General features: G+C 64.0%; 51 protein-coding genes and 1 tRNA gene (2 of these 52 cut by a window edge). 33 read left to right on the forward strand and 19 right to left on the reverse strand.

Going from position 1 to position 57,132, the window contains the following annotated elements; genetic code table 11:
- Nucleotides 1-258, reverse strand: partial view of a hypothetical protein gene (locus EN850_RS22200; RefSeq protein WP_136092242.1) — the 5' end (the start) only. The gene continues 897 nt to the left of window position 1, outside the view; only the first 258 of its 1,155 coding nucleotides appear in the window; it begins with the start codon at nt 256-258; its stop codon lies beyond the left edge, outside the window.
- A 288-nt stretch (nt 259-546) separates the two neighbouring features.
- Here EN850_RS22200 and EN850_RS22205 point away from each other — a divergent pair.
- The 8 genes from EN850_RS22205 to EN850_RS22240 all read left to right on the forward strand — a co-directional run bounded on the left by EN850_RS22205 (nt 547) and on the right by EN850_RS22240 (nt 4,497).
- Nucleotides 547-622, forward strand: a tRNA-Thr gene (locus EN850_RS22205).
- Between the two features lie 708 nt (nt 623-1,330).
- Nucleotides 1,331-1,540, forward strand: coding sequence for a hypothetical protein (locus EN850_RS22210; RefSeq protein ID WP_127275158.1), 210 nt, complete (start codon nt 1,331-1,333; stop codon nt 1,538-1,540).
- 148 nt (nt 1,541-1,688) lie between these two features.
- The gene (locus EN850_RS22215; protein WP_127275157.1) at nt 1,689-1,877 is read left to right on the forward strand and encodes a DUF2158 domain-containing protein; all 189 of its coding nucleotides are present in this window, start codon (nt 1,689-1,691) and stop codon (nt 1,875-1,877) included.
- 176 nt (nt 1,878-2,053) lie between these two features.
- Nucleotides 2,054-2,506, forward strand: coding sequence for an acid-shock protein (locus tag EN850_RS22220; protein WP_135930297.1), 453 nt, complete (start codon nt 2,054-2,056; stop codon nt 2,504-2,506).
- 45 nt (nt 2,507-2,551) lie between these two features.
- The gene (locus EN850_RS22225) at nt 2,552-3,088 is read left to right on the forward strand and encodes an RNA polymerase sigma factor (protein ID WP_127870707.1); all 537 of its coding nucleotides are present in this window, start codon (nt 2,552-2,554) and stop codon (nt 3,086-3,088) included.
- Between the two features lie 113 nt (nt 3,089-3,201).
- Nucleotides 3,202-3,654, forward strand: a complete 453-nt coding sequence (locus EN850_RS22230; protein WP_127275154.1) for a hypothetical protein — start codon at nt 3,202-3,204, stop codon at nt 3,652-3,654.
- Nucleotides 3,651-4,106: a periplasmic heavy metal sensor gene (locus EN850_RS22235; protein WP_127275153.1), complete on the forward strand. Its 456-nt coding sequence runs from the start codon at nt 3,651-3,653 to the stop codon at nt 4,104-4,106. The genes EN850_RS22230 and EN850_RS22235 overlap by 4 nt, the downstream gene beginning before the upstream one ends.
- Before the next feature lie 109 nt (nt 4,107-4,215).
- Nucleotides 4,216-4,497 (forward strand): hypothetical protein, encoded by a 282-nt coding sequence (locus EN850_RS22240; protein WP_127275152.1) that lies wholly within the window; start codon nt 4,216-4,218, stop codon nt 4,495-4,497.
- A gap of 252 nt (nt 4,498-4,749) precedes the next feature.
- Here EN850_RS22240 and EN850_RS22245 read toward each other — a convergent pair whose 3' ends face one another.
- From EN850_RS22245 to EN850_RS22275, 6 genes are all read right to left on the reverse strand, one after another.
- Nucleotides 4,750-8,160, reverse strand: a complete 3,411-nt coding sequence (locus tag EN850_RS22245; protein ID WP_135930294.1) for an acyl-[ACP]--phospholipid O-acyltransferase — start codon at nt 8,158-8,160, stop codon at nt 4,750-4,752.
- Between the two features lie 386 nt (nt 8,161-8,546).
- Complete coding sequence (locus EN850_RS22250) at nt 8,547-10,127, reverse strand: indolepyruvate oxidoreductase subunit beta family protein (RefSeq protein ID WP_135930293.1); 1,581 nt, start codon at nt 10,125-10,127, stop codon at nt 8,547-8,549.
- Nucleotides 10,120-12,273, reverse strand: coding sequence for an indolepyruvate ferredoxin oxidoreductase subunit alpha (locus EN850_RS22255; RefSeq protein WP_135932892.1), 2,154 nt, complete (start codon nt 12,271-12,273; stop codon nt 10,120-10,122). Before EN850_RS22255 ends, EN850_RS22250 begins: the two co-directional genes overlap by 8 nt.
- Nucleotides 12,274-12,317: 44 nt before the next feature.
- Entirely contained in the window at nt 12,318-12,800 is a 483-nt protein-coding gene (locus EN850_RS22260) for a MarR family transcriptional regulator (protein WP_135862152.1), read from the reverse strand.
- Nucleotides 12,800-14,371: an NAD(P)/FAD-dependent oxidoreductase gene (locus EN850_RS22265; protein ID WP_127275954.1), complete on the reverse strand. Its 1,572-nt coding sequence runs from the start codon at nt 14,369-14,371 to the stop codon at nt 12,800-12,802. The genes EN850_RS22260 and EN850_RS22265 overlap by 1 nt, the downstream gene beginning before the upstream one ends.
- Nucleotides 14,372-14,661: 290 nt before the next feature.
- Nucleotides 14,662-15,453: a cyclase family protein gene (locus EN850_RS22275; RefSeq protein WP_127275955.1), complete on the reverse strand. Its 792-nt coding sequence runs from the start codon at nt 15,451-15,453 to the stop codon at nt 14,662-14,664.
- A gap of 118 nt (nt 15,454-15,571) precedes the next feature.
- Here EN850_RS22275 and EN850_RS22280 point away from each other — a divergent pair, with 118 nt between their 5' ends.
- The 13 genes from EN850_RS22280 to EN850_RS22345 all read left to right on the forward strand — a co-directional run bounded on the left by EN850_RS22280 (nt 15,572) and on the right by EN850_RS22345 (nt 29,432).
- Entirely contained in the window at nt 15,572-17,146 is a 1,575-nt protein-coding gene (locus tag EN850_RS22280) for an NAD(P)/FAD-dependent oxidoreductase (protein ID WP_136092243.1), read from the forward strand.
- A gap of 112 nt (nt 17,147-17,258) precedes the next feature.
- Nucleotides 17,259-18,785 carry an ABC transporter substrate-binding protein gene (locus EN850_RS22285; RefSeq protein WP_136092244.1) on the forward strand — a complete coding sequence of 509 codons (1,527 nt, stop codon included), beginning with the start codon at nt 17,259-17,261 and terminating at the stop codon, nt 18,783-18,785.
- A 90-nt stretch (nt 18,786-18,875) separates the two neighbouring features.
- On the forward strand, nt 18,876-19,883 hold the full coding sequence (locus tag EN850_RS22290) for an ABC transporter permease (protein ID WP_135862159.1): 1,008 nt from the start codon (nt 18,876-18,878) through the stop codon (nt 19,881-19,883).
- Nucleotides 19,876-20,724 carry an ABC transporter permease gene (locus EN850_RS22295; RefSeq protein ID WP_136092245.1) on the forward strand — a complete coding sequence of 283 codons (849 nt, stop codon included), beginning with the start codon at nt 19,876-19,878 and terminating at the stop codon, nt 20,722-20,724. Before EN850_RS22290 ends, EN850_RS22295 begins: the two co-directional genes overlap by 8 nt.
- Nucleotides 20,721-21,599, forward strand: coding sequence for an ABC transporter ATP-binding protein (locus tag EN850_RS22300; protein ID WP_127275959.1), 879 nt, complete (start codon nt 20,721-20,723; stop codon nt 21,597-21,599). Before EN850_RS22295 ends, EN850_RS22300 begins: the two co-directional genes overlap by 4 nt.
- A complete protein-coding gene (locus EN850_RS22305; protein ID WP_127870699.1) occupies nt 21,592-22,422 on the forward strand; it encodes an ATP-binding cassette domain-containing protein in 831 nt (276 codons plus the stop codon). Before EN850_RS22300 ends, EN850_RS22305 begins: the two co-directional genes overlap by 8 nt.
- A 77-nt stretch (nt 22,423-22,499) precedes the next feature.
- Nucleotides 22,500-23,099, forward strand: coding sequence for a VOC family protein (locus EN850_RS22310; protein ID WP_127275961.1), 600 nt, complete (start codon nt 22,500-22,502; stop codon nt 23,097-23,099).
- Nucleotides 23,100-23,242: 143 nt separating this feature from the next.
- Nucleotides 23,243-25,537, forward strand: a complete 2,295-nt coding sequence (locus EN850_RS22315; protein WP_127275962.1) for a bifunctional salicylyl-CoA 5-hydroxylase/oxidoreductase — start codon at nt 23,243-23,245, stop codon at nt 25,535-25,537.
- Nucleotides 25,534-26,307: an SDR family NAD(P)-dependent oxidoreductase gene (locus EN850_RS22320; protein ID WP_127275963.1), complete on the forward strand. Its 774-nt coding sequence runs from the start codon at nt 25,534-25,536 to the stop codon at nt 26,305-26,307. The genes EN850_RS22315 and EN850_RS22320 overlap by 4 nt, the downstream gene beginning before the upstream one ends.
- The gene (locus tag EN850_RS22325; RefSeq protein ID WP_127275964.1) at nt 26,301-26,771 is read left to right on the forward strand and encodes a MarR family transcriptional regulator; all 471 of its coding nucleotides are present in this window, start codon (nt 26,301-26,303) and stop codon (nt 26,769-26,771) included. Before EN850_RS22320 ends, EN850_RS22325 begins: the two co-directional genes overlap by 7 nt.
- Complete coding sequence (locus EN850_RS22330; RefSeq protein WP_135930287.1) at nt 26,768-27,580, forward strand: enoyl-CoA hydratase family protein; 813 nt, start codon at nt 26,768-26,770, stop codon at nt 27,578-27,580. The genes EN850_RS22325 and EN850_RS22330 overlap by 4 nt, the downstream gene beginning before the upstream one ends.
- Nucleotides 27,581-27,811: 231 nt before the next feature.
- Nucleotides 27,812-28,960, forward strand: a complete 1,149-nt coding sequence (locus EN850_RS22340) for an acyl-CoA dehydrogenase family protein (protein ID WP_136092290.1) — start codon at nt 27,812-27,814, stop codon at nt 28,958-28,960.
- Nucleotides 28,961-29,036: 76 nt separating this feature from the next.
- The gene (locus EN850_RS22345; protein WP_135916832.1) at nt 29,037-29,432 is read left to right on the forward strand and encodes a RidA family protein; all 396 of its coding nucleotides are present in this window, start codon (nt 29,037-29,039) and stop codon (nt 29,430-29,432) included.
- Between the two features lie 23 nt (nt 29,433-29,455).
- Here EN850_RS22345 and EN850_RS22350 read toward each other — a convergent pair whose 3' ends face one another.
- Nucleotides 29,456-30,547, reverse strand: a complete 1,092-nt coding sequence (locus tag EN850_RS22350; RefSeq protein ID WP_135862174.1) for an LLM class flavin-dependent oxidoreductase — start codon at nt 30,545-30,547, stop codon at nt 29,456-29,458.
- Between the two features lie 123 nt (nt 30,548-30,670).
- Here EN850_RS22350 and EN850_RS22355 point away from each other — a divergent pair, with 123 nt between their 5' ends.
- The 5 genes from EN850_RS22355 (at nt 30,671) to EN850_RS22370 (ending at nt 34,807) form a co-directional block, all read left to right on the forward strand.
- Nucleotides 30,671-31,483 (forward strand): HpcH/HpaI aldolase/citrate lyase family protein, encoded by an 813-nt coding sequence (locus tag EN850_RS22355; protein WP_136092246.1) that lies wholly within the window; start codon nt 30,671-30,673, stop codon nt 31,481-31,483.
- Nucleotides 31,484-31,610: 127 nt separating this feature from the next.
- Nucleotides 31,611-31,775 (forward strand): hypothetical protein, encoded by a 165-nt coding sequence (locus EN850_RS36430; RefSeq protein WP_189521943.1) that lies wholly within the window; start codon nt 31,611-31,613, stop codon nt 31,773-31,775.
- A 93-nt stretch (nt 31,776-31,868) separates the two neighbouring features.
- Entirely contained in the window at nt 31,869-32,666 is a 798-nt protein-coding gene (locus EN850_RS22360; RefSeq protein WP_136092247.1) for an ABC transporter substrate-binding protein, read from the forward strand.
- 165 nt (nt 32,667-32,831) lie between these two features.
- Nucleotides 32,832-33,506, forward strand: a complete 675-nt coding sequence (locus EN850_RS22365; RefSeq protein WP_127870695.1) for an amino acid ABC transporter permease — start codon at nt 32,832-32,834, stop codon at nt 33,504-33,506.
- 38 nt (nt 33,507-33,544) lie between these two features.
- Nucleotides 33,545-34,807 carry a cysteine desulfurase-like protein gene (locus EN850_RS22370; RefSeq protein ID WP_189591202.1) on the forward strand — a complete coding sequence of 421 codons (1,263 nt, stop codon included), beginning with the start codon at nt 33,545-33,547 and terminating at the stop codon, nt 34,805-34,807.
- Nucleotides 34,808-34,833: 26 nt separating this feature from the next.
- Here EN850_RS22370 and EN850_RS22375 read toward each other — a convergent pair whose 3' ends face one another.
- From EN850_RS22375 to EN850_RS22395, 5 genes are all read right to left on the reverse strand, one after another.
- Nucleotides 34,834-35,664, reverse strand: coding sequence for a dipeptide ABC transporter ATP-binding protein (locus EN850_RS22375; protein ID WP_127278113.1), 831 nt, complete (start codon nt 35,662-35,664; stop codon nt 34,834-34,836).
- Nucleotides 35,661-36,518 (reverse strand): ABC transporter ATP-binding protein, encoded by an 858-nt coding sequence (locus tag EN850_RS22380; protein ID WP_013891360.1) that lies wholly within the window; start codon nt 36,516-36,518, stop codon nt 35,661-35,663. The genes EN850_RS22375 and EN850_RS22380 overlap by 4 nt, the downstream gene beginning before the upstream one ends.
- A 2-nt stretch (nt 36,519-36,520) precedes the next feature.
- Nucleotides 36,521-37,375, reverse strand: coding sequence for an ABC transporter permease subunit (locus EN850_RS22385; RefSeq protein ID WP_189591213.1), 855 nt, complete (start codon nt 37,373-37,375; stop codon nt 36,521-36,523).
- A gap of 70 nt (nt 37,376-37,445) precedes the next feature.
- Nucleotides 37,446-38,453 (reverse strand): ABC transporter permease subunit, encoded by a 1,008-nt coding sequence (locus EN850_RS22390; RefSeq protein WP_136092250.1) that lies wholly within the window; start codon nt 38,451-38,453, stop codon nt 37,446-37,448.
- Nucleotides 38,454-38,503: 50 nt separating this feature from the next.
- Nucleotides 38,504-40,096, reverse strand: a complete 1,593-nt coding sequence (locus tag EN850_RS22395) for an ABC transporter substrate-binding protein (protein WP_127870692.1) — start codon at nt 40,094-40,096, stop codon at nt 38,504-38,506.
- 478 nt (nt 40,097-40,574) lie between these two features.
- Between EN850_RS22395 and EN850_RS22400 the strand changes: the two genes are divergently transcribed.
- Both EN850_RS22400 and EN850_RS22405 read left to right on the forward strand, forming a co-directional pair.
- Nucleotides 40,575-42,605, forward strand: a complete 2,031-nt coding sequence (locus EN850_RS22400; RefSeq protein WP_136092251.1) for a long-chain fatty acid--CoA ligase — start codon at nt 40,575-40,577, stop codon at nt 42,603-42,605.
- Entirely contained in the window at nt 42,605-43,306 is a 702-nt protein-coding gene (locus EN850_RS22405; protein WP_189591204.1) for a 50S ribosomal protein L11 methyltransferase, read from the forward strand. Before EN850_RS22400 ends, EN850_RS22405 begins: the two co-directional genes overlap by 1 nt.
- Nucleotides 43,307-43,865: 559 nt before the next feature.
- Here EN850_RS22405 and EN850_RS36435 read toward each other — a convergent pair.
- A complete protein-coding gene (locus EN850_RS36435) occupies nt 43,866-44,081 on the reverse strand; it encodes a hypothetical protein (protein WP_189591206.1) in 216 nt (71 codons plus the stop codon).
- A 376-nt stretch (nt 44,082-44,457) separates the two neighbouring features.
- Complete coding sequence (locus tag EN850_RS22415; protein ID WP_136092252.1) at nt 44,458-45,423, reverse strand: LysR family transcriptional regulator; 966 nt, start codon at nt 45,421-45,423, stop codon at nt 44,458-44,460.
- A gap of 628 nt (nt 45,424-46,051) precedes the next feature.
- Between EN850_RS22415 and EN850_RS22420 the strand changes: the two genes are divergently transcribed.
- Genes EN850_RS22420 through EN850_RS22430 form a run of 3 tightly spaced genes read left to right on the forward strand, consistent with a single transcriptional unit; the run spans nt 46,052 to nt 49,187 of the window.
- A complete protein-coding gene (locus EN850_RS22420; protein ID WP_135882934.1) occupies nt 46,052-46,840 on the forward strand; it encodes an NAD(P)H-dependent oxidoreductase in 789 nt (262 codons plus the stop codon).
- A gap of 12 nt (nt 46,841-46,852) precedes the next feature.
- Entirely contained in the window at nt 46,853-48,049 is a 1,197-nt protein-coding gene (locus EN850_RS22425) for an MFS transporter (RefSeq protein WP_136092253.1), read from the forward strand.
- The gene (locus EN850_RS22430) at nt 48,018-49,187 is read left to right on the forward strand and encodes an epoxide hydrolase family protein (protein WP_127278326.1); all 1,170 of its coding nucleotides are present in this window, start codon (nt 48,018-48,020) and stop codon (nt 49,185-49,187) included. Before EN850_RS22425 ends, EN850_RS22430 begins: the two co-directional genes overlap by 32 nt.
- 146 nt (nt 49,188-49,333) lie before the next feature.
- Here EN850_RS22430 and EN850_RS22435 read toward each other — a convergent pair whose 3' ends face one another.
- Both EN850_RS22435 and pgi read right to left on the reverse strand, forming a co-directional pair.
- Nucleotides 49,334-50,056, reverse strand: coding sequence for an HAD family hydrolase (locus EN850_RS22435; protein ID WP_135916826.1), 723 nt, complete (start codon nt 50,054-50,056; stop codon nt 49,334-49,336).
- A gap of 5 nt (nt 50,057-50,061) precedes the next feature.
- A complete protein-coding gene (pgi, locus tag EN850_RS22440; protein WP_136092254.1) occupies nt 50,062-51,705 on the reverse strand; it encodes a glucose-6-phosphate isomerase in 1,644 nt (547 codons plus the stop codon).
- A gap of 302 nt (nt 51,706-52,007) precedes the next feature.
- Here pgi and EN850_RS22445 point away from each other — a divergent pair, with 302 nt between their 5' ends.
- Entirely contained in the window at nt 52,008-53,501 is a 1,494-nt protein-coding gene (locus tag EN850_RS22445) for a PLP-dependent aminotransferase family protein (RefSeq protein ID WP_015314107.1), read from the forward strand.
- Nucleotides 53,502-53,693: 192 nt separating this feature from the next.
- Entirely contained in the window at nt 53,694-55,280 is a 1,587-nt protein-coding gene (locus EN850_RS22450) for a trimethylamine methyltransferase family protein (protein WP_135862197.1), read from the forward strand.
- 19 nt (nt 55,281-55,299) lie between these two features.
- Here EN850_RS22450 and EN850_RS22455 read toward each other — a convergent pair whose 3' ends face one another.
- Nucleotides 55,300-55,698, reverse strand: a complete 399-nt coding sequence (locus tag EN850_RS22455; protein ID WP_127276403.1) for a hypothetical protein — start codon at nt 55,696-55,698, stop codon at nt 55,300-55,302.
- Nucleotides 55,699-55,766: 68 nt separating this feature from the next.
- On the reverse strand, nt 55,767-57,132 hold the 3' portion of the coding sequence (gene chrA / locus EN850_RS22460; RefSeq protein ID WP_136092255.1) for a chromate efflux transporter. It continues 26 nt past the right edge of the window; only the last 1,366 of its 1,392 coding nucleotides appear in the window; the start codon falls outside the window, past its right edge — the gene reads right to left on this strand; it ends in the stop codon at nt 55,767-55,769.

The raw sequence follows: 57,132 nt of genomic DNA on the forward strand, positions 1-57,132 counted from the left end.
GCCCGCCGGCGCGTCGATCGCGTCGATCCGCGGGGCAACGCCAGGCACCGCCGGCAGGTACTCGGATTCGATTTCGGTGATTTTCGCCTGGATAGCCTTGCGGCGCTTGATGGCGACTTCCACGGTCACGCCGGGATTGGCCTGGAGCGCACGGTCGAGCGCGGCGAAGGCCGAGCGATAGACCCTCTCGCGGAACGCGCGGTCCTCGGCATTGCCCTTTTCCAAGGCGTTCCGGATCGCTTTTTCGATCGCGTCCAAGCGAGATCCCTCTGCTAATTGCCACAAGCTTTCATGATGGTTAGCGGCAGGCGACCAATCAATCAACGGGCGGGCAGCCGCATTCTGCCTTGACGGGCCGTCCAAAGTCCATCTTCGCGATGTTCCGGCAAACAAAATCGGAATATGTCGGCGATTCCGGCATGCAAGGGCGCTGGAGCCCCGGTTTCGATCGCGGCGGGACGCTTGCATGATTTGCCAAGTCGCATCTTGAATTCGCGGCCGGTTGAGTCTATCACCCTGCCCATCTTGGAGGCCTTGGCCTCCCGGGCCGCTTTAGCTCAGTTGGTAGAGCACATCATTCGTAATGATGGGGTCAGGTGTTCGAGTCACCTAAGCGGCACCAGTTTTTTCAAACCGATGGTCGAAGCGGCTTGGGTGCGCGAAAGATGGCCCGAATTCCGGCCGTTTGCCTTTTGCCAGGCCGGGTAGTCGTGCGACTTGCGGATACCCGCCCGCAACCAAGCCCACCACCATTCGTTGGTTCAACGCTGGGTGGATCCCCAGCGACTTCCTGACTTGCCCGCCAGTCTCTGGCGGGCTTTTTGCGCTCGCTTGACAACAACCGCCGGCCGCAGGCAATTTGCGGTCTTGAGGGATCAACGGGGGAATATCCATGAAGAAGACCTACGAGAAGCCTGAATTGAAGAAGCGCGATCGTCTGGCCAGCGTAGCTGCGCAAATCGCCCCAATATCCGGCCCGGTAGCCGGGTGACGAGGACGGGGCGTCTTCCCGGCGCCCGTGCCTGATCGCCATCACAAATGGTCGTATAATCGCCCGTCGACCTCGGCCGACGGGTTTTTGCGTTTAGGAAGGCGATGGGGACGCTGTCTTCATCCTGCCGATCAGTCTTCATCCTGCCGATCAGTCGCGAGGTCCTTCCGGGCCTGGAACAGAAACGCGCTGACAAGCGAGCGGTCCGGCATTTTCAAATCTCAACAACAAATGATGGATATCGCATTTCTATTTTTTTGAAACAGGCGCCTGTTTTTTGGAACAGACGCTTGGGTCGCACATTTCCTGCCGATGGTTCCACGGACAGGAGGTTTTAAATTGCCAAGGCGTGTCGACAAGGAAAAGCTGGCAAGAGCGGACCGCGAGGCGAGGCTGGTGCTGGATGCCGAGCGCCACGCCAGGGATGCCAAGACAGCCCGCCTGAGGGAGCAGAGACTGCAGCAGGAGGCCTTGGCGGACAAGCCTCCGCCTGCGCGCCAACGGGAGCCGGTCAGGAAGCCGGCCCGGCGTGTGATCGAGGCGGACTGATCCGCGGAGGCCTCCCGCTTCGCCCCGAGGGCGCCGTCCGCGATGCCCCCCGCGTTGCCGCATGAGACAGTGGCCCAAAAGACCCGTATGCCATTGTCGGGACACCGGTTTTGGTATGAAATGTCAGGTGTCAGCATGGGAGGTCCAAATGCCCAACACTTTCAAGACCGGAGACGTCGTCAAGCTGAAGTCGGGAGGCCCGAAGATGACGGTCAGCGATGGCGCCGCTTCCGGCATGTATCTGTGCCACTGGTTCAATAAAGAGGGCGATGTGTGGACCCCTCAGCATGCCGGCTTCAAATCGGATCAGCTGGTAGCCGACGATCACTCGGCGTAATCCAGACGCGCCGGACGAAGTGCTTTGCCACTTCTCCTGCCGCCGCCAAAGCCCGGCATTGCGGCAAGCGCGTGATCGGCATCGGCGACCGACGGATTTCTCCGATCGCTGCGTTTAACGGTTGAAGCGTGACCCTGGCATTGGGCCATGGCATGCGCCAACCGGAGACGTGAAGCATGATACGCCGTTCGATCCTTGCCGCTGCCTTGAGCCTGCTGACCACCGCGGCTCTGGCCCAGACAGCGACAGAACCACCGGCCGCCACGCCACCCGCGGCCACATCCCCCGCGGCCACATCCCCTACTGCCCCATCCCGCACCGCCAAGTCCGACATCACGCTGGCCAAGTTCCAGAAGCGGCGGGAGAAGGCGATCATGGCCGCCGACACGGACGGCGACGGCAAGATCAGCCTCTTGGAGTGGGAGGCCTTCCGGGCCAAACGCAACGTCAAGGGCGATCCCACCAAATCCTTCGCGCGCATCGATTCCAATCATGACGGCTTCATCGACCGGGCCGAGCTCGATGCGTTGTTCGCCAAGCGCTTCGCCAGGCTGGACAAGAATGGCGACGGCATTCTAACGGCCGACGAGAGGCCGGGCCACAAATCCGCTCCCAAGCCGGAGCAATGACCAAGAGGCTATGACGCGTGATGGACATCGGGAGTGCGCCAGCCGATGAGCGCCGACCCGGACGAGGAGTTGGTTCGCCGCGTCGGTGCCGGCGAGCCGGAGGCGGTGCGGTTGCTGGTCGCGCGCAAGCTGCCGCGCATCCTTTCGCTGGCCGTGCGCATGCTGGGCGACGCGGCGGAGGCCGAGGATGTCGCGCAGGAAACCTTCATGCGCATCTGGCGTCATGCATCGGGCTGGCGGCGCGGCAATGCACGCTTCGACAGCTGGATCCACCGCGTCACGCTCAACCTCTGCTACGACCGGCTGCGCCGGCGCCGCGAATGGGTGACCGACGCGGTGCCGGACATTGTCGATCCCGCCCCGCTTCCCGATGCCCGCGAAGAGCCGCATCGGGTCGAGCAGGCCTTGCAGGCAATCGCACCACGCCAGCGCGAGGCGATCATCCTGGTCTACTACCAGGAGATGTCCAACATAGAGGCGGCCGCGACCCTGGAGATCAGTGTCGATGCCTTGGAGAGTCTGCTGTCGCGCGGCCGGCGGGCGCTGCATACGATCCTGGCCAGGGATGGTGCCCATGACTGAGAAAGGCGCGATCATGATGCGAAGCATTCACCGTACCTCGCGAGCGTCCGGTGGCCAGGTCCCGGGAATCCAACCGCCCGGACACGCGGCGCCAATCGGCAAAGGATAGACTGATGTCTGATGGGTCGAGGAACGAACCGGCAATGGATGCCGAGCGCTTTGCGGCTCTGGCGGCGGCCTATGGCGGCGATCTGCGGCGGTGGCCGCAGGCCGATCGCAGGGCCGGAGCGATGTTCGCCGCCAGCGAGATGGGCGCGGTCATATTGGGCCACGCCGGGAAACTCGACGCCCTGCTCGACAGCTATGCCGTCAAGGCGCCCGGCGCGGCGCTGCACGGCAGCATCCTGCGCACCGCCGAGCGGCACCTTGTCAAGCGCCGGCGCCAACTGGTCTGGTGGCTGGGTCTGGGCCTTGCCGGCATTGGCCTGGCGGGCGCGGTGGCCGGGTTGGCCCTGGTGACCATCGTTACTCCAGAGGTTCCGTCCGACCATTATGTGCTCGATGCCAATGCGACGGCGTTCGGCGATGCCGGGCCCGACGGCGAAACAGTCGGGGAGGACCTATGAGCACGGGCCGTAAGCTCATCATCGCGTCGGTGGCGCTGAATGTCTTCCTGGCCGGGGCGCTTGCCGGCGGGGCCGTCTGGGTAAGAAGCGGCAAGCAGGGCCAGGGCTATTCGCTGGAGGCGGCCGGCGGCCGTCTTCCCGACCAGCAGCGCATGCTGTTCCGCAAGGCATTGCGCGAGGTTCGCCGCGAGTCGCGCGACATCATCCTCGACGGCCAGCAGGCCAGGCGCGAGGCGGCGGATCTGTTGCGGCAGCCCGTCCTCGACACGGCGGCGCTGTCGGCGGCCCTTGAACGGGCCCGCAATGCCGACATCACCCTGCGCACGCGGCTGGAGCAGCGCATCACCGAGTTCGCGGCTGCAGGCTCCGCCGAGGCGCGCGCCGTGCTGGCGGACGGGCTGGCCAGGCGCGCCGGGCCGCAGCCGAAGGCGGAGCCAAAAAAATCACCGTGACGGCCGACGGAAAGCGCCCGCAGGGCCGTTTAACCGGGAGAAGGGCAGACCTGCCGGCCCCATCGGTACGAACAGGTTTTCATTCTCGGACAACATTCGGAGTAACGTCATGAACCGTCTGACACAGTATGCGGCAGCAGCCGTCCTCGCCTTGACCGGAACCGCGGCAACCGTCGCGACCTCCGCCGCCATGCCGATGGTGGCGCAACCGGCCGCGCCGGCGCTGATCGAGCATGTGGCCTGGGGTTGCGGACCCGGCTGGCATCCCAATCCCTGGGGGCGCTGCGTTCCCAACCGTGTCGTGGTGTATCCGCGCTACCGCTATTGGCACGGCCCGGCCTATTACGGCTGGCATCCGCACCGCCACTGGCACCGCTGGCATCGCTGGTAAGCGTGCGGGAGGGCCGGGCGGCACCCGCCCGCCCGGTCGCCTGTCCCCGGTTTGAGCCGGGGAACAGCCCAATCGGGCGTCGCGCGCCTCGCGTGAGATCCAATCATGGAGCGCTGACATGGCCGTCGCGACCAAAAGGCCCATGGCGCCAGGTCCCGCCCTGCCGAATCCCGCCCTGATCGCCTTCAACCGCTTCGGGCTCGGGGCCCGGCCCGATGACCGCGACAGGCTGGCGAACGACCCACGCAGCTATCAGGCGGCCTCGACCTTGGCGGCCTCAGAGGCCTCGCCGCGCACCAGCCTGGTCACGCCGACGAAGTCGATCTTGCCCGAGCCAAGCACCGGCACGTGCGCCACGACGCGCACTTCGGCCGGCACCATCAGGTCCATGGCGCCGTTCGCCTTGGCGAAGGCCAGAAATTCGGCGCGCGTCGCGTTTTCGGCTTCGGTGATGAGCACCAGCTTTTCGCCCTTGCGCGGATCAGGCACCGTCGCGACCGCCGAGAGCGAACCTTTCCACAGCTCGCCCGCCAACGCTTCCACGGCAGCCAGCGAAATCATCTCGCCGCCAATCTTGGCGAAGCGCTTGGCGCGGCCGCGAATGCTGACGAAGCCGGCATCGTCGATGCTGACGATATCGCCGGTGTCATGCCAACCGTCCTGCAGCGGTTCGAGCACACCAGGCTTTTCCGCCCTGAGATAGCCCGCCATGACGTTGGGGCCGCGCACGAACAGCCGCCCGCCGCCCTGGACGCCGATCACCGGATCCAGGCGGTATTCCATGCCGGGCATGATTTTTCCCACCGTGCCCGATCTGTTGTACATCGGCGTGTTGATGGAAATCACCGGCGCCGTCTCGGTGACGCCGTAGCCTTCGAGAATGCGCAGGCCGAACTTCTCCATATAGGTTTCGCGGGTCGAGGCCTTGACCGGCTCGGCGCCGGAAAAGCAGTAGCGCACCGAGCGGAAATCATAGGGGTGTGCGGTGCGCGCATAGCCGCTGAGGAAGGTGTCGGTGCCGAAGATGATCGTCGCGTTCGAGGCATAGACCAGTTCGGGAACGATGCGGTAGTGCAGCGGCGAAGGGTAGAAATAGACCGGAACGCCCGACACCAGCGGCAGCACCGTGCCCGCCGTCAACCCGAAGGAATGGAAGATCGGCAGCACGTTGAACACCTTGTCGCCCGAGTGGAAATCGATGCGCGAGGCGGCCTGCGCGGCATTGGCCAGGATGTTGCGATGGGTAAGCACCACGCCCTTGGGCGTGCCTTCGGAGCCAGAGGTGAACAGGATCACGGCCGGATCGGTGGCATTGCGGGCAACCCGTGGCGTGGCCTTGCGCAGCATGCCAAGCAGCTTGTCCTTGAGGCTGATGGTTGCGCGCAGATCGTCGAGCCAGACGATGTTCACCGACCGGCCGACTTCCTCGACCGTCGCGCCGAGCTTGGCCTGCTCGACAAAGGCCCGAGAGGTCAAAATTGTGGTGACCCGCGCCGCCTTGCAGGCGGACAGGATGTTGGCGGCACCGGCGGTGAAGTTGATCATCGCCGGGACCTTGCCGGCGGACATGACGCCAAGCAGCGCGGCACAAGCGCCATTGGCATTGGGCAGCATGATGCCGAGCGTGTCCTGTCCGGCATAGAGCGCTTCGAACTTCTCGCCGAGCACGGCGACACCCGTGAGCAGCTTGCCATAGCCCAGCGAACCGGCGACCGGATCCTGCACGGCGAGTTGCTTCATGCCGCGCTCGGTCGCCGTTTCGATGACCCTTTCGAGCACGGTCTTGTCGATATGCTGGGTGCGGAAGACGAGGTCGGACATCACCTGGTAGAGTGCGGCACCGGCGGCGGCCCTGCGCTTGCGGCCCTTCAGTTCGTCGGCGACCTTGAGCCTGACCGGCGGCAGTATGGTCACCTTGACCTTCGGGAACAGGCGACGGCGCACGTGCTGCGCCGTCAGCCGCGAGAAGGGGCTTTTCTCCAGCCCCTCGATACGGATCGGCACGACCATCGAGCCGGTCTTGTCGGCCACCATGGCGGCGCCGTCATAGACCTTCATCAGCCCGCCGGTGACGGTGATGCGGCCCTCGGGAAAGATGACCAGCGGATCGCCATTCTGCACGATCTTGATCAGCGTGCGCGTCGACATCGGCTTGGCCGGATTGAGCGGCAAGGCGCGGGTCAGTTTGAGGAACGGCTTCATCCACCAGGCCTGCGCGATGGTGTAGTCGATGGCGAAGACCGGCTCTTCATCGGTCAGCGTCAGCGCCAGCGGACCGTCGAGAAAGCTGACATGGTTGAGCGCCAGAATAGGCGCCGGACCCGCGGCCTTGAGGTTTTCCAGGCCCTCCACTTCCAGCCGATGGAAGGCGCGAAAGAGGATGGAGACGAAGTCGCGGAAGGCGTTGGTCGGCAGATATTTCAGCATCAGCCAGGCGGCCACCGCATTGAAGGCGGCAAGCCCGAACAACACGCTGGCAATAGAGACGCCAGCGGCCTGGACGGCGGCGACGAGGATGCCGCCCAGCGTCATGAAGCCGGCGTTGACGATGCTGACAGCGGCGACGACGCGGGCGCGGCGCGCCTCGGGCGACCAGGCCTGCACGGCAGCGAAGGTCGGCACGACCAGGAAGGCACTGGAAATGGCCATGCCGGCAAGGTCGATGGCAACGCGGATGGTGTTCGGCCCGGCGAAGAAGAGGCCAAGGGTTTCAGCCTTGGGCGAAGGCTGCATGCTCCAGATCGTCCAGGCAAGGTGCAAGCCGAACAGCGCCAGAAGCGCGGTGCCGACCGGCGCGGGAAGCAGCACCATGCGGCCCTGCGACATCCAGGCGGCGATCGCCGAGCCGATGGCAATGGAGACGGCGAACACCGCGAGATAGGCGGTGACCGCGATCTCGTTGCCGCCGAGCTGGTCCTCGATCAGCGTGGGCAGGATCGAAAGCACGATGGCGCCGATCAGCCAGAACCACGAGGTCATCAATCCGGCGCGCCAGATGCGCGTGTCGGTGCGCAATTCGCTGACCTGGCGCCATGTCGAGCGGAAGATGTTCCAGTCGATGACAAGGTTCGGCGCGGCTGAGCCGGTCGAGGGGATGGAGCGGCTGACGAACCAGCAGCCGACCGCAAGGATCATCATCATCGGGCCGAAAACGGCGACACCGATGCCGTCAGCGGAGACGACACCGCCCACGATCGTGCCGCCAAGGATGGCGGCGAAGGTCGCCGACTCGATCCAGGCGTTGGCGCGGGGCAATTCCTTGCGCTCGAGATGATCGGGCAGGATGCCGTATTTGATCGGCCCAAACAGTGCCGAGATGACGCCGAACATCAACAGCGCGGTCATCAGCACAGGAATGGAGGACAGCGCGATGCCGACGACCGCGACGGCAGCGGCGCCGATCTCGGCGAATTTCAGCCGGCGGGCAATGAGCGCCTTGTCGAAGCGGTCGGCGATCTCGCCGCCCAGCGCCGACAGGAACAGGAACGGCGCCATGAACACGGCGCCGGCCAGCGTGACCAGCGAGGCGGCCTGATCGGCAGCCAGTGTGAAGAGGATCAGGAACACCAGCGTGTTCTTGAGGAAATTGTCGTTGAAAGCGGACAGGAACTGCGTCCAGAAGAGCGGCGCGAAGCGCCGCGAAAGCATGAGATGCGTGTTCATGGCGTTGTCCCATTTGGCGGAACCACGCGGCGATGCTCCGGTGATCCCCGCGGGTTCATGCGCTGTTCCGATCGTTGTGATAGCCGTGAGCTGGTTAAGGTTCTTTACTGGGTCGGAAATCGCCGGTGGTCGCTGGTTCGTTCCGGCGCTGGTGAAGCTGGCCTGTGCGCGCCCGTGTCAAGCGGTTCCGACATCTACGCCTCCGTATGAACAATGTTCATGGCGCCAATGTAGCATAACTTGAACGATGTTCAAGGGCAAAAATGAACGATGTTCACAAAAGTGAGGAGAGGTTAACGAGTCAATCGCCAGGGCCTGGCTATCGTTCGCGGCCAGCCCCTGTCCAATGGGAATCTACAAGCTGCACCGACGCGCTTGATTCCCGGCTAGCGAGGAGCGCCTTCGTTCAGTGTCGCCACGGTCTTCAGCGCGCCGTCCAGCATGTCGCCCTTCTCGTCCTTGAGCGCCGCCTCGCGCAGGCGGCGGATCCAGTCGGCGGCGTCGTCCCTCCCCTTGAGCAGATCGAGCGCCGACAGCACGCGGTCGAATTTCGACTGGGCGCGCACATGCGTGTCGCTGTAGCCCTTGATCAGCCGGCGACAGTTGAGGATTTCGACCGCAAGCGCGTAGTCTGCCGGCACGTAACCAAGCGCCAGAGCGTACCAGCGGTCGAGATGCGTGGTCTCGACCTTGTGGCGCAGCAGGCGGCGGCGCCAGCGGCGCAGGCCGCCGATGAACCAGAGGGCTGCAAAACCGGCGAAGCTGTCGGTGCGGATGCGGCGGCCATGGTTGATGCGGCGATCGAGAAAGGCGGCCAGTTTCGGCCGGCTTTCGATGTAGCTGCCCAGCCCCGCCGGCAGCGTGCCGCAGAACTCCTCGATGCGCGGGTGGAAATATTCGGTCACCTGCAGGACCGAACCGTCCTTGACGCCAACCTCCTTGCGCACCCGCCTGTCGCGGGTCGAGCGCGTTTTCAGATCGGCGACGCGGATCATGTCGTCGTAGCACATGGCATTGGCCAGATGCTTGGCGGCGGCGATGGACAGCGCATAAGCGTGGCCGGCGCTGTCCAGCGCAACGGCGTTGTCCAGCCGGTCGAGATAGTCGCGCCCATAGGCGATGTCCTGATAGTCGACGACCTTTCTCAGGCCGCGAAGCGCCATGTCGCGCACGGCTACGGGCATCAGGTCGATGCGGGCGCGCTGGGCATGCCATCCCCGCAGCAGATTTTGCGGACCGCTCACACGCCCGGCACCCAAAGCGGATTCGACAATGGCTGGCTCCGCCGGTTTTGACGAAGGTGCTGCCGCCGTGCCGCGTGCGCGATCGAAGGCTGCGCCGAAGGCGGCAAGGCTGGCCTTCACGCCCCGCCCGCCGGCACCAATCGCCTGTTCGTAGCTCTCGCGCGTAAACGGCAGTGCGTCGGAGCCGGCCAGCGCGCCAAGCAGGCTGGCCGAGATCATCGAGCCGTTGTCGGCGGCGATCTTTTCCATGTCGAAAGCGATGAAGCGCTTCGACGCGGCCTCAGCCGTTGCGTGGACCTTGGACGACGAGGCGCGGCCGTCGCCCGGTTCGATCTTTTCCGAGACGGCGGCGATGCGATGCGATGAGGCGATCAGCGTCGTGCGGTTGGGGGTGACGAAGCCCCTGATGATGGCGCGGCCGGCCTCCATCAATTCGGCGGCGATCAGGATGTCGACATCGCCCTGCGAGGGTGACAGGGCGAAGACCGGCAGGCGGCCGGTGTCGCGGGCCATCTCGATATAATAGATGGTCGCGCCGGTGCGCTGGGCGACGCCGGCGACCGAAGTCGACTGTGCAACGTAACCATTGCGTTCGGCGACATCGGTGATCCAGTCGGCCAGCACGCCGCCGCCCTGGCCGCCGACGGCCAGCACGGCGAGCTTGATCACCGGCTCATCGGCGGCACCGGATCTGGGGTGCAAGGAGGGGACGGGCTCAAGCATCGGCGAATATCAGGCGCCGGTTTTCGCGACGCCTCTGCAGGAAGCCGATCGTCGCGCGACGAGCGGATTCCAGTAACCGGTCCCAGCGGCTCGGATTGTGCACGACATCGGCGCGGTAGAAGGACGGACAGAGGACGGCGGCGTCCGCCACCTCGCCGCAATTGCCGCAGCCGACGCAGTTCTGGTCGATCGACGCCACCGGATCGTCGCGCAGCGGGTCGTCAAGCGATTTCACCGACAGCGACGGACAGCCGGAAAGCCGCATGCAGGCATGGTCCCCGGTGCAGATGTCCTCGTCGACGCCGAACTTCGGTTTGACGACACGCTCGCCGCCCTTGATGGCCTTGTCGACCAGCGGCTTTTCGCGGCGCTGGCGATTGAGCATGCACTCCGACGAAGCGACGATGACTTTCGGGCCCTTCTCGTCCGTCGTCAGCGCCTCACGCAACGAGTCCTGCATCTTGCCGACATCGTAGGTGCGGTCGACATGGCGCAGCCATTTCACGCCCATGCCTTTCACCGCCTCGGTGATCGGATGCTTGGTCGACTTGGTCTTGTTGCCGGCGCGCGACGACAGGATGTCCTGCCCGCCAGTGGCGGCCGAATAGAAATTGTCGACAATGACGATGACGCCGTCATTCTTGTTGAACACCGCGTTGCCGATCGAGGAGGTCAGGCCGTTGTGCCAGAAGCCGCCGTCGCCGACGAAGGAGATCGAGCGGCGCTTGGCGTCGGGCGAATTGAACGCCGAGGCCGAGGCTGGCCCCAGCCCATAGCCCATCGTGGTGGCGCCGAGTTCGAAAGGCGGCATGATCGAAAACAGATGGCAGCCGATATCAGAGGCTATGTGGTGCTTGCCGAGTTCCTGTTCGACCAGCTTGGTCGCGGCAAAGATCGGCCGTTCCGGGCAGCCGATGCAGAAGCCGGGCGGGCGGCCCGGCACGACGTTGATCAGGTCAGCCGTGTCGACGCCGTCGCCGACCTTGTTGGGCGCGCGCACCTCGCCCGGCAAAAGATGCGGCGCCTCGGCGCGCAGGAAGGCGCCGATACCATCGAGCATGACCTGGCCGGTATATTCGCCGGCCATCGGCAGATGTTCCTTGCCGACCAGGCGCGTGCCGCGCCCGGCCTTGTGCAGCATGGCGGCAAAGGCCTGTTCGATATAGTTGGGCTGGCCTTCCTCGACCACCAGCACCGCCTGCTTGCCCTCGCAGAAGGCGAGGAACTCGTCGTCGATCAGCGGATAGACGGCGTTGAGCACGTAGAGCGGGACATCCGTGTCGCCATAGGTGTCGGCAAGGCCAAGCCGCTGCAGCGCACGGATGACCGAATTGTACATGCCGCCCTGCATGACGATGCCGACCGAGCCGTGGTCCGAACCGAAGAACTCGTTGATCCTGTTCTTGGCGATGAAATCGACCGCCGCCGGCCAGCGCTTCGCCACCTTCTCCTTCTCGTGCAGGAAGGAGGCGGGCGGCAGCACGATGCGGCCGGTGTCGCGGCGCGGCGCTTCGAGCGCATCGGCGACAGTCATCGGCGGGCGCTTGTTGTCCTTGGCGATGAAATGGCCATGCACGTGGCAGCAGCGGATGCGCACCTGCAGCATGACCGGCGTGTTGGAGACTTCCGACAGCTCGAAACCATCCTCAACCGCCTTGACGATCGACGGCAGGTTCGGACGCGGGTCGAGCAGCCAGACCTGGCTCTTCATGGCGAAGGCATGGCTGCGCTCCTGCATGATCGAGGAGCCCTCGCCATAATCCTCGCCGACGATGATCAACGCGCCGCCGGTGACGCCGCCGGACGCGAGATTGGCCAACGCATCGGAAGCCACGTTGGTGCCGACGGTCGATTTGAAGGTCGCGGCACCGCGGATCGGATAATGGACCGAAGCGGCGAGCATGGCTGTGGCCGTGGCTTCCGAGGCGCTGGCCTCGAAGTGCACGCCGAGTTCGCCCAGAATGTCCTGCGCGTCGGCCAGCACATCCATCAGGTGGCTGATCGGCGCGCCCTGGTAGCCGCCGACATAGCCGACGCCGCATTGCAGCAGTGCCTTGGTGATGGCGAGGATGCCCTCGCCGGCGAATTCCTCGCCGGCGCCGAGCCTGAGCTTCTCGACTTCCTTGGCAAAAGACCGTTCGGCCATTTTTGGCCTCCTTCCATTGCCGCCGGCATCGGCGGCGCGTACATCTAGATGTCGTGCTTGCGAATGTTCTTCAGCATCTTCTGCAGCGTCGCGATGAGGGCGGCATATTCGGCATCGTCGACATCGTCGAACATTGCCTCGAACGCGTCATGCATGGCGGGCCAGGCGCGGGTGAACTCGGCGCGGCCTTCGTTTGTCAGGAACACGTGGCGGATCCGGCTGTCACTCACGCCCTGCTCACGCCGGACGAACCCTTGCCCCTCCAGCGTGTCCAGCGTGCGGCTCAAGGTCGACTGTTCGATGACGGTATAGACCGAGAGGTCGTTGACAGTGACGCCGTCGGTGACCGACAGCACGGCCAACGTGCGCACCTGCGAAATGGTCAAGCCCTGCTTGCGAAAATCGTCACGCAAGGTGGCGTTGTAGCGGCCCATGATGCGGTTCATCAGATAGGGCGCGAATTGCTGCAGGCCGATCTGGCCGAGGGTCGAAATGCGCTGGCGTTTTTCGGCGACTTTCTGTTCCATCACAGCTTCCCCGCCAGCAGGAAACCGGAGCCGCCGCCGAGGCCAGCACCGGGATGGGTCGAAGCGCCGATATGATAGAGGCCCTTGATGCCGGTCTGGTGGTTGCGGCTGGTCTTGAACGGCCGCCACAGGAAGGCCTGGTCTATGGTCGAGGAACCGCCATAAGGGTCGCCGCCGACCAGGTTGATGTTCATCGCTTCGAGATCGGCCGGAGAATAGGCGCGGCGCGCGATCACGCTGTCCTTGAAGCCGTCGATATGGCTGGCGAGGACCGCTTCGGCGCGATCGGCATAGGCCTCGCGCAGGGCATCGGTCCATTGCCCGTCAGCGGGCGCCTGCAGCTTGCCGGCGGCGTCGCCCTTGATGTGGCGGGGCGCCTCGGGCAGTTGCAGCCACAGGATCGCCTTGCCTTCCGGGCAGCGTGACGGGTCGAGCGCATGCGGCTGGCCGACACAGATGGTCGGCACCTCGGGGAGCATGCCGCGCGCCGCCTCGTTGCAGGCTTTCGAGACACCATCCAGTCCGGGCGTCAGATGCAGCAGCGCCACCTTGTCCAGGCCTTCGCCGCGCCAGGACGGCGGCTTGTCGAGGGCGTAGTGGATCTGGAAATTGCCTTTGCCGTAGCGGTATTTCTTCGTCGCCTCGGCATCGGCTTTGGGAGCATCCGTGCCGAGCAGGCGGCCATAGAGCTGTGTCGGCGTAACCGAGCAGATAACGCTCTTCTTCGCGTGGACGGTCTCGCCCGAAGCCAGGCGCACGCCGGTGGCGCGGCCGCCGGCCAGGAGGATGGAGGCAACGTCCGCTTCGGTGGAGATGACGCCGCCGCGCTCCTTGATGAGCGCCTCGAAAGCAGACAGCAGGTTCTGCGCCCCGCCCTTGACGATCGGCGCGCCGGCCGCCTCCAGCGCGAAGGCGATCACCTTGGCGATCTGGCCGGAAAAGGCGTCTTCCGGGCCAAGCCCGGCATGCAGCACCCACGGCGCCCAGAGCGCGCGGACGGTCTCGGACTGGTAGCCGCTTTCCAGCCAGCCGCGCGCCGGCACCAGCGCATCGCCAAGGAAGGCGGCAAGACCACGCGGGCTCCGCCGCCAGGCGTCGCCCGCCAGCAGCTTCGCGGTCGGATAAGACCACAGGCTGCCGCCGAGCAGGCCGAACAGCAGGCCGGCATTGCCTTCGATGCCGCCGACATCTTCCGCGTGGCGGTCACCGTCGCCGGCCGCGATCGCGTTGAGCGCGGCGATGTTGGCGGCGCGGTCGGTGCTGAGCACCGCATGGCTGCCGTCCGGGCGAAGCACGCCGGTCGGCGTGCCGGTATGGCAGAATTCCAGCCCGTGCCGGGCGAGGTCGGCGCCAAGTGCGGCGAAGGCCGGCGAGGTGATGAACAGCACGAAGGTCGTTGCCATCACATCATGGATGAAGCCAGGCGCGGTGATCTCCTCGGTGCGCATGCAGCCGCCAATGCGGTCGTTGCGCTCCAGCACGAGCACCTTGGCGCCCTTGCCGCCAAGCATCGCCGCGCAAACCAGCGCGTTGATGCCGCTGCCGACAATGATGTGGTCGGGCGCTTTCATTGGGGGTTGCTCGTGGGCAGCGGGTAGGCTTGCCGGGTCAGCGCCCTACGGCGCCCCCCTCTGTCCTGCCGGACATCTCCCCCACAAGGGGGGAGATCGGATGTCATCCCGGCTTTCGCCAATTTTCTACGTCGCAAGAAGGGAGCCGTCGCGGAAGCTGCCGATCTCCCCCCAAGTGGGGGAGATGCCCGGCAGGGCAGAGGGGGGCGCCGTAGAGCGCTAACGCCGCCATCCTGCCTCCCTATCGCCTCACCAAGCTGCATGATCTTCTCCCGAAGACCCACCTCGCTCTATTTTCCAACCACCAGCGCCAGTGCGCGGATCGGACTGCCGGTGCCGTGCTCGATCTTGAGCGGTGCCGCGATCAGGATCGCGCCTTTCGGCGGCAACTGGTCGAGGTTGCAGAGGCTGGCCAGGCCGTAGCGGTTGGCCTTGTGCATCAGCGTGTGCGCCGGGAATGGCGGCTCCATGCCGCCCGCCTTGCCGGCATCGGTGCCTATCGTCTCCGAGCCCCAGCCCTTGATGTCCTTGCTGATCAGGAACTGGATGGCTTCGGCCGTCGGGCCGGGCGTGTGCGGGCCGGTCTCGTTGGCGTTAAGGAACTCGGCTTCCGAGCCGTTGCGCTTGTACCAGTCGGTGCGCATCACCACCCACTCGCCGGCGTTGATCGCGCCATGCTTGGCTTCCCATGCCTTGATGTGGTCGACGGTGAGCAGGAAATCATGGTCGGCGGCGGCCTCCTTCGAACAGTCGATGACATTGACCGGGCCGATGAAGTTCTGCGCCGGAATGGTGTCGGTGGCGCCGTCCGGATAATCCTTGCCGCTGATCCAATGCTGCGGGGCGTCGAAATGGGTGCCGGAATGCTCACCGAGCTTCAGCCAGTTCCACGCCCACCATGGGCCGTTCTTGTCATAGCGGGAGATCGAATGGATCTCGACCTTCGGCGTATCGACGGCAAGTTCCGGCGGCAGCTTGATCAGTGGTGTATCCGGCCCGAGCGGCGCCGTCAGGTCGACCACTTTGATGGCGCCGGAAAGGAGTTGGCCGGCGACTTCGCCGAGAAGTTTTTGGGTGTCCATGGTCTCTGTTCCCTCTTGTCTGACATGATCAAGGCTCGTCTCGGCCCTTAATATCCTACTAGACGAAAACATATGCATCTGCAATTATCTTTAAGCATAAAGGAAATGGGAACGGGGCGTGAGCGAGTTCGACGCCATCTTTGTCGGGGCGGGCCACAACAGTCTGGCATGCGCCGCGCATCTGGCGCTCAAGGGCTGGAATACCGGGGTTTTCGAGCGCAGCGCAACGATCGGCGGCGCGGTGCAAACCCGCGAATTCACGCTTCCGGGCTTCCGTCATGATTTCGGCGCCATGAATCTGAGCCTGTTCGCCGGCTCCGCCTTCCACCGGAAATATGCAAATGAATTGAAAGCGCAGGGGCTGAAATTCGCGCCGGCCGCCGATTGTTTCGCCAGCGCCTTTCCGGATGGGCGCTGGTTCGGGGTCAGTAACGATCTGGAAAAGACCGCCAGCCGCGTTGCCGCCTTTTCAGCCGCCGATGCCGCGACATGGCGCAGGCTGGTAGCCGCCTTCCCGGCCGAAGCCGGGCATTTGTTCAAGCTGCTGGGCTCGCCGATGAGCGCCCGTGCGCTTGCGGGCACCGCATGGAACCTGTGGCGCAAGAAAGGTGTTTCCGGCGCGCTTGATACCGGCCGGCTGTTGTTGTCCTCGCCGCGCGCCTGGCTGGAGGAGACTTTCGAGTCTCCGCATATCAGGGCGACGCTCGCCACCTGGGGCATGCATCTTGACTTCGCGCCCGACATCGCCGGCGGCGCGGTGTTTCCCTATCTGGAATCGATGGCCAACCAGAGCTTCGGCATGGTGCTGGGCAAGGGCGGCGCCGACACGATCATCCGGGCCTTGGCCGGCATGGTGACATCCGCCGGCGGCAGGATCATTACCCGTGCCGATGTCGCCGAGATCACGGTTTCCGGCGGCAAGGCGACGGGCGTGCGGCTCGCTTCCGGCGAAACGCATACGGCGGCCAAGGCGGTCATTGCCGGTGTGGCGCCCAAGGCGCTGACCGGCAAGCTGCTGCCTGGCGGTTCCGGCAACGCCGGCTTCGACACGGCGATGCAGAAATTCCGGCACGCGCCGGGCACGATGATGATCCACCTGGCGCTGGACGATCTGCCTGACTGGCGCGCCGGGGCAGAGTTGCGCCAGTTCGCCTATGTGCATCTGTCCCCCTCGCTCGACCAGATGTCGCGCACCTATCAGCAGGCGATGGCAGGCATGCTGCCGGACGAACCGGTGCTGGTCGTCGGCCAGCCGACCGCCATCGACCCATCGCGGGCGCCGCAGGGCAAGCATGTTCTGTGGATACAGGTGCGCATGCTGCCCGCCGAAATCGCGGGCGACGCCGCGGCCAAGATCGCGCCAGCACATTGGGACCAGGTCAAGGAAGCCTATGCCGAGCGCGTGCTCGACATTATCGAGACCTACGCGCCCGGCCTGCACGCAAAGATCCTTGGCCGCGCGGTGTTCTCGCCGATCGATCTCGAGCGTGAGAACCCGAACCTCGTCGGCGGTGACCAGGTCTGCGGCAGCCACCATCTGGCGCAGAATTTCCTGTTCCGCCCGGCGCGCGGCTATGCCGGCTGGAACACGCCGGTCGCCAACCTGCATCTCACCGGCGCCGCGACATGGCCGGGCGCCGGCACCGGTGCCGCCTCGGGCTTCATGCTCGCGCAACAGCTTGGCGGGAGGTAGGCCAGACGATTTTATGGAGGCGACGAGAGGCAAGGCGCTGCTGCCGACGAAGCCCGAACCAATGAACTGAAGACGCTGCGCGAAGACAAATAAACCAACAAGGGGAACGACCATGACAATCAACAGACGCGAATTACTGGGATACAGTGCCGCGGCACTTGGCGTGGCCGCCGTCGGCCTGCCAAAGATTGCCCAGGCCGCCGGCGAACTGACCATCGCCTACAATGTCAACCTGCCGTCCTGGGATCCGACCACCGGACCGTCGGCCGTCAACCCGACCATCCAGGGCCTCTACCAATCGGTGTTCGACCAATTCATCCCGCAGAAGCCGGACCTGTCCTTCGCGCCTGGCCTGCTGACCGAATGGGGCTGGAACGACGACCGCACCAAGATCATGATGACGGTGCGCGAAGGCGTGAAATGGCATGACGGCTCGCCCTTCACACCGGAAGACGTCGTCTGGTCGCTGCAGCGTGCGGGCGACGAAAAGACCGGCAACCCGATCCAGTTCGTCTGGAAGAACGTCAACAATTTCAAGATCGACGGCAACAAGATCACTGGCGACGTCGTGCAGTTCGATCCAGTCTATTTCAAGTGGATGTCGTTCCTGACCGGCTACATCATGCCCAAGGCCTATTACGAGAAGGTCGGCGCCGAAGGCTTCGAGAAGGCGCCGATCGGCACCGGCCCCTACATGGTGGAAAAATTCGAGCGCAACGCTTTCCTGCGGCTGAAGGCCAATCCCGACTATTGGGGCGGCAAGCCGGCCTTCGAGAATGTGACGATCAAGTTCGTCACCGATGCGGCAAGCCGGGTGGCCGAGATCGAATCCGGTTCCTCGCAGGTGACGCTCGAAATCCCCTATGAGGAGTATGACCGGCTGATCGCCAAGGACGGGCTTGCCGGCTCGATCAAGAATGTTTCCGACATCGGCATGATCTTCTTCAACGACATCGAAGCGATGCTGGACAAGAACGTGCGCCAGGCAGCCGTCATGGCGGTGGACAAGGAGCTTCTGGTCAAGCGGCTGCTGCGCGGCTATGGCCAGCCGATCGCCACGCTCGAAACGCCGGAATACGCGGCCTTCGATGCCTCGATCAAGGTGGAGCACAATCCTGAGAAGGCCAAGGAACTGCTGGCCGCCTCAGGCTATTCGCCGGAAAAGCCGATCAAGTTCACCATCCAGACGACCAAGGGCTTCAAGCCCAAGGACTATGAGATGATCCAGGCGATCGTCGGAATGTGGCGCAAGGTCGGCATCGAGGCGACGATCGAGGTCTATGAGATCGCCAAGCACTACGAGCTGCGCGCCGCCGACAAGCTCGCGCCCGCGGCCTTCTACAATTGGGGCAACGCCATTGGCGATCCGACCACCTCGACCGGCTTTGCCATGTATGGGCCGAGCCCGCATTCGGTCTGGGACAGCCAGGACCTGATCGAGATGATCAACCCGCTGTGGGGAGAAAAAGACGAGGCCAAGCGCATCGCCGGCTGGAAGGCGGTCGACAAATACATCGCCGAGCAGGCCTATGTGCTGCCGCTAATGCAGTACGCGCAGCCGATCGTGCATGCCAAGGGCGTCAAAGTCGTCCAGCACATCTCAGGCGCGCTGCTGCCGGCCTTGATGACCCCGGCCTGATATCGGCCTGGAATTGCCGCGCGCCGTCGCCAATGACGGCGCGCATTTTCCATCGGGCATACGAGCCCACGGGCTCCTGCAAAGATTTACATGCTCCTGCAACGATTCCTGATTCGTCTGCTGACGATGTTGATCACGCTGTTCGGCGTGGCCGTCGTCGTCTTTGTCGTCATCCGCGTCGCGCCCGGCGATCCGATCGCCATGATGCTGCCGCCCGGCGCCACCAATGACGACATCGCCCGACTGCGCGCGCTGTACGGGCTCGACAAGACGATCGTACAGCAGTTCTTCATCTGGCTGTCCGGTGTCGCCAGGGGCGATTTCGGAACCTCGATCTCGCTGCGGCAAGACGTGCTCGGCCTCGTCTTCAACCGGCTGCCGGCCACGCTGGAACTTGCCATCGTCGCTCTCGTCATGGCGGTGGCGATCGGCGGCACGACGGCGATACTCGGCGCGCGCGAACGCGGCACGGCGGTCGAGGCCGGCATCGATATTGCGAGCGGCGCCGCCCTTTCCATCCCCGACTTCCTCTGGGGCCTGGTGCTGATCCTGCTGTTCGGCGTGCTGGTGCCGATCTTCGACATTTCGGGCCGCGTGTCGCCGCAACTCGACCTGCCCTTCGTGACGCAGTTCTATTTCTTCGAGAGCCTGCTGCGACTGCGCTTCGACCTGACCTGGGATCTCTTGAAGCACATGCTGATGCCGGCCGTGGCTTTGGCGCTGCCGCTGGCGGCGATCATCTCGCAGCTTCTCAAACAGTCGCTGAAGGAAGTGCTCGACCTCGACTATGTCGTGCTGGCACGGGTCAAGGGCTTTTCGGAAACGCAGGTCATCCTGCGCGAGGCGCTGAAGAACGCCGCGCTGCCGACGCTGACCCTGATCGGCGTGCAATTCACCTTCCTCATCGGCGGCACGGTCATCGTCGAGCGGCTGTTCTCCTATGAGGGGCTCGGCAACATGGCGATCGATGCCGTCATCAACCGCGACCTGCCGCTGATCCAGGGCATCGTGCTGGTGTTCGCGCTGCTGTTCGTGCTGATCAACCTCGTCGTCGACATGATGTATGCGCTGCTCAATCCGAGGTTGCGCCATGGATGAGGCACGCATCTCGCGACGCGGACTGAGCCCGAGGCTGTGGCTTGCCGGCGGCTGGCTGCTGCTGGCACTGCTGGCCGCGATTTTCGCGCCGCTGGTGGCGCCGCAGGATCCGCTGGCGCAGGATTTGATGCTGGAGCGTGTGCCGCCGTTCTGGCTCGACGGCGCCGAGCCTGGCTATTGGCTTGGCACCGACAGCCTCGGCCGCGACCTGCTCTCGCGCCTGATTTTTGGTGGCCGCATCGCCTTCATCGTTGCTTTCGCGTCGGCCATCGCCGCCTGCGCCGTCGGTTCGATGCTGGGACTGATCGCGGGCTATTTCGGCGGCTGGGCGGATCGCATCATCTCGCGCATCGTTGACATCTGGATGGCGTTCCCGCCGGTGCTTTTCGCCATTCTGCTGGTCGCCGTGCTCGGTACCGGCTTGAGCTCCGTCATTCTCGCCATCGCCATCATCGACTGGACGCGCTTCTGCCGGGTCATCCGCGCCGAAGCCATGGGCCAGTCGCGCATGGACTATGTCGAGAATGCCCGCATCGCCGGCTATGGCCGCATCGGCATCATGCTGCGCGAGGTGCTGCCCAACGTGGTGCCGTCGATCGTTGCGCTGCTGTCGCTGGAAATGGGCATCGCCGTCATCGTCGAGGCGATCCTGTCCTTCGTCAATCTGTCGATCTCGACCGACGACCCGACCTGGGGCGGCATCATCGCCGAAGGCCGGCTGTCGATCCATCAAGCCTGGTGGGTGCTGGTGTTTCCGCTGATCACGCTGATCCTCACTGTGCTGTCGTTCAGCCAGTTCGGCGAAGCACTGAAGACGCGTTTCGATCCGGTGCTGCGATGAGTGCCTGTCTCGATATCGCCAATCTGAGCGCGGTGCTGGCCAACGGCCAGCGCGTGCTGCGCTCTGTTTCGCTCACCGTGCAACCCGGCGAGGTGCGCGCGCTGGTCGGCGAAAGCGGCGCCGGCAAGACGATGATCGGCAAGGCGGTGCTGGGCGTCCTGCCGTCGAGCGTGCGCATCGTCGAAGGCGACATGAGGCTCGAGGGCGAAGACCTCGGCAAACTCCAGCCCAAGGCGCGGCGCACGCTGATCGGCGCACGCACGGCGCTGATCCCGCAGGACCCGCTGACCGCGCTCAACCCCTCGCGCCGCATCGGTCCGCAGATGACCGACCGGCTGGTGCGCATCCTGGGTTGGAGCGGCGACAAGGCGGACAAGCGTGTCAGGCAATTGCTGGACGAGGTACAGATCCGCGACCCGGACCGGGTGCTGAAGAGCTATCCGCACGAACTGTCCGGCGGCATGCGCCAACGCGTGCTGATTGCCGCCGCCTTTGCCGCCGAGCCACGGCTGATCGTCGCCGACGAGCCGACCACGGCGCTCGATGTCACCGTGCAGAAGCAGATCCTTCGGCTGATCGCCGCGTTGCAGCGCGAGCACGGCACCGCGATCCTGTTCGTCACCCATGATCTTGGCGTCGTCGCCAAGATCAGCCAGAAAGTGTCGGTGCTCTATGCCGGCAAGGTGGTGGAAGAGGCCGAGACCGCTGATCTCTTCGCGGCACCCCGGCATCCGTACACCCGGGCGCTGATGGCTGCGACGCCACGCTACACCGACCCCTTCGCCTCGCTGAAGCCGGTGGACGAGACGGTTCTGGCCGGACTTGCCGCCGAGATCGCGGCAGCCGACCAGGCATGGAGGCGCCCGCATGGCTGAGCCGCTGTTTTCCGTGCGCGGGCTGAAGGTCGCGCTGCCCGACATGACGCGCAAGCCGCTTATCGGCCGCGCGCCGCTGGCCGAAATTCTGAAAGGCCTGGATTTCGACCTGCCAAAGGGCTCTGTCACCGGCATCGTCGGTGAATCCGGATCCGGAAAATCGACGCTTGGTCGCGCTTTGGTCCGGCTGCTGGAGCCGAGTGCCGGCAGCATCCGTTTCGAGGGCCGTGACATCACCCAACTGCCGGAGGCGGCACTGCGGCCGCTGCGCCGCGACCTGCAGATGATCTTCCAGGATCCGATGTCATCGCTCAACCCGCGCCGCACCATTGCCAGCATCATCGCCGCACCGCTGAAGCAGAACGGGCTTGGCGACAATCTGAAATCCCGCGTCGCAGAGGCACTGCAACGCGTCGGCCTGCCGCAGAGCTTCGCCAGCCGCTACCGGCACCAGCTGTCGGGCGGCCAGCGCCAGCGCGTCGGCATTGCGCGCGCGCTGGCGCTGTCGCCGAAATTCTTGCTGGCCGACGAGATCGTCTCCGGGCTCGACGTCTCGACACAGGCGCAGATCCTGACCTTGCTGGAGAAGCTCGCGGCGGAGATGGGCCTGACGGTCGCCTTCATCAGCCACGACCTGTCGGTCATCCGGCGGCTCTGCCAACAGGTGATCGTCATGCGCGAGGGCAGCATCGTCGAGCAGAGCGCCACGGATGCGCTGTTCGACAATCCCAGGGAGACTTACACGCGAGACCTGCTTGCCGCCATTCCGCTTCCCGAGATCGACGCGGACTGGCTGCGGCCGCCCGCGAAGGCGCCGGCATAAGACTTTTCATCCCGCACGCCGAAGAGCGGGCCTCGGACGTGCATGGGGGCGAAATCAGCCCGCGAACGGAGGGTAACATGAACTACGCAACCCGCGGCACGATGCTCGCCGCGATCCTGCTCGGATCGATGGGAGCGGCGGCGGCGGATTCGATCCCCGGCATGCGCGGACACGACCATACCGGCATCACGGTTCCCGACATGAAGCAGGCGGTCGATTTCTTCACCGAAGTCGTGGGCTGCAAGAAGGCGATGTCGTTCGGACCGTTCGCCGACGACAAGGGCACCTTCATGCAGGACGTGCTGGGCGTCGATCCGAAGGCGGTCATCGAGCAGATCACCATGGTCCGGTGCGGTAGCGGATCGAACATCGAGCTGTTCAAATACACCGCGCCCGACCAGAAGGACCTGACACCGAAGAACAGCGACATTGGCGGCTTCCACATCGCCTTCTACGTCGACGACGTTGCCGCGGCGAAAGCCTATCTCGACGGCAAGGGCGTGAAGACACGGATGGGGCCGCTGCCGGTCAAGGAAGGGCCCGCCGCCGGCCAGACCATCCTCTATTTCCAGGCACCCTGGGGCTTGCAACTGGAAGCGATCAGCTATCCCAACGGCATGGCCTATGAGAAGGGTGCCGAGACCGTGCTGTGGAGCCCGAAGAACCCGGAGAAATGATCTCCCGCGGCGCGCTTGCAGGGACGTCACGCAAGCGCGCCACGCAATCCCCGCCTAATCATTTCGACATAAAACTTTAAGCTTGAAATATCTTACCTCCGGCGCGATACTGAGGCACAGCAAGCGAAGAGGAGATCGCACAGATGAAGGTTGCGGTTCTCGGCGGCGGACCAGCCGGCCTCTACTTTGCCATTTCGATGAAACTGAGGGACGCCGCGCACGACGTGACGGTGTTCGAGCGCAATCGCGCCGACGACACGTTCGGCTGGGGCGTCGTGCTGTCGGCCGAGACGCTCGATAATCTTGCTGAGAATGATCCCGTCAGCGCCGTCTGGATCAAGAAGCATTTCGCCTATTGGGACGACATCGCCGTCATCCATGACGGCGTGCGCACGGTCTCGTCGGGCCACGGCTTCTGCGGCATCGGCCGCAAGCGCCTGCTGGTGCTCTTGCAGCGGCGCGCGCGCGAACTCGGCGTCAAGCTGATGTTCGAAACCGACATCGCCGACCCCCGCCCCTATATGGAGACGCATGACCTGGTCGTCGCCGCCGACGGGCTGAACTCCAGGGCGCGCAATACCTTCGTCGACATTTTCAAGCCCGACATCGACACCCGCAAATGCAAGTTCGTCTGGCTTGGCACCAACCAGAAATTCGACGACGCCTTCACCTTCATCTTCGAAAAGACCGAGCATGGCTGGGTGTGGGCGCACGCCTACCAGTTCGACAGCGAGACCGCGACCTTCATTGTCGAATGCAGCGAACAGACCTGGGCCGCCTTCGGCTTCGGCGCGATGTCGCAGCAGGAGTCCATCGCGGTCTGCGAGCGCATCTTCGCCAAACATCTTGGCGGCCATGCGCTGATGACCAACGCCAACCACATCAGGGGCTCGGCCTGGATCAATTTCCCGCGCGTGCTGTGCGAGCGCTGGTCCTACAAGAATCTGGCGCTGATGGGCGACGCCGCGGCCTCGGCGCATTTCTCGATCGGCTCCGGCACCAAACTCGCCCTGGAAAGCGCGGTGGCGCTGGCCGACTATGTCGAGACCGAACCGGACCTCGAGGCCGCGTTCCGCAAATATGAGGACGCTCGCCGCACCGAGGTGCTGAAGCTGCAATCGGCGGCGCGCAATTCTCTGGAATGGTTCGAGGAGGTCGAGCGCTATCTCGGTCTCGATCCAGTGCAGTTCAACTATTCGCTCTTGACCCGTTCGCAACGCATCAGCCACGAGAATTTGCGGCTGCGCGATGCCGAATGGCTGGGCGGCGCAGAAGAGTGGTTTCAGCGCCAGGCTGGTGCCGGCGGCAACAGGCTGCGCCGGGCGCCGATGTTCGCCCCCTTCAAGCTGCGCGACATGGTTCTCAACAACCGCGTCGTCGTTTCGCCGATGGCGCAGTACAAGGCCGTCGACGGCTGCCCAACCGATTGGCATTTCACCCATTATGCCGAGCGCGCCAAGGGCGGCGCCGGGCTTGTCTATATCGAGATGACCTGCGTCAGCCCGGAAGGGCGGATCACGCCTGGCTGCCCCGGCTTCTACGCGCCCGAACATGAGGTGGCGTGGAGGCGGCTGGTCGATTTCGTCCATACCGAAACCGAAGCGAAGATCTGCGCCCAGATCGGCCATTCCGGCGCCAAGGGTTCGACCCGTGTCGGCTGGGAAGGCACTGACGTGCCGCTGGACTCGGGTAACTGGCCTGTCATGGCGGCATCGGCCGTCGCGTGGTCGCCGCAGAATCAGGTGCCGAAGGCGATGGATCGCGCCGACATGGATTTGGTGCGCGACCAGTTCGTGGCCTCCGCCAAAATGGCCGATCGCTGCGGCTTCGACATGCTGGAGATCCATGCGGCGCACGGCTATCTCCTGTCGTCGTTCATCACGCCGGTCACCAACGGGCGCACTGACGCCTATGGCGGTTCGCTGGAAAACCGCATGCGCTATCCCCTCGAGATCTTCCGTGCGGTGCGCGCCGCCTGGCCGACGGGAAAACCGATCTCGGTGCGCATTTCGGCCAATGACTGGGTCGGGATCGAAGGCGTGACGCCGGCCGACGCCGTCGAGATCGCGCGCATGCTGCATGAGGCGGGCGTCGACATATGCGACGTCTCGGCCGGCCAGACCTCGATTGCTGCCAAGCCGGTCTATGGCCGCATGTTCCAGACGCCGTTTTCGGACCGCATCCGCAACGAGGTCGGCATGGCGACGATGGCGGTCGGCAACATCTACGAACCGGATCATGTCAATTCGATCCTGATGGCCGGCCGCGCCGATCTGGTGGCGCTGGCACGGCCGCATCTCGCGGATCCCTACTGGACGCTGCATGCGGCGGTGACGCTCGGCGACCGTGGCGTTAAATGGCCGGATCCCTATCTGCCCGGACGCGACCAAATCTACCGGCTGGCTGAGCGCGAAGCGGCGGCGGGGCTGAAAGTATGACAGCGGCGGCCACGATTCCCGGCAAGCACGCGCTGGTCACCGGCGGCGGATCCGGCGTCGGCCGGGCCATCGCGCTGGCGTTAGCCGAGGCTGGTGTCGACGTGACCATATGTGGGCGTCGCGAAGCTGAACTCGCGAAGGTTGCCAGCGAAAACGACCGCATCCATGGCATTGCCGCCGACGTCACCAATGAGGCGGCGATGGCCGCGCTCTACACACAGGCCGAGGCCGCGCGCGGACCGTTCGACATCGTCGTCGCCAATGCCGGCATGGCCGGCAGCACGCCGGCGCACAAGACGACGCTTGCCGACTGGCAGCGGACGCTCGACGTCAATTTGACCGGAGCCTTCCTGACGGTGAAGCCGGCGCTGGCCGGCATGGCCGCGCGCAAGGCAGGCCGCATCGTCTTCATCGCCTCGACCGCCGGTCTGAAAGGCTACGCCTATGTCGCGCCCTATGTAGCGGCCAAGCATGGCGTCGTCGGTCTGATGCGGGCGCTTGCCGCCGAGACGGCGAAATCCGGCGTCACCGTCAATGCGGTGTGTCCTGGCTTCGTCGAGACCGACATGCTGGAGGAGTCCATCCAGCGCATCGTCGAAAAGACCGGACGCTCGGCTGACGAGGCACGGGCGAGCCTGGCCTCGACCAATCCGCAGGGCCGTTTCATCCAGCCTCAGGAAGTAGCCGCCGCCGTGCTCTGGCTGTGCGGCAATGCTGCGGCGTCGATCACCGGACAGGCGATTTCGATCTCGGGAGGTGAAACATGGTAGCCGGCCCCCTGCCCGTGCCATCGGGACCCGGCAAGGACCGGCTGCGTCTTTGGATCAGGCTGCTGCGCGCCTCGCGCACGATCGAGGCCGAGTTGCGCGAGCGGCTGAAGAAGGAATTCGATACGACGCTGCCGCGCTTCGACGTCATGGCAGCACTCTACCGGGCGCCGGAAGGCATGCTGATGAGCGACCTCTCGCGCTTCCTGCTGGTCTCCAACGGCAATGTCACCGGCATCGTCGACCGTCTGGTTTCCGAAGGACTGGTGGCCCGTGCGCGCCGCAATGGCGACCGCCGCACCTCGATGGTGCGGTTGACCGAGGAGGGCACCAAGTCCTTTGCCACCATCGCCGCCGCGCATGAGGGCTGGATCGGTGAATTGCTGGGCAAGGTCAGCGAGGAGGATGCCCGCCGGCTGACCGGCATGCTGACCTCGTTCCGCAGCAACTGGGAGGGACGCGAATGACTGCAATGGCCGGCCGCAAGCCGAAGCATTTCCTGTGGGAGGTCGAGGGCCGGATCGCCAAGGTCCGGCTCGACCGGCCTGAGCGCAAGAACCCGCTGACCTTCGACAGCTATGCCGAGTTGCGCGACACGTTCCGCGATCTTGTCTATGCCGACGATGTCGACGCCGTGGTGTTCCTGTCCAATGGCGGCAATTTCTGCTCCGGCGGCGATGTCCACGACATCATCGGTCCGCTGGTCAAGATGGACATGAAGCAGCTCCTCGCCTTCACCCGCATGACCGGCGATTTCGTCAAGGCGATGCTGAATTGCGGCAAGCCGATCATCGCGGCGGTTGACGGTGTCGCGGTCGGCGCCGGCGCCATCATCGCGATGAGTTCCGACATCCGCATCGCCACGCCGGAGGCCAAGACCGCCTTCCTGTTCACACGCGTGGGCCTGGCCGGCTGCGACATGGGCGCCTGCGCGATCCTGCCGCGCATTATCGGCCAGGGCCGCGCCGCCGAACTGCTCTACACCGGCCGAACCATGACGGCGGCGGAAGGCGAGCGCTGGGGCTTCTACAACAGGCTGGTCGATGCGGCGGCTCTTGAGGCCGATGCGCTGGAGATGGCGACCCGCATCGTATCGGGCCCGACCTTCGCCCACGGCATCACCAAGACGCAGCTCAACCAGGAATGGTCGATGGGCCTCGACCAGGCGATCGAGGCCGAAGCACAGGCGCAGGCGATCTGCATGCAGACTCGCGATTTCGAACGGGCGTATCGGGCTTTCGTGGCCAAGGAAAAGCCGGTGTTCGAGGGGAATTGAGGATGGGTGGATTAGTAGAGACGTTGGCGGGACAGCGCCCCCCTCTGTCCTGCCGGACATCTCCCCCACGAGGGGGGAGATTGGATGTCATCTCTGCTTTCGCCAACAGCCACCGTTGCAAAGAGAGCGCTACGGGCCAAGCTGCCAATCTCCCCCCTCGTGGGGGAGATGGCCGGCAGGCCAGAGGGGGGCGCCGTAGAGCACCAAGCTTGCTGCACAGCGGAGGCAGACATGCCTGACCGCTCCTTCCTCGCCTGGCCGTTCTTCGAAGACCGCCATCGCGAGCTCGCAGAACAACTCGACGCCTGGTGCGCCAAGAACCTCCCCGTCGATCATCACGACATCGACGCTGCCTGCCGCGAGCTGGTGGCCATGCTTGGCCGCGATGGCTGGCTGAAGCCGACGGCTGTCGACACTGACAATCCCGGCCCGCTCGACGTGCGTTCCTTGTGCATCACGCGCGAGACGCTGGCGCGCCATGACGGGCTGGCCGATTTCGCTTTCGCCATGCAGGGGCTCGGCACCGGTGCGCTCAGCCTGTTCGGAACGGCTGACCAACGGCAATGGCTGGCTAAGACGCGCGCCGGCAAGGCGATCTCCGCCTTCGCCCTGTCGGAGCCGCGCTCCGGATCCGATGTCGCCAACACGGAAATGACGGCGACCCGCCATGGCGACAGCTATGTTCTCACCGGCGAAAAAACCTGGATTTCGAATGGCGGCATCGCCGATCTCTATGTCGTCTTTGCCCGCACCGGCGAAGCGCCGGGCGCCAAGGGCCTCTCCGCCTTCCTCGTCGCTGGTGACGCCAAGGGCCTTGGCATCGCGGAGCGTCTCGAAGTGATCGCGCCGCATCCGCTGGCCCGCCTCGCCTTCGACAGGGTTCGTGTCCCCGCCTCGGCGCTGATCGGCAAGCCGGGCGACGGCTTCCGCATCGCCATGTCAGTGCTCGACGTGTTCCGCTCGACCGTCGGCGCGGCGGCGCTCGGCTTTGCCCGCCGCGCGCTGGATGAAAGCATCAAGCGCGTGGCCGAACGAAAACTGTTCGGCGCGCCGATGGCGGAACTGCAGATGGTGCAGGGCCACATCGCCGACATGGCCCTCGACGTCGATGCGGCGGCGCTGCTGGTCTACCGCGCCGCCTGGACCAAGGACATGGGCGCCGCCCGCGTCACCCGAGAGGCGGCGATGGCCAAGCTGTTCGCCACAGACAAGGCGCAGGAGGTGATCGACAAAGCGGTGCAACTGCATGGCGGCGACGGTGTCCGCAAAGGCCACATCGTCGAGAGCCTGTATCGCGAAATCCGCGCGCTGCGCATCTACGAGGGCGCTTCGGACGTGCAGAAGGTGGTGATCGCGCGGCAAGTGATGGGCGCGGCCTGAACAGGTCGTGACCACCGACTGGATTGTTTTCGACACGGATATTGCGGACCCGATATTGGATAGGCGGAGAGACGACATGCACGAGATCCTGCAGCCGGAAGGCTGGGCAAAACCCGTCGGCTACGCCAATGGCGTGGCGGCGCGAGGCAGGCTCGTCTTCGTCGGCGGCCAGGTCGGCTGGAACGGGCAATGCCAGTTCGAGACCGACGATTTCGCCGGCCAGGTGCGGCAGACGCTCCAGAACATCGTCGCCGTGCTGGCCGAGGCCGGCGCGGAGCCACGGCACATCACCTCGATGACCTGGTATTTTACCGACAAGGCCGAATATCTCGGCAACCTCAAGGGGATCGGCGAGGCCTATCGCGAGGTGATCGGCCGGCATTTTCCAGCAATGGCCGCCATGCAGGTGGTGGCGCTGGTGGAGGACCGCGCCAAGGTGGAGATCCAGGCCACCGCCGTTATTCCGGAATAAAGAATTCGCATCCCCGGAATATCTTATTCGCGAAGGCCGGCTTGCCTGAGCAGCGGCAGCACGTGGTCGCAGAAGTAAGGCAGTTCCTGAGTGTAGTTGACGAAGGACAGGGCGATGCCCTGATAGCCGTGCGCGGCAATGGCGGCCATGTCGGCGGCAATCGTTTGCGGCGTTCCAACCAGCGGATAGGTGCCGGCGCCGCCGGCAAAACGCTGCCGGTATGCGTCATAGGCATGCGGGTCATGGGATTGCGAGAATTCCTTCTTGCCGGCCATATGCGCATCGACCGCCTCGTGATCCGCCAGATCGACGGCATAGCGCCTGTAATAGGCCTGCGCCTCTTCCATGGTCGGGCGGCAGACGACATGTGCCACGGTGTAGACGCCGACCTCCCGGCCAACCTTGTCGGCCCGCTCGCTGATGTCGGCGACATGCTTGCCGGCGTCGGCCATTTCGGAGAAGGTCGTAAACAGATAATCGCATCTGGCGGCGGCGAAATCGCGGCCCGGGCCGCCGAAAGCGGCGTTCATGGTCACCGGGCGCGGAAGCTGCAGGCTGGCCGGCCGGCTGACCGCCTCCTTGAGGTGATAATAGGTGCCTTGATACTCAAGCGGCTCCGCCGACGCGTAGAGCTTCTCCAGTATTTCGATCCATTCGGCCGCCTGGTCGTAACCCTTCTCGACCAGCGGTGTGCCGAACATGCCGAATTCCTTCGGGTTCCAGCCGCAGACGATGTTCAAACCGGCACGGCCCTGGCTGATGTGGTCGACGGTCGCCAGCGCTTTGGCGGCATAGAGCGGGTGCACAAGCGGCACGTGCACGGTCATGAACAGGCCGATACGGTCGGTGGCCACGCTGAGCGCCGCCGCCCAGGTGAAGGTCTCGAACGACGATTCACGCACCTTGTTGCGGCCGCCAAAGCCACGCCAGCGTGCGATCGGCAACATGAACTCCAGCCCGGCGCGGTCGGCGATCTGGGCGGCCGTCAGATTGTCCTGCCAGCTCGCCGTCCAGCGCTCCGGCACATCCGATATGGCAAGACCGCCATCGGCGTTGGTCGAGAAGACGCCAAGCTTGAGTTTGTTGGAGCCGTGCAACGGATGTGCTTTGATCATCTCGGGAACTCGCGGGCGGGAGGCCGTAGGCTAGGCCCGCGCGAAAATATTTCAAGCCTGAAATAGCTTCGCGTCGCACTGGTTTGCCGATATGAACTTGGCGGGATGAGAGAAGGGATCGGCATGAACGAGTTCCGCCAGAAATGCATCGGCAAGACCAGCCTCGTCGGGTCCTTCTGCGCCATTCCGCATCCCGTCGCGGTCGAGGTGATGGCGCTGTCCGGCCTCGACTTCCTCTGCATCGACTGGGAGCACGCGCAGATCTCGCGCGACATCGTCGAAACGATGATACGCGCCGCCGATGTCCACCGTGTGCCGGCGATGGTGCGCGTTCCCGGCCATGCGCCCGAAGCCATCCAGGCGGCATTGGACAGCGGCGCGCAAGGCGTGCTGGTGCCACGCGTCTCGACACCGGCCCAAGCTGCGATGGCGGTGACGGCATCGCGTTATCCGCCGCTGGGCGAACGCGGCGTCGGACCCGGCCGCGCTGCCGGTTATGGCTATCGCATTCCCGAATATCTGGCCGGCGCCAATGACAGGATCGTCGTGGCGGTCCAGGTCGAAACCGCTGAGGGGTTGGCCAACATCGAGGCGATCGCCGATGTCGACGGCGTCGACGTGATCTTCGTCGGCCCCGGCGATCTCTCCGTGTCGATCGATGCGATCGGACCGAAGGGCGCCGACAAGCTCGCGGCTGCGATCCGCAGGATCATCGGCGTGACGATCGCGCACGGCAAGACCTCCGGCATATTTTGCGCCAGCCCGCAGACCGTCGGTCAATGGGCAACCGTCGGCGCCAGCTTTTTCGTCCTGGCCAGCGACACGATGTTTCTCGGCGCGGGCGGCGCGGCCAATTATGCCGCCGCCCGGGTGGAACTGGCGCGGGAAGACCCGCGCTATCGCCCGGTCGAGCAGCAAGCCGCGAAACTTTTTTAAGCTTAAAACTTTTGCCTTGAAAAGCGCCGCACTTTGGATAAGCATTCAAGATCGATGGCGACTGTCGGGCTGGAGGGTTTCCGGGCAGCTCATCGCGGGTGCTCCGGGTTGGAGGGGTTTCAGTCCTTTGTCGTTTGTGCTGCCCCAGTCATCGTCCAGCGCGCGCTGTGCCTTCGATCGCGTTCGCGCCCGGATCCGCGACCTGCATACCGAGACCAACCTTGCCGTGCCTGCGCGTGAAGGCGACCGCGACCAGATCGCGGCCACGGCCGAGCGCATGCTCGCCACATGAATTGACGCCCCGCTGGGAGGCGGGACGGCAACAAACCGTGCGGGGCAGCCCGCCCGATCAACAACCAGAGGGAATACCCCAGAGGGACCACCAATGAAGCTCAACCGTCGCAATCTCATCCTTTTCGCCGCGGCAATCGGCATCGCCGCTGGGCCGGCAACCGCCTTCGCCGCCGATGTGCTCAATGTCGGCGCCTACCCGACCAACCCGCCCTTCGAATACAAGAACGAGAGCGGCACGTTCGAGGGTTTTGAAGTCGACATCGTCAACGAGGCGGCCAAGCGCGCCGGCATGACCACCGACATTGCCGATCTCGGCTTCCAGGCACTGTTCGCCGCGACCACCTCCAAGCGCATCGACGTCGCCATCTCGTCGATCACGATCACGCCGGAGCGGCTGAAGTCGCAGTCCTTCACCCAGCCTTATTATGATTCCGACATGGGCATCGCCACCAAGACCGACAGCCCGATCAACGCCGAGGCCGACCTCAAGGCCAAGATCGTCGGCGTGCTCTCGGGCTCGACCGGCGAGACGTGGGTCAAGGCGCACCAGGAAGCCGACGGCTTCAGCGACGTGAAAGGCTATGACACGCAGCAGAACCTTTTGCTCGACCTCAGCGCCGGCCGCATCGACGCCGCCGTCAGCGACATTCCGGGAATGCAGTACTCCTTCACCAAGATGAAGGACCTGACGGTCAAGCAGCGCATCAAGACCGGCGAGCAGTACGGCCTGATGATGACCAAGGATCATCCGCTGCTCGGCAAGCTCAACGATGCGCTGACGGCGATGAAGAAGGACGGCACGCTGGCCGCGATCCACAAGAAGTGGTTCGGCAGCGACGCCCCGGCCGATTCCTCGACCGTCAAGGAAATGCCGCTGCCCAAGGCCTGAGCGGCGGCCGACAGGACGGAAGGCGTGCCGGCTCCAAGAGGGTCTGCACGTCCCGTTTTCACGCATTAACCTTCCCGGGACCAGCATCCGTTCGGCAAAGCCGATCTTGATGTTCCGGGTCGGGCTCTGGCGTCAGATGACGCAACACCGTTCGGGAATGCTCTGATGTCGCTGATCGACACTTTCTTCAACGCCGACGTCATCGCGTCGAGCCTGCCGGCGCTGCTGCGCGGCTTCCTGAACACGCTGCTGCTTGGCCTGCTCAGCATCGGTATCGGCATTCCCATCGGCCTGGTGATCAGCCTGTTGCGGCTCTACGCACCGAAGCCACTGCGCTGGCTGGCGGTCGGCTACACCGACATCTTTCGCGCCTTGCCGGTCCTCGTCGTGCTGATCCTGATCTACTACGCGCTGCCGTTCCTCGGCATACGCCTGTCGTCCTGGGCGTCGGCGGTGACCGCGTTCGCCATCATCATGTCGGCCTATTCGGCCGAAGTGTTTCGCTCCGGCATAGAGAGCATTCCGCGCGGCCAGTTCGAGGCCTCGCAGGCGCTTGGCCTGCCGTTCCTTTTGACCTTGCGCAAGGTGGTGCTGCCGCAGGCGGTGCGCGTCGTCATCCCGCCGATGACCAGCAACTGCGTCTCGATGTTCAAGGACACTTCGCTGGCCTCCACCGTGGCGCTGCCGGAACTGCTCAAGGAAGCGACCAACGCACAGTCGCTCTACGCCAACCCCTCGCCGCTGATCGGCGCCGCACTGGTCTATCTCATCTTCCTTTGGCCGATGGTTCGTCTCGTCAGCCTGCTTGAAGCCCGCTTCAAGGACGAGAAGGCCCGCTAGCCACCTACCACCCCGCAAGCACTTCGCAGGAGATACAATTGAGCAATCCCCAGGCCACTGGCGGCTTCCCCGTCGACACCATCCGCGCCATGTTCCCCGCCCTACAGCGAGCCGGCGATTTCATCTTCATGGACAATGCCGCCGGGGCACAGATTCCGCAGAGCGTGCTCGACGCGGTGACCAACCACCTTGTCTCACACAATGTGCAGCGCGGCGGCCGCTATGGCCGCAGCGTCACCGTCGATCAGTCGGTCGCCGATGCTCGGACAAGCGTCGCCCTGCTGATCAATGCCTACAGCCCGGCGGAAATCTGCTTCGGCATGAACGCCACCTCCTTCATCCGCCTGGTCAGCCTCGGCATCGGCCAGATGCTTTCCGAGCGTGATGAGATCGTCGTCACCGACATGGACCATGATGCCAACATCGCCACCTGGCTGGCGCTGGAATCCGCCGGCGCCAAGTTCAAATGGTGGCGCATGCGCGAGGATGGCAATCTGCATGTCGACGATCTCAAGCCGCTGGTTTCGGACCGCACCCGGCTGGTCGCCTGCACGGTGACGGCGCACTCGATCGGCTCGATCGTCGATGTCGCCTCGGTCGCTGACATCGCGCATAGGGTTGGCGCCGAAGTGTTCCTCGATTGCGTGCATTACGGACCGCACGGGCTGATCGACGTGCAGGCCTGGGATTGCGATTATCTCGTCTGTTCCGGCTACAAGAACTTCTCGCCGCATATGGGTTTCCTCTGGGGCCGCTTCGAGACGCTGAAACGCCTGCCGACCTTCCGCGAGGATTTCATCCCGGACGAGCCGCCCTACAAGGTCGAGGCCGGCACATTCATCTACGAGAACGTGTCGGGCATGGATGCCGCCGTGCAGTATCTTGAACTGATCGGCCGCAATCTCGCCCCCTCCAACAACCGCTCGCGGCGCGACAACATCGTCGCCGGCATGGGCGCCATCCGCGACTATGAGTTGCTGCTGGCGCGCGAGATGATGGGCGTGCTGAAGGCCTGCGGCGCGACCATCTACGGTGTCGCCGACGAGGCCCGCCTCAACGAGCGCGTGCCGACCTTCTGCTTCAACATCGGCAAATTGTCGCCGCAGCGCATCGTCGAGGAAATGGCCGAGATGCAGATCGGCATCCGCGACGGCCATATGTATGCGCCCCGCCTGATGAAACGCCTCAACCTGTCGATGGACAGCGGCGCCATCCGCGCCTCGCTGGTGCATTACAACACGGTCGAGGAGATCCAGAAATTCGGCGAGGCGCTGCGCGCTGTCATCGCCAAACTGTCGTAGCCGGATGGGCCGTGCCTGACCTCCGGTCAGGCCGCCTTTTTCTTCGCCAGTCTCGCTTTAATGCTGGCGACGTCGGCGCGCGGCGTGGCGGCAAACAGCGTCCTGGTGTAGCTGTGCTTGGGGTCCGAAAAGACCTCGTCGCGCGAGCCGTATTCGACGGCCTCGCCGAAATACATCACCATCACATCGTCGGCGATGTAGCGCACCACCGACAGGTCGTGGCTGATGAAGACATAGGTCAGCTGGAATTCGTCCTGCAGGTCGGCGAGCAGGTTGAGTACCTGCGCCTGCACCGATAGATCAAGCGCCGAAACCGGCTCGTCCAGCACCAGCAGACTGGGGTTCAACATCAGCGCACGGGCAATGGCGATGCGTTGGCGCTGACCGCCCGAGAACATGTGCGGATAGCGGTTGTAGTGCTCATGGCCGAGGCCGACCTTCTTCAGCATCTTCATGGCAAGGTCGCGCCGCTCGGCCGCCGGCTTGTCGGTGTTGATGAGCAGCGGCTCGCCCAGCACGTCGCCGATCTTCTGGCGCGGATTGAGCGACCCGTAAGGGTTCTGGAAGACGATCTGCACCTTGCGGCGCATTTCCTTGGTCAATCCGCCTTTGGCGATATCGACCTTGTTGCCGTCGATGAAGAGCTCGCCCGACGTCGCGGGATCGATCAAGGTGATGATGCGGGCGAGCGTGGACTTGCCGCAGCCGCTTTCACCGACGATGGCGAGCGTCTTGCCCTTGTCCACGGTGAAGGAGACGCCCTTGACCGCATGTACGGTGCGCGGCCCGGTGAACAGGCCACCGCCGATATGATAGTCGCGAACGATGTTCTTGCCTTCGAGGACCGTGGTGCTCATGCCGAAGCTCCCGCCGCCGAGGGGGCCGGCTCGAACAGCATGTCGGAAACGGTCGGCAGCCGGTCGCCGACGGCGTTTTCCGGCAACGCCGAGAGCAGCGCGCGCGTGTAATTGCTCTTGGGCGATTCAAACAGCGACAGCACGTCGGCCTCTTCCATCTTGCGGCCCTTGTACTGAACGATGACGCGGTCGGCGGTCTCGGCCACCACGCCCATATTGTGGGTGATCATGATCAGGCCCATGCCGTATTTGGCCTGCAGCGAGACGAGCAGATCGAGGATCTGCTTCTGGATGGTGACGTCGAGCGCGGTCGTCGGCTCGTCGGCGATCAAAAGCTTCGGATTGCAGGCAATCGCGATCGCGATCATGACGCGCTGGCACTGGCCGCCGGACATCTGGTGCGGAAACGAGCTCAGCCGTTCTTCCGGATCGGCAATGCCGACCAGCTTCATCAACTCGATGGCGCGCGCCCGGCGCTGGGCGCGGTCCATGCCCATGTGGAAGCGCAGCACCTCCTCGATCTGGAAGCCGACCGTGAAGCACGGGTTGAGGCTGGCGATCGGCTCCTGGAAGATCATCGAGATGTCCTTGCCGACGATCTTGCGGCGTTCGGACGGGCTGAGCTTCAACAGGTCGACGCCGTCGAAGGCCATGCGGTCGGCCTTGACCGTCGCGGTGTTGGGCAACAGCCCCATGACCGCCAGCATCGACACCGACTTGCCGGAGCCGGACTCGCCGACGATCGCCAGCACCTCGCGCGGCTCGATCGAAAGGTCGATGCCTTGCACGGCCATGAACGGCCCGGCGGCGGTGTCGAAGGAAACGGTGAGGTTCTTGATCTCGAGCAGCGACATGCTCACGACCTCTTCAGCTTGGGGTCGAGGGCGTCGCGCAGGCCGTCGCCGATCAGGTTGATGGCAAAGACGGTGATCAGAATGGCAAGGCCGGGGAAGGTCACCACCCACCAGGCGCGCAGGATGAATTCGCGCGCTTCGGCGAGCATCGTGCCCCATTCGGGTGTCGGCGGCTGCGCGCCCATGCCGAGGAAGCCAAGGGCGGCGGCCTCGAGGATGGCGTTGGAAAAGGACAGCGTCGCCTGCACGATCAGCGGGGCGATGCAGTTGGGCAGGATGGTGACCAGCATCAGCCTGAGATGGCTGGCGCCGGCGACCTTGGCCGAGACCACATATTCGCGGGTCTTTTCCGCCATCACCGCGGCGCGGGTGAGCCGGGCGAAATGCGGCTGCAGCACGAAGGCGATGGCGATCATGGCGTTGACGAGGCCGGGGCCGAGCACCGCGACCAGCACCAGCGCCAACAGCAGCGATGGGAAGGCCAGGATGATGTCCATGATGCGCATGATCAGCGTGTCGACCCAGCCACGGCAGTAGCCGGCGAGCAGGCCGAGGATGACGCCGGAGATCAGCGCCGTGGTGACGACGACGAAACCGATGGCGAGCGAAAAGCGCGAGCCATAGATCAGGCGCGACAGCATATCGCGGCCGACGGCGTCGGTGCCGAGCAGGAACTGCGCGTTGCCGCCCGCCTGCCAGGCCGGCGGCGTCAGGAAGAAGTCGCGGAACTGATCGTCAGGCGAATGCGGCGCAAGCAGCGGCGCGAAGATGGCGACCAGGATCAGCAGGGCGAAGACGAAGAGGCCGATCACCGCGCCCTTGTTGATCGAGAAGTAGTGCCAGAACTCGGCGAACATCTGCAGCCGCGCGTCCTGCGGTTTGACGACGGTCGCGGCTTCGATGGTGGCTGGGCCTTCATTGGTCATGTCAATTCGCCCGGATACGCGGGTTGATGACGGCGTAGAGCACGTCGACGATAAGGTTCACCGACATGACGATCAGCGCGATCAAAAGCAACCCGCCCTGCACGGTGAAATAGTCGCGCTTGGAGATGGCGTCGATCATCCACTTGCCGATGCCCGGCCACGAAAAGATGCTCTCGGTCAGGATGGCGCCGGTGAGCAGCGTGCCGACCTGCAGGCCGATGGTGGTGACGACCGGGATCAGCGCATTGCGGAAGGCATGCAGGCCGATGACACGGCGCGGCGCCAGGCCTTTGGCGCGCGCGGTGCGAACATAGTCCTCACCCAGCACTTCGAGCATAGCCGATCGCGTCTGCCTGGCGATGACCGCCAGCGGAATGGTGCCAAGCACGATGGTGGGCAGTATGAGGTGCGACACCGCCGAGCGGAAGGCGCCCTTCTGCCCCGAGATCAGGGAATCGATGGTCATGAAGCCGGTCACCGGCTTGAAGAAATAGAGAAGGTCGATGCGGCCGGAGACCGGCGTCCAGTGCAGCGTACCGGAAAACACGATGATCAGCAGCAGCCCCCACCAGAAGATCGGCATGGAATAGCCGGCGAGCGCGGTGCCCATGGTCAGTTGGTCGAACCAGGAGCCACGGCGGATGGCAGCGAAAATGCCGAAGGCGACACCGAAGATGACGGCGAAGATCATGGCGAAGATGGCGAGTTCGACCGTGGCCGGGAACCGCACCAGGAAATCCTTCAGCACCGGTGTCTTGGTCGAAAACGAGGTGCCGAAATCGCCGCTGAGGATGTTGGTCAGGTAGGTCAGATACTGTTGCCAGATCGGCAGGTCGAAACCGAACTGATGCATCAGCGTCGTGTGGCGTTCGGGCGACAGGCCACGTTCGCCCGCAAGCACCAGCACCGGATCACCGGGCAGGATGCGCACGAAGCCGAAAGCGAGGATGGTTATCCCGATAAAGGTCGGGATGATGAGGGCGAGCTTGCCGAGGATGTAACGCAGCATGGCGGGCGAGGTGGGGCGGCGCCCTGTGGCGCCGCCCCGTTTCGCGAACCTTATTCGGCGATATCGACGCCGTCAAAGCGATGGATGCCGAGCGGATCCATCGCAAAGCCGGAGACGGTCTTCTGCATCGGCATGAACACCTTGGAGTGGGCGAGCGTCGCCCACGGTGCCTGCTCCTTGAAGATGACCTGCGCCTGTTCGTAGAGCTTGGTGCGCTCGGCCTGATCGGAAACCGTCTTGGCCTTGTTGATGAGCGCATCGAAGTCCTTGTTGCACCATTCCGCGCGGTTGTTCGAACCGACGGACGCGCAGCTCAGGAGCACGCCGAGGAAGTTGTCCGGATCGCCATTGTCGCCGGTCCAGCCGACGATGACGGCGCCGTCGTGATCGACCGCCGAAGCGCGCTTGAGGTATTCCCCCCAATCGTAGCTGACGATGTTGACGGTGACGCCTACCTTGGCGAAGTCGGCCTGGATCAGTTCGGCGGTGCGGCGCGCGTTCGGCATGTACGGGCGCGACACGGGCATGGCCCAGACGTTCATCTTGAGGTCCTTGACACCGGCCTCTTCAAGCATCTTCTTGGCCGCGTCCGGATCGTACGGATCGTCCTTCACGTCCTTGTTGTAGGACCACATGGTCGGCGGGATCGGGTTGATCGCCACCTGGCCGGCGCCCTGGAACACGGCGTCGATAATGGCCTTCTTGTTGATGGCCATGTTGAGCGCCTTGCGGACGCGCACGTCGTCGAACGGCTTCTGCTGGGTGTTGTACATCAGCGCGCCGACGTTCAGGCCTTCCTGCTCCGCGACCGTCAGGTTCGCATCAGCCTGCAGGCCGGCGATGTCGGCCGGTGCCGGATACGACATGATGTTGCATTCGCCGGCCTTCAGCTTCTGCGCGCGAACCGCCGGATCGGTGGTGATGGCGAACACCAGATCGTCGATCTTCTGCTTGCCGCCCCAATAGTCCGGGTTGGCCTTGTAGCGGATGGCGGCGTCGGTCTGGTAGTCGACGAAGATGAACGGGCCGGTGCCGACCGGCTTCTGGTTGAACAGTTCAGGCGTCTTGTCGGCCTGCAGCTTGTCGGCATATTCCTTCGAGACGATCGAGGCGAAATCCATGCCCAGCGTCGGAATGAAGGTGATCGCCGGTTCCTTGAGGGTGAACTTCACCGTCAGGTCGTCAACCTTCTCGACCTTGGTGATGTTGTCGCCGAACTGATCATTGTAATACTGATAGGCGATGCCCGGTATGTACTGGAACCAGGGGCCGTTCTTATCGACCTGGCGCTGGAACGAGAACACCACGTCGTCGGCGTTCAGGTCGCGGGTCGGGGTGAAGTAGTCGGTGGGCGCGAACTTGACGCCCTTGCGCAGCTTGAAAGTATATTCCTTGCCGTCGTCGGAAATGGTCCAGCTATCCGCCAGGCCGGGCGAGACCGAGGTCTTGCCGTGATCGAATTCGACGAGGCGGTTGAAGACGGTACGCGAGGACGCATCGAACGTCTGTCCCGCGGTGTACGGCGCCGGATCGAAACCTTCTGGCGACGCCTCCGCGCAGTAGACCAGAGTTTTCGCGTTGGCCACGCCGCCCAGGACGCTTGCAGCCAGCAACGCGGCTGCAAAAGTCAATTTCTTCTTCATTGAGCACTCCCTGATGTTCTTCCAAGCCCCTCTATCAGGCTCGCGAAGCGCGCATATAAGCACCGTTTTTCCGGGTTTGGAACACCCCGTTTGCTTACCCCGCGGGAAGCAGGAAAAAAATCCGCCATTTTGCTAAATGGCAGAAAAAATTAGCAGTTCTTTCTATTCACGAGATTATTAACGACCGCATTTTTTTATTGATCCGACGTCCGGCGACAGGGGTGCCGCGCCCCTGTCTTCATCGGCCGCGGATGCGCGAAGATGCCGGTTCCAGCTGTGGCCGGCGGGAAAGATTTACGGCGGCAAATCTTTCGGCGTCCTGCCGCTGGGGCAAGACTTGCACCGCCGCCGATAGAGGCAATACATAGATGGACATAGATGGACAACTGGCGGCAGCGGAGGGCGTCTCCATCAATCCGGGGGCGGTGCGGCACAGGCCAACGAGAAACAGGCGACCAGGGTTGTCGAGGAGGAACGGGTGGCAAAAGCGTCGAAGAGCCCAGTGAAAGCGCCGGCCAAGGCGGCCTCGAAACCAGCCGCCGGTGGAGACGGGCAAGGCAAGGCCGCGGGCAAGGCAGCGACCGCGAAGGCGGCGCCCAAACCCGCCAGGAATGCCCCCCCGGCGAAAGCCGCGGCCACGGCCAGCACCGCCACGAAGCCGGCTGCGAAAGCCGCGCCGGCAAAGGCGCCCGCGGCGAGGACGGGATCGGGCAAGGCCGGACCGGGCAAGGCCACGACGACGAAGAACTCGCCACCAGCGAAGACCGCACCGGCCTCGAAGCCGGCGACGGCGACCAGCCAGCGGCTGCCGAAGGCGCTTACCGAACTCGCCGCCGGCCTGCCGCAAAAGCCATGGCTCAACAGCTATCCCAAGAACATGCCTGCCGAGATCGGCGCCCTGCCCTACGGTTCCATCGGCGACTTCCTGGTGGGCGCCTGCAAGCAGTTCGCCGGTCAGCCGGCCTTCACCTGCATGGGCAAGTCCATCACCTACGCCGAACTCGAGCAGCTTTCGGCGGCCTTCGGTGCCTATCTGCAGTCCACTGGATTGCAGAAGGGCGCGCGCGTCGCCCTGATGATGCCGAACGTGCTGCAGTATCCCGTGGCGATGATGGCGGTCGCCCGCGCCGGCTTCACGGTGGTGAACGTCAATCCGCTCTACACGCCGCGCGAACTGGAGCATCAGCTCAAGGATTCCGGGGCGCAAGCCATCGTCATTCTCGAAAACTTCGCCAACACCTTGCAGACGGTCGTCGCCAGGACCTCGGTCAAGCACATCGTCGTCGCGGCCATGGGCGACCTGCTCGGCGGCCTGAAGGGCTCGATCGTCAATCTGGTGGTGCGCCGCGTCAAGAAAATGGTGCCTGCCTGGTCATTGCCCGGCCATGTCAAGTTCAATGCGGCCCTGAAGGCCGGCAGCGGCATGGCTTTCAAGCCGGCCACGGTAGCCGCCAATGACGTCGCCTTCCTGCAATATACCGGCGGCACCACCGGAATCTCCAAAGGCGCGACCCTCTCGCACAGCAATGTGCTGGCCAATGTCGCGCAGAATGCGCTGTGGCTGCAGGACGCCTACACCGTCAAGCCAAAGCCGGCGCATCTCAACCTCGTCTGCGCACTGCCGCTCTACCATATCTTCGCGCTGACGGTGAATGCGCTGATGGGCATGCAGATGGGCGGCCAGAACATACTGATCCCCAATCCGCGCGACATTCCAGGCTTCGTCAAGGAAATGGGCAAATATCCGATCCATATCTTTCCGGGCCTCAACACGCTGTTCAACGCGCTGCTCAACAATGAGGACTTCCGCAAGCTGGACTTCAAGCCGCTGCTTCTGACCTTGGGCGGCGGCATGGCGGTACAGAAGGGCGTCGCCGAACGCTGGAAGGCGTTGACCGGTTGCCCCGTCAGCGAAGGCTATGGCCTTTCGGAGACCTCGCCGGTGGCGACGGCCAACAAGTTCAGTTCCGGCGAGTTCACCGGCACCATCGGCCTGCCGCTGCCCTCGACCGAAATCGCCATCCGCGACGACGACGGCAATAACGTGCCGCTGGGCGAGGTCGGCGAGATCTGCATCAGGGGACCGCAGGTGATGGCCGGCTACTGGAACCGGCCGGACGAGACCGCCAAGGTGATGACCGCCGACGGCTTCTTCAAATCGGGCGACATGGGTTTCATGGACGAACGCGGCTACACTAAGATCGTCGACCGCAAGAAGGACATGATCCTCGTCTCCGGCTTCAACGTCTATCCGACGGAACTCGAGGAGGTGGTGGCGGCGCATCCGGGCGTGCTCGAAGTGGCGGCGATTGGCGTGCCGGACGAGCATTCGGGCGAAGTGCCGAAGCTGTTCATCGTCAAGAAGGACCCGGCCCTGACCGCCGAGGCCATCACCGCTTTTTGCCGCGAGAACCTGACCGGCTACAAGCGGCCGAAATTCATCGAGTTCAGGACCGAATTGCCGAAGACGCCGGTCGGCAAGATCCTGCGGCGGGCGTTGCGCGAATAGTGGCGGACGATCCCGCCGGCTTCGAAGCGCCGGGCCGACGCCTCGACCCGGCGGAATTCATCAAGGCGAATTTGCGCCTTGCCCCAGTGCGGGCGCTTCCTGAAATCCAGCTCTACACGCCCCATCCCGGCAGCGGGCTGAGGCGGCTCGTCGGGCCGCACGACGATCTGGACGAAGCCGAGCCGCTGCCGCCCTACTGGGCCTATGCCTGGGCCGGCGGCGCCGTGCTGGCGCGCCATATACTCAACCATCCGGAGATCGTGGCGGGCCGCCGCGTTCTCGACCTCGGCGCTGGCTCCGGCCTGGTCGGCATCGCCGCCGCCAGGGCCGGCGCAGCGGAAGTGATCGCCGCCGAGATCGACCGCAACGGCGTCGCCGCGATCCGCCTCAATGCCGCGGCCAACGCCGTCGAGATCACCATCTTCGACAAGGATCTCACCACAGGCCCGCCACCGGCCGCCGACCTCGTGCTGGCGGGCGACGTGTTCTACTGCCGTGAGGTTGCCTTGCGGGTTATGCCGTTCCTCGACCGCTGCCTGGCATCAGGCATCGAGGTACTGGTCGGCGACCCCCGCCGCAACGATTTGCCGCTCACCCGGCTGCGATTGATCGCTGAATATGAGGTGCCGGATTTTGGGGATGCAAAGGGGATTGCGAGCAGACCGAGCGGGGTGTTTTGGTTTAAGGCGGAAGAGCGGTAGGGCGCTGGGCGCAGGCCGATAGCTGGAACGGCCGGGGTTCGAGCCAGTGCTTGCTTAGGTCGAATGAACGTCTGGTTAGCGCCTAATTCCGGTCGTTCATCCACCTCCCGGGAGTTCCCGAAGGCGGACAGTCTGCTCACTGGCCGGACGCCAGCATTTGAATGCAACTCTAACTTGTAGTTAGCTTGTAATTCCGTGCCTAGCCTAAGCGATTGCGTTCTTGCAATATCCCAGGTCAAGCTCCAGAGCCAGTTAACATCAATGGATCTCGAGTGCGCGCTTATCGACTGCCATTAGGATCGGGGAAGCCGCAAAGACGATCTTTCGAAAAACTCAGAGCTTTCCAAGTCGAGAATTCGGAGAGCATGCCGACCAGAGCGAACGCGAACACGTCGGTGTCGAACCGATGCTTTTGGCGCTTTCGATGGAGCTGGCACTCAAAGCGTGGTTCGTCTTCGACCACGACGATCCAAGAGTCGTCAAATCGCACAACCTGATGAAGCTGTTTGATCGCCTAGAGCCCGAAAGCCAAGAGAAACTCGACGCTGAGTTCAAAAGGTCAGTGGCCCGGTATCATCCCCATGGTTTCTAGATCGACTACAGTATTCGTCACATTTTGCATCAGCACCAAGATGCCTTCACCGACTGGCGCTACTTTCACGAGGCGAAGAAATCGATGATGTTCGATCAGGGTGCTTTTGAGGCAACGCTCGAAATGGTGCTCCGTGAGTTCGAGAAAAGGTATCGCATTGAGCGGTGAAGCCGCTTTGGCCATCCTGAATGCAGTCCGGATCGGAGGCCCTCAATGCGGCAGTGAATGCTCGTTTCGAGCGGTAGCTTCGGGCAGGAGCTTTCCGTGCCGGAGCGAAGGGCTAACGACCGCAACGAGGGGATCCCCAGAACTGCGCCGCGGGAATGTCTGCTTACTACATTTCAATTCCGAGATCGGACTATCCGAAATCGGCCCAGACTCGGTCATTCGGGTGCCCATCTTCATCCTGTCGGGTGAATCTAGAAACGGCTAAAAACCGCGATTCCTGTGGAATGGCGCGCCCGGCATAGCGAAGATGGGCACTCAGACCATTGGCAAATTGCGGTGTCACTTAACTCGTTTGCATGCTGATCGGCGCAGCGCAGCAGACCCGCTAGGGTCAGGAGCCATTGATGTGAGGCGCGTGATCTGTTTCAGGCTCCGCGACCCTAGACCCGCCTTTATCGTGGTCCCCAACCAGGCTTCCGATCAGGTTTCGGACCCAGCGGTGGCCCGCATGCCTATGACATCTCTCGTGCCAAATCAGACTGACATTGAATTGCTCACCTAGCCAGGGCAGATCAACCATCATGAGTTTTTCTGATTGCCTAATAAATAGGCGCCTTGGCACGAGTGCAACCAAATCACTATCTAAGACGATCTCCGGCAGGAGCAAAAAGGAGGCCGCTGACACGACGACGTTGCGTCGGTAACCAAGTGTCGCCAAAGCACTGTCCACTGGCGTTTCGAAGTCGCCGCCTCGCGGTGACACCACAACGTGTTCCAATTCGACATATTCGTCTATTGTCATACCCGATTTCAGCCGAGGATGACCGTGTCTTCCTATGAGGACATAAGTTTCGTCGAATAAGTGACACGTCCGTAGGTGCGGGGCCGACCGCTCGGGAGTAGCGATAACAAGATCGACTTCCTTATTCCCCAATTGCTGCTCCACCAGCTCGGGCACCAGATGCCGTACGGCCACCCGTACTCCCGGCGCCGTCTGCCGGAGAGCCAAGACGAACGGCATCACCACTGCTGCCTGGATATAGTCAGAACAGCCGATCGATACGGTAAGCTCGGCCTTGCCGGGATCAAAGTCCTGATGAGAATGTAACGCGTTGCGCACGTGATCCAGCGCGTCTCTCAGTTGCGGTGCAAGTTCGATTGCCTTGGCGGTCGGGATCATGCCTCGACGAGTCGGGAGCAGAAGCGGGTCGTCAAACAAATCCCGAAGCCGTGCTAGTTGCGCGCTTACAGCCGGCTGACTGAGGTGCAGTTGATCTGCCGCTTTCGTTACGTTTTGTTCGGCAAGCAGCACTTCGAGCGTCGCCAAGAGATTGAGGTCGATGCGACTGTCATTCACCGTGTCTATTCCTAGTCGCCGTTTAATCATTTCTATATATGATGATCGCGGCGCTGCCCGTCAACGGCTTGGCCGCCTAATGGGAAGCTGTCTGTGTTGGCGTCGGGCCGCTGGCGCGAAAGCGATCGCTGCTTCTTACGATTGGTAGAGAGCCGCCAAACTGGAGCGGAGGGAGCCGTGCGGCACCGACGGGCCAATCGAACGCCCGCGTGCAAGTGCCAACGTGGCGATCAGCGGTTAGGTATCCGCTATCTGGATAGCACGGGTCAAGATAATCGATTTCACAAATCTTAGTCAGATACTCATGTTGAGGCCAGCCGGGCTTCCAATCCCGAGCCGGAGGCATCGAGTGATCTCAGTCAGCATCCCATACCCGACTAGCTTAGCGCGCGCTTTGGCGCGAACTGCTGCAACGAAACAAGCATTCTGCTGGTGATCGAGGAGCCTCGCCGCGCCGTCAACAGTGTAAGTATCGAAATCGATGTCGGCATCATCGAGCCGAGCGCGCCCGGGGGGGGCACGCAAAATCCCCGAAAACGTCTGGGTCACCAACGCGCAAGCCCTGGCGCGCAATTGATACCGATCGGGAACATCAGACACAGCTCTCAACAACTACGGAGACCATCTCGTGAAAAGAAATATTCTCATCGTTTACGCACACCCTGAGCCCACTTCGCTGACACGGCAGCTGGTCGACGTGACCGCTGAGATGTTGTCGGCGGCGGGGCACACCGTGGTCCATTCGGACCTCTACGGCATGAAGTGGAAGGCGGGGTACGACGCCGATGACTTTCCGATGCGCAACAACCCTGAGCGACTGTCGTTCATCATGGAATCGGACCATGCTTACGCAAGCGGGCATCAGACGCCCGACGTGATCGCCGAGCAGCAGAAGCTGCTCGCGGCCGATGCTGTGGTCCTGCAATTCCCGCTGTGGTGGTTCGGCGTGCCCGCGATCTTGAAGGGCTGGATAGAGCGAGTCTATGCCTTCGGTTTTGCCTACGGCTATCAGAATGGCTCCAACGAGTTCCGCTTTGGCGACGGCATCCTCAAGGGCAAGCGAGCGCTGGTCAACGTGCAGGCAGGCGGCCCAGTGGCCGATTATGGCCCGCGGGGTATCAACGGGCCGATAGAGCAACTGTTGTTCCCGCTGACTCATGGCGCGCTGTTCTACCCCGGCATGGACGTGCTCCCGACGCACGCGGTCTATGGCGCGGGTCACGTTTCCACGGCGGAGCAAGTGGACGCGATCAAGGCAGCATGGCGTGTACGTCTCGCCGGGCTATTCACCGACAAGCCGATTCCCTTCCGTTCGCAAAACGGCGGCGACTTCCCCGATCGCCACACCATGGCCGACCACGTTGCGCCGGGCCAAACCGGCCTCGCCGCGCACTTTGCCGATCTGATCGACGCATAAAGAGCAACACTGATGTCGCCTGCATTGTTCGCGCTTGCCGTGGCGGCCTTCGCCATCGGCACGACGGAGTTCGTCATGATCGGGCTTGTCCCGGATGTCGCGCGCGATCTTACGGTAACGATACCCCAAGCCGGTCTGCTTGTGACTGGCTATGCCCTGGCCGCGACCGTTGGGGCGCCGACGGTCACGGCCCTTACTGGAAGGCTTCCCCGCCGCGGGCTTGTGGTTGGACTGATGAGCCTGTTCACGCCCGGTAATCTGCTTGGCGGCGCTGCACCGACTTATGAAGTGCTGCTGGCCGGGCGGATCGTGACAGGAGTGGCGCACGGCGTGGTCTTCGCCGTCGGCGCGCCGATTGCGATGAGCCTGGCGGATCGTGAGCGCGGCGCGCGGGCGGTGGCGACGATGTTCGCAGGGCTCACCCTTGCAATGGTCATCGGTGTCCCGTTCGGCACAATCGTCGGACAGAGCCTTGGGTGGCGTGCACCGCTGCTGGCGGTGGCTGTGCTCGGCTGCCTCACGGCAGCGCTATTGCGACTTTTGTTGCCGCGGGAAATTCCCCACGCTCCGCCCGCCGGTTTAAGGTCGCAGTTCGCCGTATTGGCGAAGCCCCGCCTCCTGGCGCTCTATTTCATCGCCATGACCGGGTTCGGCGGATCATTCGTGGTTTTCACCTTTCTCGCACCGCTGCTGACGGAGGTAACCCACGTGTCTCCTGCCGCAGTCAGCTTGGCGTTCATGGCATTCGGCGCAGCTGCGGTGGTCGGGAATTTTGGTGGGGGCCGGCTTAGCGATGCACTCGGCACGCGGCGCAGCCTGATGGCAGCGCTGGTCGGTCTGGTCCTGGCCCTTGCGACGCTGCCCTTTTCGGCCCCGCACGTCCTGACAATGTTCGCCAACCTGCTCCTCTGGTCTGCCTGCTGCTTCTGTCTTGGCCCGATCGTTCAGTCTGGCGTGGTCGCGGCCGCGGAAGAGGTCGCGCCCGACGCCGTCGCGACTGCTTCGGGTGGAAAGCGGACATTGCGCCTACGGCAACGCCGACCTGCATGGCAGACGTTTTGCCGTGGCGCCGTTCGCAAAAAGGATGGCGTTTCAGGAAACGTTGTGCGCAGCTTTCAGTTCAGTCGGTATTACCCTTCGGCGGTCAACGTCGTCAGCCGTTTAAGCGGAGAACATCATGATTTCACCCTACATAATAAACATTCCTGACGAACGGCTCGCCACGATCAGAGCCAAGGTCGAGGCTTATGACTGGAGCCAGCTGCCGGATGCGGGGGGCTGGTCAGCGGGGGTCGGGGTTGATGACCTCAAGCGACTCGCCGCGTATTGGCGGTACAGCTACGACTGGCGTGCGGTCGAACGGCGCCTCAACGCGCTGCCCAACTTCACGGCCGACGTGGAAGGCGAGCACCTCCACTTCGTTCATGTGAAGGGCGACGGCTCCAAGCCGCCCGTACTGCTTCTCCACGGCTGGCCGGGCTCGTATCTCGAGTTCGAGCGGCTGTTGCAGCCGCTCGCAGCGGACGGGCACGACGTTGTCGTCCCCTCGCTTCCTGGCTTCGCGTTCTCCAACCCGATCACGCGCCCGATCGGCCCGCGGCGGGCTGCTGCACTCGTGCATGGGCTGATGATACAACTTTTCGGCGACGCGCGGTATTTCGTTCAAGGGGGCGATTGGGGCCACGGCATCGCGGCCTGGGCAGCGCATGATCGACCGGACGCTCTGCTCGGCATTCATATCAACATGATGACCGTGCGTGCGGAGGATGCCGCTCCGACGACCGACGAGGAGAAGTCCTTCGCCGCCAAGCGTGCCGCGATTGCCGATCGGGAGAGCGCCTACTTTCACGAGCAGGAAACCCGTCCGCAGACGCTCGGCGTCGCGATGGCCGACAGCCCGGTCGGAGCGGCGGGCTGGATACTCGAGAAGTTCGGCAAGTGGGCCGATCTTCCGACAACCGCCGATGGCGACCCCGACATCTGGAGCAAATTTTCCGAGGAGGAACTCCTCACCAACATCATGCTCTACATCGCGCCGGCATCGTTCGTGACGGCAACCTGGATCTACTACGGCAGCCGGCTTGAGGAGTCGCGGATGCTTCCGGCCGGCACCCGCATCCAGGTGCCGACCGGCGTTGCGGCCTTCCCCGATCCAGTGTTCTTGCCGCCGCCGCGCTCGTTCGCGGAGAAGACCTACAACATCGTGCATTGGACCGACATGCCGCGGGGCGGGCATTTCGCCGCGCTGGAAGAGCCGGAACTGATGCTGGCCGACCTGCGCGCCTTTATCGCGACGGTGTCGGGAGCGCGCTTTGGCTGCTTTCGGGACCATGGATTGACTGCCTAAACGTCTCCAATTGGAAGCTTCCTGCCATTCGGAAGTGCCCGCCGCGCACGGCAGTTATCCAATCGCCAAGACCCGAAAGCTGACTGTCCGCTCACGGCCCCATCTCGGCCATCGAAGTCAAACCACCTTCCCACCCCTTCTCCGGATCACGCCGTCTCCTTGACCCGTGCGGCCAGAAAATCCGGCAGGTCGGCAACCGAATCCAGGATGACGTCGGCGATCTCGGCCAGCGATTCGCGGGTGCCGGTGCCGGAGAGCACGCCGATCGCAAGGCCGCAGCCGCCGGCGCGCGCCATTTCGAGATCGTGCCTGTTGTCGCCGACCATGGCGATCTCGCTTGGCTTCAGGCCGGTGAGGTCGCAAAAGGCCTGGATGGTGTCCGGGGCCGGCTTGGGATTGGCGACGGCGTCATATCCGTAAGCGGCATCGAACAGTTGTGCGACGCCGAGCGTGACCAGCGTTTTTTCGGCGCCGCTGGTCGAATCGTTGGTGGCGACGCCAAGCCGGTAGGATCGCTTGTGCAGCAGGGCCAGCGTGTCGACGACATCAGGCAGCGCCACCGCCATCGCCGAGCCCTGCACCGAGGTAATCTCGTTGAAGCGGGCGACGGCCAGCATCTGATCCTCGTTGGACAGGCGCGGAAACCACAGTTCGACGACGTCGAGATTGGTGCCGGAGGCAAAGATGGAGTCGGGCTTGAAGCGCCGGTTGGCGAAATCGAAACCGGCGGCCGCGAGCAGCCTGTCGGCCTTCCAGCGATCGCCCTCGGCTGCATCCATGGCCATGAAATCGGCAACGCCGAGCCAGGTCGCGTTGAAATCGACAAGTGTCCCGTCCTTGTCGAACAATATTCCCTTGATGTCTGCCAAACTTTTCACTCCGAACCACGCAATTGGCGGATGTATCCCACAAGGCCAGCGGTCGACGCGTCGCGCTTGGCGGCACTTTCCTTGCCTTCCACGACAGGCAGGAGGCCGGTCGCCAGTTCCTTGCCGAGCTCTACGCCCCACTGGTCGAAGGAGTTGATGTTGAACAGCGTTCCCTCGACGAAGACGCGGTGCTCGTAGAGCGCGATCAGCCGGCCGAAGGTGCGCGGGTCGAGCTTGCGGTAGAGGATGGTCACCGAGGGCCGGTTGCCGGAGAAGACACGGTGCGGGGCGATGCGGTCGACATCGGCCGGCTTCATGCCCTTGGCCAGCATCTGCGTGCGTGCCTCGTCCAGCGTGCGGCCCTTCATCAAGGCTTCCGACTGCGCCAGGCAGTTGGCGAGCAGCAGGTCATGCTGATGCTTGAGATCAGGCTCGTGGCCGACCGCGGCGGCGAGGAACTCGACCGGGATCAGATCGGTGCCCTGGTGCAGCAGCTGGAAGAAGGCGTGCTGCCCGTTGGTGCCTGGCTCGCCCCAGACCAGAGGCCCGGTCGGCGTCGTCACCGGCGTGCCGTCAAGGGTGACGCTCTTGCCGTTCGATTCCATGTCGAGCTGCTGCAGATAGGCCGGCAGCCGTGACAACCGCTGGTCGTAGGGGATGACCGCGCGGGCCGGATAGCCGCAGATCACGCGGTGCCACCAGCCGACCAGCCCCAGGAGCGCCGGCAGGTTCTTCTGGAGCGGCGCGGTGCGGAAATGCTCGTCCATCTCGTGCGCGCCGTCGAGGAAGGCGCGGAAATTCCGCGGGCCGATGGCGATCATGACCGGCAGGCCGATCGCGCCCCACAACGAATAGCGGCCGCCGACCCAGTCCCAGAAGCCGAAGACGCGATCCGGCTCGATGCCGAACTTGGCCACCAGGTCGAGCGCGGTCGAGACGGCGGCGAAATGCTTGCCTACGGCTTCCTTGCCGAGCGCTTTCTGCACCCAGTCGCGCGCCGTCTGCCCATTGGTCATCGTCTCGACCGTGGTGAAGGTCTTGGAGGCAATGATGAACAGCGTGGTTTCGGCGGACAGCCCCTTCAGCGTGTCGTGGATATGGGCGCCGTCAATGTTGGAGACATAGTGCGCGCGCGGACCGTCATGATAGGGGGCGAGCGCCAGCGTCGCCATGGCCGGACCAAGGTCCGAGCCGCCGATGCCGATGTTGACGATGTCGGTGATCTTCTTGCCGGTGGCACCTGTTGCCTTGCCGGAGCGGATCGCCTCGGCGAAAGAGCCCATCGCATCGAGCACGGCAACGACATCCGCCTTGACGTGCTGGCCGTCGACCGTGACCCCCTTGCCGCTGAGGTTGCGCAGCGCCGTGTGCAGCACGGCGCGGTCTTCGGTGACGTTGATCTTCTTGCCGGCGAACATGGCGGCGCGGCGGCCTTCGAGATCGGCGGCGGCGGCGAGCTTCTCCAGCAGATTCATTGTCGCCGCGTCGACGGCGCATTTAGACCAGTCGAGCAGGAGGTCACCATCGGTGGCGGAGAACGTCTTGAAGCGCTGCGGATCGGCGGCGAAGACCTGGCGCATGTCGCCAGGGACCGCGGCGCGATGATCGCGCAGGGCGGCAAGCTGTTTCTGGAAGGCTGACTGATCCACTGGCGGGGACTCCTGGCGTTTTGGACGCACCATATCAGACCGGATGTTTCCGGCGCGTGTCGTCGCGCCACAACTATTGAGCCGAATTCCATCCGGTCAATACGCGGCGATGACGCAGCGCATCACGATGCGATGACACAATGTATCGGGTGGCGAGGTGGCCGCGGCTTATTTCGAGCTTGAAGGATCACTGGCATAAATCCCAAAGATCAGAAAAATTGATTGGCGCAACCCCTTGTGCCACGGTTACGTTCGGCTGGTCCAGCCAAGCAAAAAAAGCTGGCCATCGAGGAACATCTTCCATGCCACAGAGAAACGACACGGCGATATGGTCCGGCCTGTTCCGGATTTCGGCTGAATCCGGCCAAACCCTGCAGGCGCAGATCCGCCAAGCCATCGTGGCCGCCATTCTCGACCGCCAGATCGCCGCTTCGATGCCGCTTCCCTCCTGCCGGATCCTGGCCGAGAAACTCGGCGTGGCGCGCGGAACGGTGGTCCTGGCTTTCCAGCAGCTCGTCGACCAGGGTTTCCTGGTGGCGCGCGAGCGGCGCGGCCATTTCGTCAATCCGGACGTGCTGGCGACACCCGCCAAGCCGCACCAGAAGGCGCCCGACCAGGCCAACGAGATCGACTGGAAGGCGCGCCGGCAGATCGCGGCAAGCGACATGCCGCCGCCGGCCAAGCACGAGAACTGGATCAAGTCGTCCTACCCCTTCGTCTACGGCCAGTTCGACCCGGCGCTGTTCCCGACCGCCGAGTGGCGCGAGTGCAACCGCATGGCGCTGGCCGTGCTGGAGATCCGCAACTGGGCGTCCGACATGGTCGACCGCGACGATCCGCTGCTGATCGAGCAGATACAGGCACGGCTCTTGCCCAGGCGCGGCATCTTCGCCAATCCCGACGAAATCATCGTCACGCTGGGCGCCCAGAACGCGCTCTACATGCTGGCCTCACTGCTGATGACCAAGGGCTCGAAAGTGGCGATGGAGGATCCGGGCTACCCCGATGCGCGCTCGATCTTCCGCCTCGCGGGCGCCGACATCGAGCCGGTGCCGGTCGACCAGTCCGGTATCGTAACCTCCTCTATTCCCAATGATTCCGGCTTCGTCTTCGTCACCCCCAGCCATCATTGCCCGACCATGGTGCCGCTGTCGGCGGAGCGGCGGCAGGACCTCCTGGCGCGCGCCAACCGGCACAACCAGATCATCATCGAGGACGGCTACGACAGCCAGCTTCTCGACGAGGCACCGCAGCAGGCGCTGAAGAGCCTCGACCGCTCCGGCCGTGTCGTCTATGTCGGCTCGATGTCGAAGACGCTGGCGCCGGGCCTGCGGCTTGGCTACATCGTGGCCTCGGCTGGACTAATCGCCGAACTCCGGGCGCTGCGCCGTTTCATGCTGCGCCATCCGCCGGCCAACAACCAGCGCGCCGTGGCATTGTTCCTCTCGCTCGGCCATCACGAAGCGCTGGTGCGGCGGCTGTCGAGCGCCTTCGACGAGCGGCGCAAGCGCCTGGTCCATGCGATTTCCGCCTTCTTGCCGGAGTGGCGCTCGACGGATTCGGCCGGCGGCACCTCGCTTTGGCTGGAAGGACCACGGGGTACCGATTCCCGCGGTTTGGCCGAGGCCGCCGCCTCGCGCAGCGTCATCATCGAGCCGGGCGACCGCTTCTTCGACCGTACCGAAAAGCCTTCGCGTTTCATGCGGTTGGGCATTTCCTCGATCGCGCTGCAGCACATCGAGCCCGGCATCCGGGAATTGGCCACCGCCGCTGGCCGCAGACCCGCCGCGGCCTGATCCATTCTTCGATCCTTTGACGGGAGCCGCCTTCAAGCGGCTCCCGCTCCCTTTTCTCTGGCATACTCGACTGAACCCGCTGGCTCATAGGCTGTGCCAATGCCGGCGGCATAGTCGTGGCACAAAGGGGAAGAAGCAGCCGATGGTGGACCAACCGCCGCGCTGTTTCTCAGGAAAGGTGGAGTGTTTTCCATGTCAGTGGTTCTTGAAAAGCAGGACGCGGCGGATCAACGCTCCCGCCGCTCCGGGGGGCGCGAAGCGCGTCGCGCGATGCGGGCAGCGCCGCTCGCCGACGACATCAAACCGGTGCGTGCCGGCCTCGAGGGCGGCAGCTACGGACCACTCAAGGGCAATGATCGCGAGCGTATCCACGAAGCGGTGCTGACGCTTCTGGAGACAGTCGGCTTCGCCAACGCCATCCCCTCCTGCATCGAGGCGCTGACCCAGGCCGGCGCCACCTATGGCGATGACGGCCGCATCCGGTTCCCGCGCGCGCTGGTGCTCGAGACGATCAAGAAGGCGGCACGGAATTTCACCTTGCACGGCCAGGATCCCAAACACGACATGGTGATACAGGGCAAGCGCGTGCATTACGGCACGGCGGGTGCCGCCGTGCATCTGGTCGATGTCGAGAAGCGCGAATACCGTGAGTCGCTGCTGCAGGACATCTATGACGCGGCCCGCATCGTCGAAGGGCTCGACAACATCCATTTCTTTCAGCGGCCGATGGTGCCGCGCGACATTCCCGATCCGCTCGAAATGGACTTCAACACGCTCTACGCCTGCGTGATGGGCACGTCCAAGCATGTCGGCACCTCGTTTACGGTGCGCGAGAACGTGCAGCCGGCGCTCGAAATGCTCTACGCGATTGCCGGCGGCGAGGACAATTTCCGCGCCAGGCCGTTCGTGTCGAACTCGAACTGCTTCGTCGTGCCGCCGATGAAATTCGCCGAGGATGCCTGCGGCGTGCTCGAAGCATGCGTCGAGGGCGGCATTCCAATCCTGCTGCTGTCGGCCGGACAGGCCGGCGCCACGGCGCCGGCGGCGATTGCCGGCGCCGTGGTGCAAGCGGTAGCCGAAGTGCTGGCCGGTCTGGTCTATGTCAACGCCATCAAGCCGGGGCATCCGGCGATCTTCGGCACCTGGCCGTTCGTATCGGACCTGCGCACAGGCGCCATGTCGGGCGGCTCGGCCGAACAGGCGGTGCTGACCGCCGCCTGCGCCCAGATGGCGCAATTCTACGACCTGCCGGGCGGCTCGGCCGCAGGCATGACGGATTCGAAGCTGCCCGACATCCAGTCCGGTTATGAAAAGGGCATCACCGACGTAATGGCCGGCCTTGCCGGGCTCAACCTGGTCTATGAATCGGCCGGCATGCATGCCTCGCTGCTCGGCTTCTGCCTGGAAAGCCTGATCATCGACAACGACATGCTCGGTCATTGCCTGCGCTGCGTGCGCGGCATCGAGGTGACCGACGAAGCGCTGTCGATCGCCACCATCGCCGATGTCTGCCTGAAAGGCCCGGGGCACTATCTCGGCAACGAGCAGACGCTGCGGCTGATGCAGACGGAATATTTCTATCCCGCCGTTGGCGACCGGTTTTCGCCGAAGGAATGGAATGAGAAGGGCCGGCCCGACATATTGCAGCGGGCGATCATCGAGAAGAAACGCATCCTTGCCGAGCGCTTTCCGCGCCATGTGCCGAAGCTGCTCGACGACAAATTGCGCGCCCGCTTCGGCGACATGATCAAGCTGCCGCGCGGCGGTATGGGCGGGTAGCCGCTCCTCGTCAAACAGTCTACTCGGCTGCCAGCCCGTAGTGTTCGACGACTTCGGCGTTGATCAGCTTGGCGTGCAGCGCCATCAGCACGATCTGGGCATCGAGGCCGTCGCCGGCTTCGAGAGCCGCCTCGATCCGGCGCTCCGCATCGAGCCGCTGTTGCGGACCTTGCGCCCGCTCGAAGGTTTCCGGTCCGGCGATGCAGTAGCTGAACAGGGTCGCCACCCGCGGATAGGCCCGCGGCGGCGGTTCCTCGGGCCAGTGGTCCTTCATCAGATTGACGATGGTGAGTTTTACGCCCTCCGGCACCAGGGCCGGATGCAGGTCGGCGCCGCGCAAGGCGGCATCGAGCTGCCGCAGATCACCCGAGCGGCCGAACATGCCGAGAAAGCCAAGAGAAGAGCGTCGTTGCGCCATGAGTGTCCAATCCGTTTTCCCACCAGTTAGGTGGTTGGCCGGCGGAATACAAAGATAGTGACCGGCGTCTATCCGCTCACCGCCAGCAGCAAGACGCCGGCCAGGGCCGACCCGGCAAGTGTCGGCAGCATGCCGACCTTCAGCCTGAGGATGGCAATCATGGCGGCGCAGGACAGCAGTGCGGCGCGCCAGTCGATCGACGACGGCACCGGCACGTTCATGCCGAGGCCCAACTTGCGCACGTCGTGGAAGATGACGTGCAAGGCAAACCATAGAGCCAGGTTCAGGATGACGCCGACCACGGCGGCGGTGATGGCGCCGAGCGCAGCCGACAGAGCCTTGTTGCCGCGCAGGGCCTCGATATAGGGCGCGCCGAGGAATATCCAGAAGAAGCAGGGCGTGAACGTAACCCATAAGGTCAGCAGCGCTCCAAGCGATCCGCCAAACAACGGGCCTATCGCGCCGGAGTGGCGAAAGGCGGCGATAAAGCCGACAAACTGCAACACCAGAATGAGCGGCCCCGGCGTGGTCTCGGCAAGCCCGAGGCCATCGACCATCTCGCCGGGCGCCAGCCAGCCGAAGGATTCGACGGCCGCCTGTGCGACATAGGCAAGAACCGCGTAGGCGCCGCCGAAGGTGACGACCGCCATCAGGCTGAAGAAACCGCCTATCTGCGTCCATACGCTGTTTGTCCCGGTGAGCGCCCAGAGCAACAGAACCGGCCCGAGCCAGATCGGCAGCCAGATCGCGATAATGCGCGGCGCATGCCATCTTGTCGGTCTGGCATGGGCCAGTTGGCCGCGCTCGAACATCAGGTCGACCGCGCCCTTGATGTCGGGAGCATCGTTCTTGCCGTGCGCCGCACCGGAAAACAGGGCTGGCGCGACGCGGTTTCCCGCCCATCCCACCAATCCCGCAATCAGGACGATGAGCGGGAACGGAATGCTGAGGACATAGATGCCGAGAAAAGCGCAAAGCGCGATCGCCACCATCACCCGGTTCTTCAAGGCGCGGCGGCCGATGCGGATCACCGCCTCGACCACGACCGCGAGCACGGCGGCCTTGACGCCGAAGAACAGAGACTCGACCAGCGGGACATCGCCGTAGAGCGCATAGAGGATGCTCAAGGTGAGCATGACGAGTGCGCCCGGCACCACGAACAGGATGCCGGCGACGAGACCGCCGGCCGTCCTGTGCAGCAGCCAGCCGATGTAGATGGCGAGTTGCTGGGCTTCGGGACCGGGCAGCAGCATGCAGTAGTTCAAGGCATGCAGGAAACGCTGCTCGCCGATCCAGCGCCGATCCTCGACCAATTCCTTGTGCATGAGCGCGATCTGCCCCGCTGGCCCGCCGAAGCTCAGCAATCCGATCTTCGCCCAGAGTTTCGTGGCTTCGCGGAAGCTCGGGACCGCCGGCACCTCGACGATGTCTGCA

The organism is Mesorhizobium sp. M8A.F.Ca.ET.207.01.1.1 (assembly GCF_004794715.1).
Classification (GTDB): Bacteria; Pseudomonadota; Alphaproteobacteria; order Rhizobiales; family Rhizobiaceae; genus Mesorhizobium.

What these genes read in the sequence shown, in the direction of transcription:
- EN850_RS22215 (WP_127275157.1), top strand. Translation starts at nt 1,689, where the DNA reads ATGCCCAACACTTTCAAGACCGGAGACGTCGTCAAGCTGAAGTCGGGA.
- EN850_RS22220 (WP_135930297.1), top strand. Translation starts at nt 2,054, where the DNA reads ATGATACGCCGTTCGATCCTTGCCGCTGCCTTGAGCCTGCTGACCACC.
- EN850_RS22225 (WP_127870707.1), top strand. Translation starts at nt 2,552, where the DNA reads ATGAGCGCCGACCCGGACGAGGAGTTGGTTCGCCGCGTCGGTGCCGGC.
- EN850_RS22230 (WP_127275154.1), top strand. Translation starts at nt 3,202, where the DNA reads ATGTCTGATGGGTCGAGGAACGAACCGGCAATGGATGCCGAGCGCTTT.
- EN850_RS22235 (WP_127275153.1), top strand. Translation starts at nt 3,651, where the DNA reads ATGAGCACGGGCCGTAAGCTCATCATCGCGTCGGTGGCGCTGAATGTC.
- EN850_RS22240 (WP_127275152.1), top strand. Translation starts at nt 4,216, where the DNA reads ATGAACCGTCTGACACAGTATGCGGCAGCAGCCGTCCTCGCCTTGACC.
- EN850_RS22245 (WP_135930294.1), bottom strand. Translation starts at nt 8,160, where the DNA reads ATGAACACGCATCTCATGCTTTCGCGGCGCTTCGCGCCGCTCTTCTGG.
- EN850_RS22250 (WP_135930293.1), bottom strand. Translation starts at nt 10,127, where the DNA reads ATGCTTGAGCCCGTCCCCTCCTTGCACCCCAGATCCGGTGCCGCCGAT.
- EN850_RS22255 (WP_135932892.1), bottom strand. Translation starts at nt 12,273, where the DNA reads ATGGCCGAACGGTCTTTTGCCAAGGAAGTCGAGAAGCTCAGGCTCGGC.
- EN850_RS22260 (WP_135862152.1), bottom strand. Translation starts at nt 12,800, where the DNA reads ATGGAACAGAAAGTCGCCGAAAAACGCCAGCGCATTTCGACCCTCGGC.
- EN850_RS22265 (WP_127275954.1), bottom strand. Translation starts at nt 14,371, where the DNA reads ATGAAAGCGCCCGACCACATCATTGTCGGCAGCGGCATCAACGCGCTG.
- EN850_RS22275 (WP_127275955.1), bottom strand. Translation starts at nt 15,453, where the DNA reads ATGGACACCCAAAAACTTCTCGGCGAAGTCGCCGGCCAACTCCTTTCC.
- EN850_RS22285 (WP_136092244.1), top strand. Translation starts at nt 17,259, where the DNA reads ATGACAATCAACAGACGCGAATTACTGGGATACAGTGCCGCGGCACTT.
- EN850_RS22290 (WP_135862159.1), top strand. Translation starts at nt 18,876, where the DNA reads ATGCTCCTGCAACGATTCCTGATTCGTCTGCTGACGATGTTGATCACG.
- EN850_RS22295 (WP_136092245.1), top strand. Translation starts at nt 19,876, where the DNA reads ATGGATGAGGCACGCATCTCGCGACGCGGACTGAGCCCGAGGCTGTGG.
- EN850_RS22300 (WP_127275959.1), top strand. Translation starts at nt 20,721, where the DNA reads ATGAGTGCCTGTCTCGATATCGCCAATCTGAGCGCGGTGCTGGCCAAC.
- EN850_RS22305 (WP_127870699.1), top strand. Translation starts at nt 21,592, where the DNA reads ATGGCTGAGCCGCTGTTTTCCGTGCGCGGGCTGAAGGTCGCGCTGCCC.
- EN850_RS22310 (WP_127275961.1), top strand. Translation starts at nt 22,500, where the DNA reads ATGAACTACGCAACCCGCGGCACGATGCTCGCCGCGATCCTGCTCGGA.
- EN850_RS22315 (WP_127275962.1), top strand. Translation starts at nt 23,243, where the DNA reads ATGAAGGTTGCGGTTCTCGGCGGCGGACCAGCCGGCCTCTACTTTGCC.
- EN850_RS22320 (WP_127275963.1), top strand. Translation starts at nt 25,534, where the DNA reads ATGACAGCGGCGGCCACGATTCCCGGCAAGCACGCGCTGGTCACCGGC.
- EN850_RS22325 (WP_127275964.1), top strand. Translation starts at nt 26,301, where the DNA reads ATGGTAGCCGGCCCCCTGCCCGTGCCATCGGGACCCGGCAAGGACCGG.
- EN850_RS22330 (WP_135930287.1), top strand. Translation starts at nt 26,768, where the DNA reads ATGACTGCAATGGCCGGCCGCAAGCCGAAGCATTTCCTGTGGGAGGTC.
- EN850_RS22340 (WP_136092290.1), top strand. Translation starts at nt 27,812, where the DNA reads ATGCCTGACCGCTCCTTCCTCGCCTGGCCGTTCTTCGAAGACCGCCAT.
- EN850_RS22345 (WP_135916832.1), top strand. Translation starts at nt 29,037, where the DNA reads ATGCACGAGATCCTGCAGCCGGAAGGCTGGGCAAAACCCGTCGGCTAC.
- EN850_RS22350 (WP_135862174.1), bottom strand. Translation starts at nt 30,547, where the DNA reads ATGATCAAAGCACATCCGTTGCACGGCTCCAACAAACTCAAGCTTGGC.
- EN850_RS22355 (WP_136092246.1), top strand. Translation starts at nt 30,671, where the DNA reads ATGAACGAGTTCCGCCAGAAATGCATCGGCAAGACCAGCCTCGTCGGG.
- EN850_RS22360 (WP_136092247.1), top strand. Translation starts at nt 31,869, where the DNA reads ATGAAGCTCAACCGTCGCAATCTCATCCTTTTCGCCGCGGCAATCGGC.
- EN850_RS22365 (WP_127870695.1), top strand. Translation starts at nt 32,832, where the DNA reads ATGTCGCTGATCGACACTTTCTTCAACGCCGACGTCATCGCGTCGAGC.
- EN850_RS22375 (WP_127278113.1), bottom strand. Translation starts at nt 35,664, where the DNA reads ATGAGCACCACGGTCCTCGAAGGCAAGAACATCGTTCGCGACTATCAT.
- EN850_RS22380 (WP_013891360.1), bottom strand. Translation starts at nt 36,518, where the DNA reads ATGTCGCTGCTCGAGATCAAGAACCTCACCGTTTCCTTCGACACCGCC.
- EN850_RS22385 (WP_189591213.1), bottom strand. Translation starts at nt 37,375, where the DNA reads ATGTTCGCCGAGTTCTGGCACTACTTCTCGATCAACAAGGGCGCGGTG.
- EN850_RS22390 (WP_136092250.1), bottom strand. Translation starts at nt 38,453, where the DNA reads ATGCTGCGTTACATCCTCGGCAAGCTCGCCCTCATCATCCCGACCTTT.
- EN850_RS22395 (WP_127870692.1), bottom strand. Translation starts at nt 40,096, where the DNA reads ATGAAGAAGAAATTGACTTTTGCAGCCGCGTTGCTGGCTGCAAGCGTC.
- EN850_RS36435 (WP_189591206.1), bottom strand. Translation starts at nt 44,081, where the DNA reads ATGGCCAAAGCGGCTTCACCGCTCAATGCGATACCTTTTCTCGAACTC.
- EN850_RS22425 (WP_136092253.1), top strand. Translation starts at nt 46,853, where the DNA reads ATGTCGCCTGCATTGTTCGCGCTTGCCGTGGCGGCCTTCGCCATCGGC.
- EN850_RS22430 (WP_127278326.1), top strand. Translation starts at nt 48,018, where the DNA reads ATGATTTCACCCTACATAATAAACATTCCTGACGAACGGCTCGCCACG.
- EN850_RS22445 (WP_015314107.1), top strand. Translation starts at nt 52,008, where the DNA reads ATGCCACAGAGAAACGACACGGCGATATGGTCCGGCCTGTTCCGGATT.
- EN850_RS22450 (WP_135862197.1), top strand. Translation starts at nt 53,694, where the DNA reads ATGTCAGTGGTTCTTGAAAAGCAGGACGCGGCGGATCAACGCTCCCGC.
- EN850_RS22455 (WP_127276403.1), bottom strand. Translation starts at nt 55,698, where the DNA reads ATGGCGCAACGACGCTCTTCTCTTGGCTTTCTCGGCATGTTCGGCCGC.